Source organism: Citrobacter sp. CK198 (assembly GCF_030333295.1).
GTDB classification, from domain to species: Bacteria; Pseudomonadota; Gammaproteobacteria; order Enterobacterales; family Enterobacteriaceae; genus Citrobacter_B; species Citrobacter_B koseri.
The window spans coordinates 346,028-403,698 of the sequence record NZ_JAOWGE010000035.1; the positions used below are offsets into that span (position 1 = coordinate 346,028).

At 52.6% G+C, this 57,671-nt stretch carries 49 protein-coding genes and 1 tRNA gene (2 of these 50 running past the window's edge); 28 read left to right on the plus strand and 22 right to left on the minus strand.

Annotated elements, in window-relative coordinates; translation table 11 throughout:
• Nucleotides 1-1,421 carry the 3' portion of a MobH family relaxase gene (gene mobH, locus OGY62_RS19470; protein ID WP_286460436.1) on the plus strand. It extends 169 nt beyond the left edge of the window, so 1,421 of the gene's 1,590 nt are visible here — the last part of the coding sequence; the start codon falls outside the window, past its left edge; its stop codon occupies nt 1,419-1,421.
• 55 nt (nt 1,422-1,476) lie between these two features.
• Here the strand turns inward: mobH and OGY62_RS19475 are convergent, their stop codons facing one another.
• Complete coding sequence (locus OGY62_RS19475; protein WP_286460437.1) at nt 1,477-2,130, minus strand: HNH endonuclease; 654 nt, start codon at nt 2,128-2,130, stop codon at nt 1,477-1,479.
• A 111-nt stretch (nt 2,131-2,241) separates the two neighbouring features.
• Nucleotides 2,242-2,508, minus strand: coding sequence for a hypothetical protein (locus tag OGY62_RS19480; protein ID WP_047459329.1), 267 nt, complete (start codon nt 2,506-2,508; stop codon nt 2,242-2,244).
• Nucleotides 2,509-2,845: 337 nt separating this feature from the next.
• Between OGY62_RS19480 and fic the strand changes: the two genes are divergently transcribed.
• Nucleotides 2,846-3,922 carry a protein adenylyltransferase Fic gene (fic, locus tag OGY62_RS19485; protein ID WP_286460438.1) on the plus strand — a complete coding sequence of 359 codons (1,077 nt, stop codon included), beginning with the start codon at nt 2,846-2,848 and terminating at the stop codon, nt 3,920-3,922.
• Between the two features lie 329 nt (nt 3,923-4,251).
• Here the strand turns inward: fic and OGY62_RS19490 are convergent, their stop codons facing one another.
• The 5 genes from OGY62_RS19490 to OGY62_RS19510 all read right to left on the minus strand — a co-directional run bounded on the left by OGY62_RS19490 (nt 4,252) and on the right by OGY62_RS19510 (nt 10,026).
• A complete protein-coding gene (locus OGY62_RS19490) occupies nt 4,252-4,980 on the minus strand; it encodes a retron system putative HNH endonuclease (RefSeq protein WP_074163194.1) in 729 nt (242 codons plus the stop codon).
• Nucleotides 4,977-6,635 (minus strand): retron Ec78 anti-phage system effector ATPase PtuA, encoded by a 1,659-nt coding sequence (gene ptuA, locus OGY62_RS19495; RefSeq protein WP_286460439.1) that lies wholly within the window; start codon nt 6,633-6,635, stop codon nt 4,977-4,979. The genes OGY62_RS19490 and ptuA overlap by 4 nt, the downstream gene beginning before the upstream one ends.
• Nucleotides 6,632-7,549 carry a retron St85 family RNA-directed DNA polymerase gene (locus OGY62_RS19500; protein ID WP_074163196.1) on the minus strand — a complete coding sequence of 306 codons (918 nt, stop codon included), beginning with the start codon at nt 7,547-7,549 and terminating at the stop codon, nt 6,632-6,634. Before OGY62_RS19500 ends, ptuA begins: the two co-directional genes overlap by 4 nt.
• Before the next feature lie 573 nt (nt 7,550-8,122).
• The gene (locus OGY62_RS19505) at nt 8,123-9,721 is read right to left on the minus strand and encodes a tyrosine-type recombinase/integrase (protein WP_286460440.1); all 1,599 of its coding nucleotides are present in this window, start codon (nt 9,719-9,721) and stop codon (nt 8,123-8,125) included.
• A 220-nt stretch (nt 9,722-9,941) separates the two neighbouring features.
• Nucleotides 9,942-10,026: transfer RNA gene (locus tag OGY62_RS19510), tRNA-Leu, on the minus strand.
• 201 nt (nt 10,027-10,227) lie between these two features.
• On the opposite strand from OGY62_RS19510, the gene ahr reads away from it, so the two are divergent.
• Both ahr and OGY62_RS19520 read left to right on the plus strand, forming a co-directional pair.
• Complete coding sequence (gene ahr / locus OGY62_RS19515; RefSeq protein WP_047459336.1) at nt 10,228-11,247, plus strand: NADPH-dependent aldehyde reductase Ahr; 1,020 nt, start codon at nt 10,228-10,230, stop codon at nt 11,245-11,247.
• Between the two features lie 135 nt (nt 11,248-11,382).
• Nucleotides 11,383-12,885, plus strand: a complete 1,503-nt coding sequence (locus tag OGY62_RS19520; RefSeq protein ID WP_024130764.1) for a helicase HerA-like C-terminal domain-containing protein — start codon at nt 11,383-11,385, stop codon at nt 12,883-12,885.
• A gap of 78 nt (nt 12,886-12,963) precedes the next feature.
• Here the strand turns inward: OGY62_RS19520 and lptG are convergent, their stop codons facing one another.
• The 3 genes from lptG to ytgA form a co-directional block, all read right to left on the minus strand.
• On the minus strand, nt 12,964-14,046 hold the full coding sequence (gene lptG, locus OGY62_RS19525; protein ID WP_012134314.1) for an LPS export ABC transporter permease LptG: 1,083 nt from the start codon (nt 14,044-14,046) through the stop codon (nt 12,964-12,966).
• Complete coding sequence (gene lptF / locus OGY62_RS19530; protein WP_012134315.1) at nt 14,046-15,146, minus strand: LPS export ABC transporter permease LptF; 1,101 nt, start codon at nt 15,144-15,146, stop codon at nt 14,046-14,048. The genes lptG and lptF overlap by 1 nt, the downstream gene beginning before the upstream one ends.
• 62 nt (nt 15,147-15,208) lie before the next feature.
• Complete coding sequence (gene ytgA, locus OGY62_RS19535) at nt 15,209-15,259, minus strand: protein YtgA (protein WP_211180521.1); 51 nt, start codon at nt 15,257-15,259, stop codon at nt 15,209-15,211.
• A gap of 153 nt (nt 15,260-15,412) precedes the next feature.
• Between ytgA and pepA the strand changes: the two genes are divergently transcribed.
• The 4 genes from pepA to OGY62_RS19555 all read left to right on the plus strand — a co-directional run bounded on the left by pepA (nt 15,413) and on the right by OGY62_RS19555 (nt 21,053).
• Nucleotides 15,413-16,924 (plus strand): leucyl aminopeptidase, encoded by a 1,512-nt coding sequence (pepA, locus tag OGY62_RS19540; RefSeq protein ID WP_047459338.1) that lies wholly within the window; start codon nt 15,413-15,415, stop codon nt 16,922-16,924.
• Between the two features lie 128 nt (nt 16,925-17,052).
• Nucleotides 17,053-17,496, plus strand: coding sequence for a DNA polymerase III subunit chi (gene holC, locus OGY62_RS19545; RefSeq protein ID WP_012134319.1), 444 nt, complete (start codon nt 17,053-17,055; stop codon nt 17,494-17,496).
• Nucleotides 17,496-20,351, plus strand: a complete 2,856-nt coding sequence (locus OGY62_RS19550) for a valine--tRNA ligase (protein WP_286460441.1) — start codon at nt 17,496-17,498, stop codon at nt 20,349-20,351. The genes holC and OGY62_RS19550 overlap by 1 nt, the downstream gene beginning before the upstream one ends.
• Before the next feature lie 198 nt (nt 20,352-20,549).
• Nucleotides 20,550-21,053 carry a GNAT family N-acetyltransferase gene (locus tag OGY62_RS19555; protein ID WP_134769826.1) on the plus strand — a complete coding sequence of 168 codons (504 nt, stop codon included), beginning with the start codon at nt 20,550-20,552 and terminating at the stop codon, nt 21,051-21,053.
• 65 nt (nt 21,054-21,118) lie between these two features.
• On the opposite strand, the gene rraB is transcribed toward OGY62_RS19555, so the two are convergent.
• Entirely contained in the window at nt 21,119-21,544 is a 426-nt protein-coding gene (gene rraB / locus OGY62_RS19560; protein ID WP_047459344.1) for a ribonuclease E inhibitor RraB, read from the minus strand.
• Between the two features lie 164 nt (nt 21,545-21,708).
• On the opposite strand from rraB, the gene argF (OGY62_RS19565) reads away from it, so the two are divergent.
• Entirely contained in the window at nt 21,709-22,713 is a 1,005-nt protein-coding gene (gene argF / locus OGY62_RS19565; protein ID WP_012134329.1) for an ornithine carbamoyltransferase, read from the plus strand.
• Nucleotides 22,714-22,793: 80 nt separating this feature from the next.
• Here the strand turns inward: argF (OGY62_RS19565) and OGY62_RS19570 are convergent, their stop codons facing one another.
• On the minus strand, nt 22,794-23,246 hold the full coding sequence (locus tag OGY62_RS19570) for a YhcH/YjgK/YiaL family protein (protein ID WP_286460442.1): 453 nt from the start codon (nt 23,244-23,246) through the stop codon (nt 22,794-22,796).
• A 676-nt stretch (nt 23,247-23,922) separates the two neighbouring features.
• Between OGY62_RS19570 and arcA the strand changes: the two genes are divergently transcribed.
• The 5 genes from arcA to OGY62_RS19595 all read left to right on the plus strand — a co-directional run bounded on the left by arcA (nt 23,923) and on the right by OGY62_RS19595 (nt 29,380).
• A complete protein-coding gene (gene arcA, locus OGY62_RS19575) occupies nt 23,923-25,143 on the plus strand; it encodes an arginine deiminase (RefSeq protein WP_012134333.1) in 1,221 nt (406 codons plus the stop codon).
• A gap of 10 nt (nt 25,144-25,153) precedes the next feature.
• Nucleotides 25,154-26,086, plus strand: a complete 933-nt coding sequence (arcC, locus tag OGY62_RS19580) for a carbamate kinase (RefSeq protein ID WP_115609704.1) — start codon at nt 25,154-25,156, stop codon at nt 26,084-26,086.
• A 112-nt stretch (nt 26,087-26,198) separates the two neighbouring features.
• Nucleotides 26,199-27,203, plus strand: a complete 1,005-nt coding sequence (argF, locus tag OGY62_RS19585) for an ornithine carbamoyltransferase (RefSeq protein ID WP_012134335.1) — start codon at nt 26,199-26,201, stop codon at nt 27,201-27,203.
• Nucleotides 27,204-27,260: 57 nt separating this feature from the next.
• Nucleotides 27,261-28,664, plus strand: a complete 1,404-nt coding sequence (locus tag OGY62_RS19590; RefSeq protein WP_024130766.1) for a YfcC family protein — start codon at nt 27,261-27,263, stop codon at nt 28,662-28,664.
• Between the two features lie 227 nt (nt 28,665-28,891).
• Nucleotides 28,892-29,380, plus strand: a complete 489-nt coding sequence (locus tag OGY62_RS19595; protein ID WP_024130767.1) for an arginine repressor — start codon at nt 28,892-28,894, stop codon at nt 29,378-29,380.
• Here the strand turns inward: OGY62_RS19595 and OGY62_RS19600 are convergent.
• A complete protein-coding gene (locus OGY62_RS19600) occupies nt 29,371-29,490 on the minus strand; it encodes a hypothetical protein (protein ID WP_077956855.1) in 120 nt (39 codons plus the stop codon). The two genes, OGY62_RS19595 and OGY62_RS19600, sit on opposite strands and share 10 nt — an antisense overlap.
• Here OGY62_RS19600 and pyrL point away from each other — a divergent pair.
• The 4 genes from pyrL (at nt 29,470) to ridA (ending at nt 31,476) form a co-directional block, all read left to right on the plus strand.
• The gene (pyrL, locus tag OGY62_RS19605) at nt 29,470-29,604 is read left to right on the plus strand and encodes a pyr operon leader peptide (RefSeq protein ID WP_200031261.1); all 135 of its coding nucleotides are present in this window, start codon (nt 29,470-29,472) and stop codon (nt 29,602-29,604) included. The genes OGY62_RS19600 and pyrL overlap by 21 nt on opposite strands.
• Nucleotides 29,605-29,606: 2 nt before the next feature.
• A complete protein-coding gene (gene pyrB, locus OGY62_RS19610) occupies nt 29,607-30,542 on the plus strand; it encodes an aspartate carbamoyltransferase (RefSeq protein WP_012134340.1) in 936 nt (311 codons plus the stop codon).
• Between the two features lie 11 nt (nt 30,543-30,553).
• Nucleotides 30,554-31,015, plus strand: coding sequence for an aspartate carbamoyltransferase regulatory subunit (gene pyrI, locus OGY62_RS19615; RefSeq protein ID WP_012134341.1), 462 nt, complete (start codon nt 30,554-30,556; stop codon nt 31,013-31,015).
• A gap of 74 nt (nt 31,016-31,089) precedes the next feature.
• The gene (gene ridA, locus OGY62_RS19620; protein ID WP_012134342.1) at nt 31,090-31,476 is read left to right on the plus strand and encodes a 2-iminobutanoate/2-iminopropanoate deaminase; all 387 of its coding nucleotides are present in this window, start codon (nt 31,090-31,092) and stop codon (nt 31,474-31,476) included.
• Nucleotides 31,477-31,743: 267 nt separating this feature from the next.
• Here ridA and OGY62_RS19625 read toward each other — a convergent pair whose 3' ends face one another.
• From OGY62_RS19625 to mgtL, 4 genes are all read right to left on the minus strand, one after another.
• On the minus strand, nt 31,744-33,030 hold the full coding sequence (locus OGY62_RS19625) for a TRAP transporter large permease (protein ID WP_047459361.1): 1,287 nt from the start codon (nt 33,028-33,030) through the stop codon (nt 31,744-31,746).
• Nucleotides 33,031-33,060: 30 nt separating this feature from the next.
• Complete coding sequence (locus OGY62_RS19630) at nt 33,061-33,570, minus strand: TRAP transporter small permease (protein WP_012134344.1); 510 nt, start codon at nt 33,568-33,570, stop codon at nt 33,061-33,063.
• 473 nt (nt 33,571-34,043) lie between these two features.
• Entirely contained in the window at nt 34,044-36,752 is a 2,709-nt protein-coding gene (mgtA, locus tag OGY62_RS19635) for a magnesium-translocating P-type ATPase (protein ID WP_286460443.1), read from the minus strand.
• A gap of 143 nt (nt 36,753-36,895) precedes the next feature.
• The gene (gene mgtL / locus OGY62_RS23330; protein WP_071818874.1) at nt 36,896-37,204 is read right to left on the minus strand and encodes a mgtA regulatory leader peptide MgtL; all 309 of its coding nucleotides are present in this window, start codon (nt 37,202-37,204) and stop codon (nt 36,896-36,898) included.
• Between mgtL and treR the strand changes: the two genes are divergently transcribed.
• The 4 genes from treR (at nt 37,176) to OGY62_RS19655 (ending at nt 42,367) form a co-directional block, all read left to right on the plus strand.
• Nucleotides 37,176-38,123, plus strand: coding sequence for a trehalose operon repressor TreR (treR, locus tag OGY62_RS19640; RefSeq protein WP_012134348.1), 948 nt, complete (start codon nt 37,176-37,178; stop codon nt 38,121-38,123). The two genes, mgtL and treR, sit on opposite strands and share 29 nt — an antisense overlap.
• Nucleotides 38,124-38,299: 176 nt before the next feature.
• Nucleotides 38,300-39,718 (plus strand): PTS trehalose transporter subunit IIBC, encoded by a 1,419-nt coding sequence (treB, locus tag OGY62_RS19645; protein WP_024130770.1) that lies wholly within the window; start codon nt 38,300-38,302, stop codon nt 39,716-39,718.
• Between the two features lie 49 nt (nt 39,719-39,767).
• On the plus strand, nt 39,768-41,423 hold the full coding sequence (gene treC / locus OGY62_RS19650) for an alpha,alpha-phosphotrehalase (RefSeq protein ID WP_199976440.1): 1,656 nt from the start codon (nt 39,768-39,770) through the stop codon (nt 41,421-41,423).
• 197 nt (nt 41,424-41,620) lie between these two features.
• Complete coding sequence (locus tag OGY62_RS19655; protein WP_047459367.1) at nt 41,621-42,367, plus strand: oligogalacturonate-specific porin KdgM family protein; 747 nt, start codon at nt 41,621-41,623, stop codon at nt 42,365-42,367.
• A 4-nt stretch (nt 42,368-42,371) separates the two neighbouring features.
• On the opposite strand, the gene OGY62_RS19660 is transcribed toward OGY62_RS19655, so the two are convergent.
• The gene (locus OGY62_RS19660; protein WP_012134352.1) at nt 42,372-43,031 is read right to left on the minus strand and encodes a MurR/RpiR family transcriptional regulator; all 660 of its coding nucleotides are present in this window, start codon (nt 43,029-43,031) and stop codon (nt 42,372-42,374) included.
• A gap of 180 nt (nt 43,032-43,211) precedes the next feature.
• Here OGY62_RS19660 and OGY62_RS19665 point away from each other — a divergent pair, with 180 nt between their 5' ends.
• The 6 genes from OGY62_RS19665 (at nt 43,212) to nrdG (ending at nt 52,759) form a co-directional block, all read left to right on the plus strand.
• Nucleotides 43,212-44,609 (plus strand): PTS fructose transporter subunit IIC, encoded by a 1,398-nt coding sequence (locus OGY62_RS19665; protein ID WP_012134354.1) that lies wholly within the window; start codon nt 43,212-43,214, stop codon nt 44,607-44,609.
• A gap of 14 nt (nt 44,610-44,623) precedes the next feature.
• Nucleotides 44,624-47,242, plus strand: a complete 2,619-nt coding sequence (locus OGY62_RS19670) for a glycoside hydrolase family 38 N-terminal domain-containing protein (protein ID WP_286460444.1) — start codon at nt 44,624-44,626, stop codon at nt 47,240-47,242.
• A complete protein-coding gene (locus OGY62_RS19675; protein ID WP_286460445.1) occupies nt 47,239-48,948 on the plus strand; it encodes a sugar phosphorylase in 1,710 nt (569 codons plus the stop codon). Before OGY62_RS19670 ends, OGY62_RS19675 begins: the two co-directional genes overlap by 4 nt.
• Nucleotide 48,949: 1 nt before the next feature.
• Nucleotides 48,950-49,534 carry a fructose PTS transporter subunit IIA gene (locus tag OGY62_RS19680; protein ID WP_200097126.1) on the plus strand — a complete coding sequence of 195 codons (585 nt, stop codon included), beginning with the start codon at nt 48,950-48,952 and terminating at the stop codon, nt 49,532-49,534.
• A gap of 404 nt (nt 49,535-49,938) precedes the next feature.
• A complete protein-coding gene (gene nrdD / locus OGY62_RS19685) occupies nt 49,939-52,077 on the plus strand; it encodes an anaerobic ribonucleoside-triphosphate reductase (protein WP_047459384.1) in 2,139 nt (712 codons plus the stop codon).
• A 217-nt stretch (nt 52,078-52,294) separates the two neighbouring features.
• Complete coding sequence (nrdG, locus tag OGY62_RS19690; protein ID WP_071257371.1) at nt 52,295-52,759, plus strand: anaerobic ribonucleoside-triphosphate reductase-activating protein; 465 nt, start codon at nt 52,295-52,297, stop codon at nt 52,757-52,759.
• 97 nt (nt 52,760-52,856) lie between these two features.
• On the opposite strand, the gene OGY62_RS19695 is transcribed toward nrdG, so the two are convergent.
• The 4 genes in view from OGY62_RS19695 to OGY62_RS19710 are tightly spaced (at most 22 nt apart) and all read right to left on the minus strand, a layout consistent with a single transcriptional unit that may run on beyond the window.
• On the minus strand, nt 52,857-54,767 hold the full coding sequence (locus OGY62_RS19695; protein ID WP_058668474.1) for a BglG family transcription antiterminator: 1,911 nt from the start codon (nt 54,765-54,767) through the stop codon (nt 52,857-52,859).
• Between the two features lie 22 nt (nt 54,768-54,789).
• Nucleotides 54,790-55,530 (minus strand): 2-dehydro-3-deoxy-phosphogluconate aldolase, encoded by a 741-nt coding sequence (dagF, locus tag OGY62_RS19700; RefSeq protein ID WP_286460447.1) that lies wholly within the window; start codon nt 55,528-55,530, stop codon nt 54,790-54,792.
• On the minus strand, nt 55,527-56,645 hold the full coding sequence (locus OGY62_RS19705; RefSeq protein ID WP_286460448.1) for a DgaE family pyridoxal phosphate-dependent ammonia lyase: 1,119 nt from the start codon (nt 56,643-56,645) through the stop codon (nt 55,527-55,529). Before OGY62_RS19705 ends, dagF begins: the two co-directional genes overlap by 4 nt.
• Nucleotides 56,629-57,671: the 3' portion of an amidohydrolase/deacetylase family metallohydrolase gene (locus tag OGY62_RS19710; protein WP_112001304.1), read on the minus strand. It continues 91 nt past the right edge of the window; only the last 1,043 of its 1,134 coding nucleotides appear in the window; the start codon falls outside the window, past its right edge — the gene reads right to left on this strand; its stop codon occupies nt 56,629-56,631. Before OGY62_RS19710 ends, OGY62_RS19705 begins: the two co-directional genes overlap by 17 nt.

The window sequence follows — 57,671 nt, forward strand, 5'->3', positions numbered from 1 at the left end:
TTGATAGCTGGATCCTCACGGCGATTCATCGCTTCGCCGCGTTGGTACAACTGCTGCCCGCCTCACAAAGTCATCACCATTCCACTCCCGGCGGGTTGCTGGATCATTCGCTGGAAGTTGCCTGCAACGCCATCCGGCTGCGCCAAGGTTATCTGCTGCCACCGGAAGCGGGTGCAGAAGAACAGGCCCGGCAGGCCAGCGCATGGACGGTCACGGTGGTCTGCGCGGCATTACTGCACGATACGGGAAAAATCGCCGTGGATATGGAGATTCATCAACGTGATGGCACCCGCTGGCATCCGTGGCAGGGTAATCTGGCACAGCCTTATCGCTGGCAGTACCAGAGCCACGGTCGCGACTATCATCTGCATCCGGCGGCTAGCGCAATGCTGATTAATCAGTTGATACCCTCGCCATTACTGGACTGGCTGGCCGGATATCCCACGGTTTTTGCGTCCCTGATTTATCAGATCACCGGACACTACGAACGCGCTGGCGCGCTGGCGGAACTGGTACAGCAGGCCGATAAAGCCTCTGTCGCCCGATACCTCGGCGGCGATATCAAAACTGCGCTGGCACAAAAGCCCTCTTCCTTTCCCCAGCAGCTTCTTACAGCCTTACGGTCGCTGGTGCAGAACGATTATCGACTGAATAATCCCGAATGCGGATCCGATGGCTGGCTGACGGAGGATGCGCTGTGGCTTATCAGCAAAACCACCGCCGACCGGGTTCGCGCCTGGCTGCTCCAGCATGGCGTATCTAGCGTGCCGGAAAACAATAACCGCCTGTTTGACGAACTGCTGACGCATCAGCTTATTGTTGCCAATGAGGATAAAGCGATCTGGCGCTGCATTATTCGATCGGATAAGGGTTGGTCGCCCGTTGAACCGCTGACGCTGCTGCGCCTAACAACGTCTGCAATATGGGAGCCAGGCGAACAACGTCCCGCCTGTTTTGCCGGTAATGTGACGCCGGTAAGCGAAGCTGAACCCGTCCCTGAACTTAGCGCCCCCACTCAACCGCTGCCGGAAATAGCAGACGACCCGAGGCTTGGTGACAATAACAACTTCCTGCAGTGGCTGAAGAACCACACCAGCCCTTCAGGCACGGTGAATACCCGGAACGGCAAGATACATGTGGTGGAAAACCATCTTTTCTTGATTTCACCGGGGATCTTTAAGATATACGCATCAGAAACCACTGGAGACACCGGCGACGGCTGGAAGCTGGCACAGCGAATGTTTCAGGAGTCAGGGCTGGCCCTGCGCTGTAATGATGACAGTTTTATCTGGACCTGCGAGGTTCGCGCGCCACAAAAGAAAAGTAGTCAGTTGAAAGGGTTTCTGATGGAAGATCCGGGGCTGGTGTTTGGGGAGAAAGTGCCGGCGAATAATCCGTGGCTGAAGTTGCTGCGCGAATAGCAATTTATATCAAAATACTCTCTTCCACCGAGCTACAGCGAATGGGCTTTAATACCTAAAGAGCCGCATGATATTCAATAATTGATTTCAATTCTTCAGGCGAAAAAGGCGGATTACGCCGATGCAACATGGCGTGGCAATTAGGGCAGACGGGAATAAGATCTTTTTTGGGATCCAGAGAGTAATTATCTTTGATGTCTGATAGCGGAATCAGGTGGTGTATATGGATAAAACCTTTTGCTATCTCACCATACACCCTCATCATATCAATGCCGCATACTTTGCACAGGCAACCATGCCAGGCTAATGCGGCCTGCCGGGCCTTACGGTCGCGTTCATAGCGGTTAACCGTTACCTGCGTAGCGGCACCTTCAGTAAATACGCTCTGCGGTGGCAGTTCATCAGGAAAAATACTGATGGCAGGCTGCTCGTTACCCAAATTTTTCTCAACGATCTGAAACCCTTGATCGGTAAGCAACTTGACGCATTTCGACTTGATACCACCACTAAAATCTTCAGGGGAAAACTCAACGCCTGTCATATTTGAAGCAGCAATACCGACTATAGCTTTCGGTGGATAACTGCGCCCTTCAAAGACCACATCATACAGCCGGGACTCGCTGAACTGGTGGCGTACACCTTCATCATAGGCGCGCATAGCCGCAATAATGCATTCCCTGGTAAGCTGGTCTGGCAGTTTCTTCTTCATTTACAACTCATCATCCCTGAAACGACATATGCTAACTCTTTATTTTATAGCATATTAATTTATCCGGTGATAAACAGCACTCTTCAATTTCGCGTTACCGGGATACGGACATCAGTGCAGCGGCAGCGTAACGTAGCGGCAGAGAAACCGCGCTTCATGCTGATTGTCCAGCCGTACCTGAAAGATATCGTGTGTATCCTGCACGGATGCATCCTCACGCCATGCCAGCAGGCCCTGTTGGTTCATGCGGGTAATAATTTGATCGGGCGTTTCGCCCTGATTCAATGCTTCGACTACCTGTTGCAGGGGAAGCGGTAGCGTCTGAGCAGGCCACATCACTTCAACGCTTACGAGCTGGCGGTGTGTCCGGGATGACATCGGTAGTATCCTCCATGGCTAGAATTTCGCGGTTAATTAGCCATGAAATAGGGGCATTTTTTGCAGTTGCAAGGTTGCCGAGAGACCTCATTTAAAGGTTAATACATCTCAGGTAGTGAAGTCTCTTCCGAGACAAATCCAGATTGTCTGCGCCAAGCGTCTGAGGATATGTCGATAAAAAGCATTTTTTTAAACATATTGCCAAAACATGTTTATGCCATCGACACGTTGCGGCGATATGTCGATAAAACACGATTTTTTAAACATGATGCCGTGACATGCTTATAGCATCGACATATGATGTCTATATGTCGATGAAATCGGTCTTTATAAACATATGAGCTGGAATCCCGAAGCCCCTTACAACGATCTGCCAAAACTGTCGCCTGATCTGCAGCAGATAGAAACACGTAATGTACTAAAAGCGTGTATAAATGCGCGCGCGGCAATTGCAGAGCTGAAAACGGCGGGTGAGTTGATCCCCGATCAGGGATTGTTGATTAACATTCTCCCGATGCTGGAAGCGAAAGATTCCTCACGCATTGAGAACATCGTAACGACCAGCGATCAGCTCTTTCAGTATGCTGATCGTGCAGACGGAGCAGATCCAGCAACCAAAGAAGCATTGCGCTATCGTACGGCGCTTTATGATGGTTATACCCATCTTGAGACCTATCCACTTTGCACAAACACCGCAATCGCTATCTGCACCAAATTACGCGCAATTCAGACCGATATCAGGAAAACACCGGGCACAGTACTGCGCGATCAGAATAACAGCGTGGTATATACCCCCCCGGTGGGTGAAGATACCATCCGTAACTTATTGGCGAACTGGGAGCAGTTCATACATGGCGATGATGATTTAGACCCATTGGTGAAAATGGCTATTGCGCACTATCAGTTTGAGTGTATCCACCCTTTTCCGGATGGGAATGGGCGAACAGGCCGTATCCTGAATATTCTTTACCTGATTCAAAATGAATTGCTTTCACTGCCTATCCTGTACCTGTCACGCTTTATCCTGGAGAGACGTAGTGATTACTACACGCTATTGCGTAGGGTAACAGAGGAAGGAGACTGGGAATCGTGGATATTATTTATGCTGGAGGCCGTAGAAAACACGTCTCGATGGACGACTGATAAGATTGCGGTCGTTCGGGCATTGATGGCAGAAACGACCGAGTATGTACGTGAGAAGCTGCCAAAAATTTATACCTATGAACTCATCCAGGTGCTCTATGCACAACCGTATTGCCGGATCGATAACCTTGTTGAACGAGGTATCGCTAAACGCCAGACGGCATCAGCGTATCTCAAACAGTTAGTAGATATAGGCGTGCTGGAAGAAATGAGCGTTGGTCGTGAAAAGCTGTATATCAACACCAGGTTGGTACAGGAATTGAATCAATAATATGCTTTAACAAGTAAATATCTAATACGTTATAAAACTGTAAATATTATAAATCTATCGCAACTAACAACTTGATATTAGAAGAAAAATATTATATCGAAGCAAATCATTAAAAGTCAATCGATTACTTCTCCAATAAGACACTAATATAATTCCGATGCGATTACAAATCCTACATTCGCAATATCAAAAAATAACAATTGGGGGGCAAACTTCATATATTGTTTTTGCAGTTGATATTTTTTGCACAGATAAAATCTGAATTGATAAAGCAGGGGGAGCATATTACATCTCCCCTAGAGTAATAATAGTTTAAATAAAATCTGTTGTCATATATTATTACAAATGCCATCACCTATCTTACCAAATAATTGCCTTTGAGCGGTATAGAAAGGTCTGAGGGCATTGCCAACAGGAGATAATTCTAATTCTGCCATTTGTCTAATTACTTGAGGGTCACTCTCATCTATCAATTTAGATAATGCGGAAATCCAGACTTTTCGCCAATGAACCAATACCGGCGCATTTAGGTTCAGTAAATAAATAGTTAGCCTGGCTTTAGCTTTTTCTCTCTTATCATTTAGCGATTCTTTAGGAACAACTCTTCCTGATGCCTCATAGTGGAAATAATCTTGAGAATTAGCCATTAACGGAGAAATAAACGAAGTGTTACTATATCTACTTAGCTTAGCATGCCCACCAAATACATCTTTCCTGCTAAGTAAATGAAGGCTTGAACTAGAAATTGCGGAAACGATAAGATTACTGTGCTCAAATGTTTTATGAGGATTTAGAGATTTAGGTTCTATATGCTCCAAATGGTAACCATAATCGGTACTCACAACAATGCCTTCACTTCCCATAATGGGAAAGCGATTATTCAAGCAGATTTCACTATAGCAACACAAAAAAAACTGTTCATTTAAACAACGCTTTACTGTAGCATCTTTATATTTAAACCTACTCCAAGCTCTAGTAGCATCATCAGCTGTATTAGGTTTATTTTTATTTTTTTGAGACAAAAAATAATCAGCCCCACCTTTAATAATATGTCTCATTCTAATTTTTCCCTTCTGCGTTTTACTAATGATAAGCTAACTAGTTCTTCGTGGTTTTCACCAAGAACTTTTACTAATTTCTGATATAGTTCTGTTGCATCAGACGAACGAAAATCCCCTTGCTCGATAATTTTACGATACTTATCAAGCATTTTTTTCTCAGGGAAATCAGGAATTGGTTCAACATGCATTATTGTACTGAGGACCGTTGATGTAGAGCGAGCATAACTCTCAGCAATTGGAATTGCGACTATATCTTCACCATCTATGTTAACACTCAATTTTCTTATTTTTTGTTTACTTATAGTAGATAATACTTGTGGGCTATGTGTAGTAATAACAAATTGAATATTTGGGAATGTTGATGTCAAATTATTTATAATATTTTGCTGCCATTCTGGATGCAAGTGTAACTCTACTTCATCAATTAAAACAATACCTTGCCCATGTAAAGGATTATCCAAAACAGGATTCATAAAAATTAATCTTCTCGCAAGATCAGAAATTAATGATAAATAAACCAACTGACCTTTAGATGCCTGGAAAACATTAATATCTATACCATCATTTATTATTTTAACTTCTACTCTGCCTGAGGAACGGTCGACATAAATATCTGAGATACTTGGAACAGCATTTGTGATTGCATTCTTCACATGTTGTTTGATCTTATCTATATGCAAACTAGTTACATTTATGAGTAATTCTTTTTTAGATGATAATTTTTTTTTCCTCTTTTCTAGCTCATCTGCAAATAAACTTGACTGCTCGGCGATTAACTCAAAAGCATTAACCTCTGCCTCTAATAATTTTATTTCATTTATTATTAGGTTATTATTTTGAAGGTTGTCTATATATATAAACCATTTTAAGAATTCTTCAATATTTGAGGAACCATCTAATGCATTTTTTTCAATAGCATCAAATCTAGAGTTGGTAGAGGCAGAGTCTAATTTCTCTAATTCAAAACTCAAATTTGATTTTAACAAAGATCTTTCTACGGAATAAAAAGCACATAAAGGAATATTTATTTCTTTATTATAATACTTATTACTTCTATGATTGATAACTCTAAATAAGTTAGCTAGGCTACTGTAGCTATCGAGATTACTTGTTTTGGAATTTTCGATACCTTTTGCTGGCCGAGTTAGTGATCCACTATATTTTGTGTTTTTCCCAAGGCTAATTGACGTTATTACCTCAGCATTATCAGCGCAACCAACTTTAACATCTGTATTATCTAATGGACGTCCATTTCTTCCTTTAGCAATAATTCGCGCATTAATATATGAAAATGTTCTTGACAAGGCATCTAAAATTGTAGTTTTCCCAGCGCCATTATCACCAATAAGAACAGTGAAATCATCTTCGAATGATATATTTAATTCTTTGAATTTTCTGAAGTTTATTAGTTTTAGATTATCTATCTTTATTTTATTTTTTGGGGTTTCATTCTCTTCTGTTGACTGAAAATTCAATTCATTAAGGCAATGATTAAAATATTCATTTGCACTTTTCAAATCTAAATTTGTGCTTGTACTATCTTCATAGTACTCCATAAGCTCAAACATAGATGAAATATTATGCTTTCTTGCGTTGCGCAACAATGCTCTTGTTTTATTCTTTTGATTAGAATTATCATAATAGTCTTTCACTTATTCACCTCGATAATTTCATCTATTAGATTAGAAGAGTATTTTTTCCTCAATGAATTTAAAAAATCAGGTTCTATATGATTTGAAAAAGAGATCATACCCTTAAGATGATAAATAGCTTCAGTATCTAAAAGATTATATTTATACTGATTAATTAGGTGCTTAATGTATCTTTTCCTATATCTTCCGATCGAAAGTTTCTCATCGTTAGTAATTGTAATTCCAGTTACATGACGATTATGAGCTTTAGAAGAAAAAATAGTTTTCTGATGGTTTACCAAAATTTTCCCACTAAATTTTTCTTTTAATACTCTAGAAATGAACTCAGGAAGAGTTGGAAGTATATTTGGATCATTACATGAAAAAGTAAGATCATCAGCATAACGCGTATATATCACATTAATTTTTTCGCAATATTCACTGACCGCATTATCAAAAAAATACAAACAAAAATTAGAAATAGCTGGAGAACTTGGAGCTCCAACGCTTAACATTAACTTCCCACTGTTATCCCAAAACAATATATTTTCAACCAACCTATGTTCTAATGATTGAAGAGGCTCCCAATGTTGCCTCCAAATATCCCAAAATACATCTGGAGTTAAAGAATTAAAAAAATTAGCCAAATCCATTTTCAATAAATAAGCGCTTAATCTGTGTGATTCAGCATTATCTTTAATGCTAAACCCTTTTCTATAAGCCATTGAATTTGTATGAAATGGAAAATCTTTATATTTCAAGTAAGATCTTTGGAGTTCTTTTACAGCTTTTGTGGGTTGAGCTATTATCCGACGGCCATGCGTACGTTTAGGAATAGAATAAACTCGATATTTATATGGCGCATTAAGGATTAGTTTGAGAATATCTGACTCAGAGCATTTGAGCTGTTGTGCTAATACAGATACAATTTTCATTAACTCATCCCTTAAAAGCCTGCTACAACTGCGATTAACATAACAGTGTAGCAGGACTGGTTTGACTCTTTACTAAAGGGTGCGATGTGTTCGCATCCCAAACGAGCGAAACGAGTTTGGGATGCGAATACATCGCAAATTTAACTCGTTCAATAAGTTAGTGTCTGGCTAATCACCCGACAAGTTGTAACCCGTTTACGCTAAAGAGCGCTTTCGAGTATAAGCTAAGTTGCAGAGCAAAACAAACTTGCTTTCAACCAGTAGACCACTATGCTTCTGATTTTTCTACCAATAGCCTCTAACTACAATTGAGTTCTTTTGCTCAAAAATTACAACATCATTTAAAACAGTGACTGGCTTCCCTGCTGATAAAAGGCCCCATGTTAATAACTAGTTAATTTATATGCAACATCATGATTTTTCTAGCTCAATGACTAAAGTTTTTACTCTTAGTGGGCTATAAATTTAACTAACGAAAACACCAAGCTAGCTCCAACCTCTCATACGGGGTTGGGCACCAATTCACTAACTCCCTTTGCCCGCCCGATATAAACAGCCCAGCTCCGAGAATGACTAAATACCAGCATCCTCCGACTCCACCTCATCCTGCGCCGCCATCAGAACCAACTCTGACTTCGAAATCAGCAAATCTTTCGGCTTCCCACCTCTCAACCTGCGGTTTGCCGAACCAAACCAGATAGCCAGTCCCCACGGCGTTTTGCGTTCCTTGAACAGCGAGAATATCTTCCCGGCGGCTTTCCAACCTTTGGGGCCAGTATCAGGATCGGTAGAACGGAAACCCGCTTTTGCCGATAACTCAGACGCCGTCAGCCATTCCGAGTCAGCCAGTATTCTGGCTTTCAGCTCCTCTAGTTGCCGGTCATTGCGCTCCTGGAAGCTCATATGGTCGAGTGCGCCTCCCTGCGATTTTTTGAAGCCATACGGCACCACATGCCTGAAGCGGTTCGCATCCAGATAATCGGCCCACCACTGCATCATCTCCCGACGCTCTTCGAGATGCTGCGCCTTATGGATATACGCCGCCCGCACGCGCTTACGCTCCTGATGGCTCATCTGGCGCTCTACCGCGTCGCTTGACCACAGGCCCGACTCCACCAGCGCGCTACAGGCCATAGTGCGAAAACCGTGACCGCAGACATCTTTCTGGGTGTCGTAGCCCATCACACGCAGTGCTTTGTTAATGGTGTTTTCACTCATTGGCTTGCGGTAGTTATGATCGCCGGGGAACACCAGTTCAGTTCCCGGTCGGCAATGCTGCCGCACATCGTGCAGCAGTTCGATGGCCTGATGTGACAGAGGGACCAGGTGAGGAGAACGCATCTTCGCACCGCGCGCAGAGTACTTAACGCCGGGGATCGGTTCTCGCTCAGCGGGAATGGTCCACATGGCGTTATGCAGGTCTATTTCATCCCAGCGGGCGAAGCGCAGTTCGCTGGAGCGGATAAACAGCAACAGCGCCAGCTTTACCGCCAGTTGAGTCAGCTTACGTCCTTTGAAATCGTCGACTCTTTCCAGGAAATCAGGGATAAGATTCAAATCCAGCGCTGGATGGTGACGTACTTTGGGCGTGGAGACCGCGCCAGTTAAATCTGATGCAGGGTTATGATCGATAATGCCGTTCTGGACGGCGTAGCGCATCACGCAGGCGGTACGTTGCTGGAGACGAGAAGCGACATCCAGTTTGCCCGCTTTCTCCACCTCTTTGATCGGTACCAGCAGGTCTTTGACCTTCATTTTGGTAATGTCGCAGCTACCGTTCGTGGGAAAGACGTAAAGCTCAAAATAACGCAACACCCGCTTCTTATGTTCTGCCGACCAGTTCACGTTGCTGGAGACCCATTCGCGCGCCACGGACTCGAACGTATAAAGGGGCTCTCCACCCCGCTTTTCCTCTCTGCGTTTTTCCGCCGGATTAATGCCTTCTAAAATAAGCCTTCTTATATCCGCTTGCTTCTCTCTTGCCAGTGCGAGAGAAATAAGCGGATAAGGGCCTAATGCCATACGGTTCTCTTTGTTTCCAAAGCGAAATTTCAGATACCACAGCTTAGATCCGCTGGGGTTCACCTGAATGTAAAGACCGTGACAGTCAGAAAGCCTGTATGCCTTGCCAAGCGGCCTGGCATGCCGGATTGCGAGATCTGTAAGCGCCATTTGGGGGTCACTCCTCTATCGAACCGGGTTTGCCCCCTTTTTTGCCCCCAAATCGCCTGGATGTCAATGGATGAAAAACGACCAACACGGAAAGACCACAAAATAAATATGGTTATCAATCAAAAATAAATTATCTTTGAATTACAGACGGATATGGACGAGTTTGGACGTAAATGGACACAAAAAAAGCCACCCTTAGGTAGCTAATTATTGCATCACTTGGTGCCGAAGGCCGGACTCGAACCGGCACGTATTTCTACGGTTGATTTTGAATCAACTGCGTCTACCGATTTCGCCACTTCGGCACTGAAGAGGTATGCGGAAAACGTTGTGGATTATACCTGTCACACGCCACCATGCAAGCGGTAGCATATGCCCGGCTCGCTAAGTGTTGAAAAAATCAGCACAACCCCACGGCGGGCACCTCCTTAACCCCTCCTTCTGCGAAGCGACTCCGTTTCCCATGCTCTACACTTCCAGTTCAACACCACACTGAGGGAAACACGATGTCTATTATAAAAAGCTATGCCGCAAAAGAGGCGGGCAGCGAACTTGAACTCTATGAATATGATGCGGGTGAACTCAAGCCGGAAGATGTTGAGGTACAGGTAGATTACTGCGGTATCTGCCACTCCGATCTGTCGATGATCGACAACGAATGGGGCTTTTCTCAGTATCCGCTGGTTGCCGGGCATGAGGTAATTGGCCGCGTCGTGGCACTCGGCAGCGCCGCGCAGGATAAAGGTCTGAAGGTAGGTCAACGAGTTGGGATTGGCTGGACGGCGCGCAGCTGCGGGCACTGCGATGCCTGTATCAGTGGCAATCAGATTAACTGTCTGGAAGGATCGGTGCCAACCATCCTCAATCGCGGCGGCTTTGCCGAGAAGCTGCGAGCAGACTGGCAATGGGTGATCCCGCTTCCAGAAAGCATCGATATTGAATCCGCAGGCCCTCTGCTGTGCGGCGGCATCACCGTCTTCAAACCGCTGCTGATGCACCACGTTACCGCCACCAGTCGCGTTGGGGTGATCGGCATCGGCGGCCTCGGTCATATCGCCATTAAGCTGCTACACGCGATGGGCTGCGAGGTTACCGCGTTCAGCTCCAGTCCGGCCAAAGAACAGGAAGTGCTGGCGATGGGCGCCGATAAAGTGGTCAACAGCCGCGATCCAGAGGCGTTGGAAGCGCTGGCAGGTCAATTTGATCTCATCATCAACACCGTCAATGTCGATCTCGACTGGCAGCCTTACTTCGAAGCGCTGGCCTATGGCGGCAACTTCCACACCGTTGGCGCGGTGCTGAAGCCGCTACCGGTTCCGGCGTTTACCCTGATTGCAGGCGATCGCAGCATCTCCGGTTCGGCAACCGGTACGCCGTATGAACTGCGCAAGTTGATGAAATTTGCCGGGCGCAGCAAGGTCTCGCCGACGACTGAGCTGTTCCCGATGTCGCAAATCAACGAGGCCATCCAGCACGTTCGTGACGGTAAAGCTCGCTACCGTGTGGTACTGCAAGCCGACTTTTGATTGCCTTCACCGGGCGGCATTCGCTGCCCGGTTTTGTTCCCCCTTTTGGAATTCTTCTCGCAATCTCCGCAATTTAGCGGTGAAGAGTACGCCGCAGTTGCCTATACTCCAGGCAGGATAAATGGAGAAAATCTCATGAGTGCACCCCTGTTAATTGCCCGCACGCTGGAAAGCGAACTGTTCCTGTTGCCGGGCATGACCAACCGTCACGGGCTGATTACCGGCGCAACCGGAACCGGCAAAACGGTTACCCTGCAAAAACTGGCTGAGTCCCTATCAGACATCGGCGTTCCGGTATTTATGGCGGATGTGAAAGGTGACTTAACCGGCGTCGCGCAGGAAGGCGAACCTTCTGAAAAACTGCTCGCACGGCTGAAAAATATCGGCATCACCGACTGGCAACCGCACGCTAATCCGGTGGTGCTGTGGGATATTTTTGGCGAAAAAGGTCATCCACTACGGGCGACCGTCTCCGATCTTGGGCCGCTATTGCTGGCTCGCCTGCTGAACCTGAACGAGGTGCAGTCCGGCGTGCTGGATATTATCTTCCGCATCGCCGATGACCAGGGGCTGTTGCTGCTGGACTTTAAAGACCTGCGGGCGATCACGCAGTATATCGGTGATAATGCCAAATCCTTCCAGAACCAGTATGGCAATATCAGCAGCGCATCGGTCGGGGCGATCCAGCGCGGGCTGCTGTCGCTGGAACAGCAAGGCGCGGCGCACTTCTTCGGCGAACCGATGCTGGACATCAAAGACTGGATGCGTACCGATGCCAACGGCAAAGGTATTATCAACATCCTTAGCGCCGAAAAACTCTACCAGATGCCCAAACTGTATGCTGCCAGCCTGCTGTGGATGCTCTCCGAACTGTATGAGCAACTGCCGGAAGCGGGCGATCTGGAGAAACCGAAGCTGGTGTTCTTCTTCGACGAAGCTCACCTGCTGTTCAACGACGCTCCGCAGGTGCTGCTGGATAAAATCGAACAGGTCATTCGCCTGATCCGCTCCAAAGGCGTGGGCGTCTGGTTCGTCTCACAGAACCCTTCCGATATCCCGGACAACGTGCTCGGTCAGCTAGGCAACCGCGTACAGCACGCCCTGCGCGCCTTCACCCCCAAAGATCAGAAAGCGGTGAAAGCCGCCGCGCAAACCATGCGGGCGAATCCGGCGTTTGATACCGAGAAAGCGATTCAGGAACTGGGCACCGGCGAGGCGCTGATCTCCTTCCTGGATGCCAAAGGCAGCCCGTCAGTGGTTGAACGAGCGATGGTCATCGCACCGTGCTCACGCATGGGGCCGGTGACGGACGATGAGCGTAACGGGCTTATCAATCACTCCTCGCTGTACGGCAAATATGAAGACGAAGTCGATCGCGAATCGGCGTATGAAATGCTGCAAAAAGGCGTTCAGGCCACCACCGAGCAGCAAAACAATCCGCCAGCAAAAGGCAAAGAAGTCACCGTTGATGACGGAATTCTTGGCGGGCTGAAAGAGATATTGTTTGGCAGTACCGGGCCACGCGGCGGCAAACGGGATGGTGTGGTGCAGAGCGTCGCCAAAAGCGCAGCGCGTCAGGTAACGAACCAAATTATCCGGGGGATGTTAGGTAGCCTGATGGGCGGTAGAAAACGCTAGCAGAAGGAATCCTTGTTTGCTAAGCGCAGCGCCTGATGGCGCTGCGCCGTATCTGGCCAACAATGAGAGAGATCGATTTTACGACTTACGCATCATCAGCCAGAGGCTAATCAGGAAGAACGAGGCGCTTGGCAGCAGCGCGCCGATAATCGGCGGAATGCCATAAACCAGCGTCAGCGGGCCGAAAATCTGGTCCAGAACGTAGAAGACAAAACCAAAGCTGATCCCGGTCACCACACGCACGCCCATTGGCACGCTACGCAGCGGGCCAAAAATGAACGACAGCGCCATCAACATCATTACCGCCACGGAAAGCGGCTGGAAGATTTTACTCCACATATTGAGCTGATAACGTCCGGCGTCCTGGCCGCTCGACTTCAGATACTTCACATAGTTATGCAAACCGCTGATGGAGAGCGCATCCGGGTCCAGCGCCACCACGCCCAGTTTGTCCGGCGTGAGGTTGGTTTTCCAGGTGCCGCTCACGGTCTGCGAACCGGTGATCTGTTTCGGGTCTTTCAGGTCAGACTCGTCCACCTGCGACAGACGCCAGACCTTGTTGTCTGCGTCGAACTTCGCAGACGCGGCATAACGCACTGACTGTAAGCGACGCTGATCGTTAAAGGCGTAGATGCTAATGCCCGCCAGCTCTTCGTCGCCCTTCACCCGCTCGATATAGACGAAATTGTTGCCATCTTTCGCCCACAGGCCTTGCTGAGTAGAGAGCAACGAACCGCCGTACATTGCCTGCGCACGGTAGTTACGCGCCATCTGTTCGCCCTGCGGAGCAACCCATTCACCGATGGCCATTGTCAGCAGCACCAGTGGAATAGCGGTTTTCATCACCGACAGCGCCACCTGCATCCGGGTGAAACCCGAAGCCTGCATCACCACCAGTTCACTGCGCTGCGCCAGCATCCCCAGCCCCAGCAGCGCGCCAAGCAGCGCCGCCATCGGGAAGAAAATCTGCACATCTTTCGGCACGCTGAGCAGGGTATACATCCCCGCGCCCAGCGCATCGTAGCTCCCCTGCCCGGCTTTTTTGAGCTGGTCAACAAACTTGATGATACCGGAGAGCGACACCAGCATGAACAACGTCATCATGATGGTGGTGAAAATGGTTTTACCGATATAGCGGTCAAGTACACCAAACGGCTGCATTATACCGCTCCTTTACGCAGAAGACGGGCGCGCAGGCGGCGTACCGGCACCGTATCCCAAAGGTTCAGACCAACCGCCAACGCCAGATAGATCAGGTTGACCGCCCACATCCAGATAACCGGGTCCAGTTTGCCCTTACCGCCGTTCGATTTCAGGGAGGTTTGCAGGAGGAAGAACAGCAGATACAGCAGCATAGCCGGCAGCATCGACAGCACGCGCCCCTGTCGCGGGTTAACCACGCTCAGCGGTACAACCATCAGCGCCATCATAAATACGGTGAATACCAGCGTAATACGCCAGTGCAGTTCCGCACGGGCGCGATTGGTATCGGTCTGCCACAGCGTGCGCATATCCATCTGATCGGTATCGTTCGGGTCCAGCGCAACGGCCTGATGACCAATAATCGCCTGATAGTTCTGGAAATCGGTGATGCGGAAGTCACGCAACAGGGCAGTGCCTTCAAAGCGCGTCCCTTTGTTCAACGTCACAACCTGGGAGCCGTCGCGCAATTGCGTCAAATGTCCAGAATCGGCCACCACCACAGAAGGACGGGCGTTGCCTTTCGGGCGGATTTGCGCAAGGAACACATCTTTAAAATCGCTGCCGTCAACGCTTTCAATAAACAGCACGGCGCTGCCATTGGTCGCCTGCTGGAACTGCCCTTGCGCCAGCGCGGCCATGCCAGGATTGGCTTTTGCTTCCGCCAGTACCTCATCCTGGTGTCTGGATGACCAGGGCCCCGCCCACATGACGTTGACAGCGGCGACGACGCCGGTAAACAGCGCCAGCACCATCGCGGCTTTCACCAGCACAGCCCGGCTCAGACCACAGGCGTGCATGACCGTTATTTCACTTTCGGTATACAGTTTGCCCAGCGTCATCAACAGCCCGAGGAACAGGCTTAATGGCAGGATGAGCTGCGCCATTTCCGGCACGCCCAGCCCCAGTAGCGAGAGCACCAGATTTGCCGGAATGTCACCGTCAACCGCCGCCCCGAGGATCCTCACTAGCTTTTGACAAAAGAAGATCAAAAGCAGGATGAAAAGAATCGCCAGTTGGCTTTTGAGCGTCTCCCGCACCAGATATCTTATGATTATCACTTTAAATACGCCCGTAAAAACTCGTCTTTTGCAGGAATTTAGCTTGTTTCATGGCTTAAACGTCATTTATTCTCTTGAGTCGTCGAAATCGTCGCTAAAATTATTATACTCAGCGGATTCGCCACTCAGAACGCGTTCTGACGTGCCAATGCCGTAATAACGTTAAGATTAACACGAAGTCACCGCAACTGCGGACATGAGTTACGAAAGCTTGCAATTCTAACTGTAGCCGCCGCCGTTGTCTTTAAGATTCAGGAGCGTAGTGCATGGAGTTCAGTGTAAAAAGCGGTAGCCCGGAGAAACAGCGGAGTGCCTGCATCGTCGTGGGCGTCTTTGAACCACGCCGCCTTTCTCCGATTGCAGAACAGCTCGATAAAATCAGCGACGGGTACATCAGCGCCCTGCTGCGTCGTGGTGAACTGGAAGGAAAACCGGGGCAGACCCTGTTGCTGCACCATGTTCCTAACGTTCTTTCCGAGCGAATCCTCCTCATTGGTTGTGGTAAAGAGCGCGAGCTCGATGAGCGCCAGTACAAGCAGGTCATTCAGAAAACCATCAATACGCTGAATGACACCGGCTCAATGGAAGCGGTCTGCTTCCTGACCGAACTGCACGTCAAAGGCCGCAACAACTACTGGAAAGTACGTCAGGCTGTCGAAACGGCTAAAGAGACGCTGTACAGCTTTGATCAACTGAAGACCAACAAGAGCGAGCCGCGTCGCCCGCTGCGTAAAATGGTCTTCAACGTGCCGACCCGCCGTGAGCTAACCAGCGGCGAGCGTGCGATCCAACACGGTCTGGCGATTGCCGCCGGGATTAAAGCAGCGAAAGATCTCGGCAATATGCCGCCGAATATCTGTAATGCCGCCTACCTGGCCTCTCAGGCGCGCCAGTTGGCCGACAGCTACAGCAAGAACGTCATCACCCGCGTCATCGGCGAACAGCAGATGAAAGAGCTGGGTATGCACTCTTATCTGGCGGTCGGTCACGGTTCGCAGAACGAATCGCTGATGTCGGTTATCGAATACAAAGGCAACCCGTCCGAAGACGCGCGTCCGGTTGTGCTGGTCGGCAAAGGGCTGACCTTTGACTCCGGCGGCATCTCCATCAAGCCTGCCGAAGGCATGGACGAGATGAAGTACGATATGTGCGGCGCGGCGGCAGTGTACGGCGTGATGCGCATGGTCGCGGAACTTCAGTTGCCGATTAACGTCATCGGCGTGCTGGCAGGCTGCGAAAACATGCCTGGCGGGCGAGCGTATCGTCCGGGCGACGTGCTGACCACCATGTCCGGCCAGACGGTCGAAGTGCTGAACACCGATGCCGAAGGCCGCCTGGTACTGTGCGACGTGTTAACCTACGTTGAGCGTTTTGAGCCGGAAGCGGTGATTGACGTCGCGACCCTGACGGGCGCCTGCGTGATTGCGCTGGGCCATCACATCACTGGTCTGATGTCGAACCACAATCCGCTGGCGCATGAGCTGATTAGCGCGTCCGAACAGGCGGGCGACCGCGCATGGCGCTTGCCGTTGGGCGATGAGTTCCAGGAACAGCTGGAGTCTAACTTTGCGGATATGGCGAACATCGGCGGCCGTCCTGGCGGCGCAATCACCGCCGGTTGCTTCCTGTCGCGCTTTACCCGTAAGTACAACTGGGCGCACCTGGACATCGCTGGCACCGCATGGCGTTCCGGTAAAGCGAAAGGCGCAACCGGTCGTCCGGTGGCGTTGCTGTCGCAGTTCCTGCTCAATCGCGCGGGTTTTAACGGCGAAGAGTAAGTTTGCATGATTGCCGGATGGCGACGCATATGCGCCTTATCCGGCCTACATGGAGTATTTAACCGTAGGCCGGATAAGCGTAGCGCCATCCGGCTTCGCATTTAAATTCACCACAAGAAGCCCCATATATGAAGAATGCAACGTTCTATATTCTGGACAATGACACCACCATTGATGGCCTGAGCGCCGTTGAACAACTGGTGTGCGACATTGCCGCAGAACGTTGGCGCAGTGGTAAACGCGTGCTGATTGCCTGTGAAGACGAAAAACAGGCCATCCGTCTGGATGAAGCGCTGTGGGCAAGACCGCCGGAGAGTTTTGTCCCGCATAATCTGGCGGGAGAAGGTCCGCGCGGCGGCGCACCGGTGGAAATCGCCTGGCCGCAAAAACGCAACAGCAGCCCGCGTGATATTCTGATCAGCCTGCGTACTGGCTTTGCAGATTTTGCCACCGCTTTCACAGAAGTGATAGACTTTGTCCCTTACGAAGAAACTTTGAAACAACTGGCGCGCGAACGCTACAAAGCCTACCGCGTGGCTGGTTTTAACCTGAATACGGCAACCTGGAAATAATGGAAAAGACATATAACCCACAAGATATCGAACAGCCGCTTTACGAGCACTGGGAGCAGCAGGGCTACTTTAAGCCGAATGGCGATGAAAGCCAGGAAAGCTTCTGCATCATGATCCCGCCGCCAAACGTCACCGGCAGTTTGCATATGGGTCACGCCTTCCAGCAAACCATCATGGATACCCTGATCCGTTATCAGCGCATGCAGGGTAAAAACACCCTGTGGCAGGTCGGTACTGACCACGCCGGGATCGCTACCCAGATGGTGGTTGAGCGCAAGATTGCCGCAGAAGAGGGTAAAACCCGCCACGACTATGGCCGCGATGCCTTCATCGACAAAATCTGGCAGTGGAAAGCGGAATCCGGCGGCACCATTACCCGTCAGATGCGCCGTCTGGGCAACTCCGTGGACTGGGAGCGCGAACGCTTCACCATGGACGAAGGTCTTTCCAATGCCGTGAAAGAAGTGTTTGTCCGCCTGTACAAAGAAGATCTGATTTACCGTGGCAAGCGCCTGGTCAACTGGGACCCGAAACTGCGCACCGCTATCTCTGACCTGGAAGTGGAAAACCGCGAGTCCAAAGGCTCTATGTGGCACATCCGCTATCCGCTGGCTGACGGTGCGAAAACCGCAGACGGTAAAGATTACCTGGTGGTCGCCACCACCCGCCCGGAAACCCTGCTGGGCGATACCGGCGTAGCCGTCAACCCGGAAGATCCGCGTTATAAAGATCTGATTGGCAAATTCGTGGTGCTGCCGCTGGTGAACCGTCGTATTCCGATCGTGAGCGACGAGCATGCCGACATGGAAAAAGGCACCGGCTGCGTGAAGATCACCCCGGCGCACGACTTTAACGACTATGAAGTGGGCCGTCGTCATCAGCTTCCGATGATCAATATTCTGACCTTTGACGGCGATATCCGTGAAAGTGCGGAAGTGTATGACACCAAAGGCGAAGAGTCCGACGTTTACTCCAACGAAATCCCGGCTGAGTTCCAGAAGCTGGAACGTTTTGCCGCGCGTAAAGCGGTGGTTGCCGCTATCGATGCCCTCGGCCTGCTGGAAGAGATTAAACCGCACGACCTGACCGTTCCTTACGGCGACCGTGGCGGCGTGGTTATCGAACCAATGCTGACCGACCAGTGGTACGTCCGTGCCGACGTGCTGGCAAAACCGGCGGTGGAAGCGGTAGAGAACGGCGATATCCAGTTCGTGCCAAAACAGTACGAAAACATGTACTTCTCCTGGATGCGTGACATTCAGGACTGGTGTATCTCCCGTCAGCTGTGGTGGGGTCACCGCATCCCGGCATGGTACGACGACGCGGGCAACGTCTACGTTGGCCGTAGCGAAGACGAAGTGCGTCAGGAAAACAACCTGAGCGCCGACGTTGCGCTGCGTCAGGACGACGACGTACTGGACACCTGGTTCTCCTCCGCGCTATGGACCTTCTCTACTCTCGGCTGGCCGGAAAACACCGACGCGCTGCGTCAGTTCCACCCGACCAGCGTGATGGTCTCCGGTTTCGACATCATCTTCTTCTGGATTGCCCGCATGATCATGATGACCATGCACTTCATCAAAGATGAAAACGGCAAGCCGCAGGTACCGTTCAAGACCGTCTACATGACCGGTCTGATTCGCGATGACGAAGGCCAGAAGATGTCCAAATCCAAGGGTAACGTTATCGACCCGCTGGATATGGTTGACGGCATTTCCCTTCCGGAGCTGCTGGAAAAACGTACCGGCAACATGATGCAGCCGCAGCTGGCTGAGAAGATCGCCAAACGTACCGAAAAACAATTCCCGGACGGCATTGAGCCGCACGGTACTGACGCCCTGCGTTTCACCCTGGCGGCGCTGGCCTCTACCGGCCGCGACATCAACTGGGATATGAAGCGTCTGGAAGGCTACCGTAACTTCTGTAACAAGCTGTGGAACGCCAGCCGCTTTGTGCTGATGAATACCGAAGATCAGGATTGCGGCTTCAACGGCGGCGAGATGACCCTGTCGCTGGCAGACCGCTGGATCCTGGCGGAGTTCAACCAGACCATCAAAGCGTACCGCGAAGCGCTGGACAGCTTCCGCTTCGATATCGCAGCGGGCATTCTGTACGAGTTTACCTGGAACCAGTTCTGCGACTGGTATCTGGAGCTGACCAAGCCGGTCATGAACGGCGGCTCTGAAGCAGAACTGCGCGGCACCCGCAACACGCTGGTCACCGTGCTGGAAGGTCTGCTGCGCCTGGCGCATCCGATCATCCCGTTTATCACCGAGACCATCTGGCAGCGTGTGAAAGTGATTTCCGGCATTACCGCCGACACCATCATGCTGCAACCGTTCCCGCAGTACGATGCCTCCCAGGTGGATGAAGCCGCGCTGGCCGATACAGAATGGCTGAAGCAGGCGATCGTTGCCGTACGTAACATCCGTGCGGAAATGAACATCGCGCCGGGCAAACCGCTGGAACTGCTGCTGCGTGGTTGCAGCGAAGAGGCGATTCGCCGCGTGAACGACAACCGCAGCTTCCTGCTGAACCTGGCGCGTCTGGAAAGCATCACCGTGCTGCCAGCCGATGACAAAGGTCCGGTTTCCGTGACGAAGATTATCGATGGCGCCGAGCTGCTGATCCCGATGGCGGGGCTGATTGACAAAGAAGCCGAGCTGGCGCGTCTGGCGAAAGAAGTGGCGAAGGTCGAAGCTGAAATTGGCCGCATTGAAGGTAAGCTGGCGAACGAAGGTTTTGTCGCCCGCGCACCGGAAGCGGTGATCGCCAAAGAGCGTGAGAAGCTGGAAAACTACGCGGAAGCGAAAGCGAAGTTGATTGAACAGCAGGCAGTTATCGCCGCGCTGTAAAGATCGTGCCTGACTGTTTGCCGGATGGCGCTACGCTTATCCGGCCTACAGGCATCTTCAGCGCATCCGGCACCACGGACGATAAAAGCCTCTGACGCACTCGCTAAGAGGCTTTTTATTGAATTATCCTCGCTTGCACTCCCCCTCCCCGCAGTGTTATTAACTGCATATGTTCCACGTTTCTGTCATGAGTTCGCTATGAGTGTCATTACCTCTGTCCCGGCAACGTTGCGTCGTCTTACCGCTGACGATAACGCCGCCATCGCCCGCGTCATCCGCCAGGTTTCCGCTGAATACGGCCTGACCGCTGATAAAGGCTATACGGTTGCCGATCCTAATCTGGATGAATTGTTCCAGGTTTACAGTCAGCCAGGCGCGGCCTATTGGGTCGTCGAGCAGAGCGGTCAGGTGGTGGGCGGCGGCGGCGTGGCGCCGTTAGGCTGTAGCGAACCGGATATCTGCGAACTGCAAAAAATGTACTTTTTGCCGACGGTGCGCGGCCAGGGGCTGGCGAAGAAACTGGCGCTGATGGCGCTGGAGCACGCGCGTGAGCAGGGGTTTAAACGCTGCTACCTGGAAACCACCGCATCCTTACGCGAAGCGATTGGCCTGTATGAACATCTGGGATTTGAGCATATCAGCGAACCGCTGGGCTGCACCGGGCATGTTGACTGCGAAGTCCGCATGCTGAAAACGCTGTAAGTCACCCACTGGCCGGATAAGGCGACGCCATATCCGGCAATTTATGCAAACATTCTGCTTCTGAGTTAGTGGCGTACGCCGTCATCGTCTTCGTCGACGTAATCTTCATCGTCGCCGTCTTCACCCTCTTCGCCGTTCGGATCTTCGAAGTACGTACCCCAGCCGTCATATTCCACGTCAAATTTCTCAGCCAGGTTCATCAGTTGTTCAACCTGAGCATCAATCAGATCGGCATTCAGCGCACATTCGCTGAGGATATCGCAGCAAATCACCGTATCGCCTTCTTCCACTTCCAGCTCTTCCGGCTCGGTCACTTCATAACCGAGTTTGAACGCTTCTACGGCTGCTTTTTCCAGCGTTTCGAAGTCGTCAGCGGAAAAGTGATGCTCGATAGTGTACAGCGCATCTGGATCGCTGCCATCTTCAAGTAATTCTTCAATAATCAGCCGCGTCTCTTCACGCTGCTCTTCCAGTAGTTCCGGGTTTGCCATGGCTCGTTCCTCATAAATGTCCTGCCGATACTCTTATTGTCACACACCGCTGTCATTGCCTCCACCTTTCCAGGAAAGATTTGTTAAATGGGGTTGCAAATGCATAATCATCCATATAAATTGAATTTTAATTCAACAAATGGCCTTTGCCATGTGAGGGAACCATGTCTACGTTTTATCAGAAACATTTTTTGAAATTACTCGATTTCACCTCCGCTGAACTCACCGCTCTGCTGCAACTCGCCGCCAAACTGAAAGCCGACAAGAAAAACGGCGTAGAAGTCGCCAGACTGACCGGCAAAAACATCGCGCTCATCTTCGAAAAAGACTCGACCCGCACCCGATGCTCTTTCGAAGTTGCCGCATACGATCAAGGCGCTCGCGTAACGTACCTTGGGCCAAGCGGCAGCCAGATTGGGCATAAAGAGTCAATTAAAGACACCGCCCGCGTGCTGGGACGCATGTATGACGGTATTCAGTACCGCGGCCACGGCCAGGAAGTGGTCGAAACGCTGGCGGAATATGCAGGCGTTCCCGTGTGGAACGGGTTGACCAACGAGTTTCACCCCACGCAGCTGCTGGCGGATTTGCTGACCATGCAGGAACATCTGCCGGGCAAAGCCTTCAATGAGATGACGCTGGTTTACGCTGGCGATGCGCGTAACAACATGGGAAATTCCATGCTGGAAGCCGCCGCGCTGACAGGGCTGGATTTACGTCTGGTGGCTCCGCAGGCCTGCTGGCCGGAAGCAAGCCTGGTCGCAGAGTGCAAAGCGCTGGCGCAAAAGAACGGCGGCGATATTACGCTGACTGAAGATATCGCAGCGGGCGTGAAAGGCGCGGACTTTATCTATACCGACGTATGGGTGTCGATGGGTGAAGCAAAAGAGAAATGGGCGGAGCGTATCGCACTGCTGCGTCAGTATCAGGTAAACAGCGCAATGATGGCGCAGACCGGTAATCCTCAGGTGAAGTTTCTGCACTGCCTGCCCGCATTCCACGATGATCAGACCACGCTTGGCAAGAAAATGGCCGAAGAGTTCGGTTTGCACGGCGGGATGGAAGTGACCGATGCGGTGTTTGAATCTCCGGCCAGCATCGTGTTTGACCAGGCGGAAAACCGGATGCACACCATCAAAGCGGTGATGGTGGCAACGCTGGCGAAATAACGATTACGTCTTATCCGGCCTACAGATCGCGCTCCCGTAGGCCGGGTAAGACGTTTTGCGTCGCCACCCGGCAATACAACTTACTCGACCAGCAGCTTAACGACCGCTTTGCGTGCCTGAGCTGGCGCCCCTACGGCGCACAGCGGCTTATGGACTTCCCCCGGGTAAAAGACCACGAAATCGCCTTCATTAAGGATCACCGTTTTCTCCTCTGCCCCTTCAGGCAAAAACGCGATGTCTTTATCCGCCAGCCAGTCAGTTTCCGGCGCGCCCGCGGGCTGGGTGCTGAAGGTCATTCCTTCCTGCCCCTTTAATACGATCTGAATATCGAGATAGCGCGCGTGATACTCCGCACGACGCTTTTCAAACGGCTCGGTCATGTCTTCCGAAACCAGATAAAACAGGCGATTGCCGTCGATATCATGCTTGCCCTTTGCCGTTTCATCCGTCACATGCGCTTTAATATGTTCAATGGCCTGACGCAGCGCGTCCGGCAGCCAGGGTTGCAGATTGTGGATATTGCCAACGATCATCACAGACTCCTTAAATAAAACAACGTTTCATTTTTATGGTTATACGAAAAAAACCGCTGCCATACCACTTCTATTTCACGATGTTTTGCGTCAGCGCATGTTTATCGCTGAAGATGTTGTCCGACTGTTAATCGTCATCGAAGATTATGCATATCATTTGCATAACTTTCCCCCTCCACTTTACGGTAAAAATCGTAATATTCTGTTATAAAAGGGTTTATCAGAAAAACACCTTGTTGATCACACTTCCTTTTCCCTGCATAACCTGCATTTATCACCATAGTTATTTTATGATTTACGTTAAGGTAAAAATAATAAAATAACCCTCCCGCATACCTATGCACAGACAAAAATAAAACATCATAAAATCAACAAGATAGAATTAAATAATAAATTTAGATCATCTACAAATAATTAACAAAAAAGAATAACAAGACATTTTATTGCGTAGTAATTCAGTTATTACTCTCTTTATTTTTCAATTTCTCTGACCTTGCTCATATATTAAATAAGAAAAATTAAATATCCCTTCCGATGTGAAACACATCACATTATCAGACCGAATTAGAATCAATGATGATTTCCGAAAATTAGCTGAACAGTAATGACTGCAAACAATTTAATTATTTGCAGCCACCACTTCTTTATTCCTGAAAATTGAGTAAAAGGTATCGTGATGGAAAAACATTATGTCGGTTCTGAAATCGGTCAATTACGTAGTGTGATGTTGCACCGCCCTAATCTCAGTCTGAAAAGACTGACGCCGTCAAATTGCCAGGAGCTGCTTTTTGATGACGTTCTGTCGGTGGAACGCGCAGGCGAAGAGCACGATATTTTCGCTAATACGTTACGCCAACAAGGCATAGAGGTGTTGCTGCTAACCGACCTGCTGACGCAAACACTGGATGTTATCGAAGCCAAAACCTGGCTGCTGGAAACACAAATCTCCGACTATCGCCTGGGCCCGACTTTCGCGGCGGATATTCGCGCCTGGCTGGCGGATATGCCGCATCGGGAATTAGCGCGCCATTTAAGCGGTGGGCTGACATATGGCGAAATCCCCGCCTCGATTAAAAATATGGTGGTTGATACACACGATATTAATGACTTTATTATGAAGCCATTACCCAATCACTTATTTACCCGCGATACCTCATGCTGGATATATAACGGCGTGTCGATCAACCCAATGGCAAAAACAGCGCGCCAGCGTGAGACCAATAATCTGCGGGCAATTTATCGCTGGCATCCACAATTTGCAGATGGCGAATTTATTAAATATTTCGGCGACGAAAACATTAATTACGACCATGCCACGTTAGAAGGCGGAGACGTGCTGGTTATTGGTCGCGGCGCCGTACTGATTGGCATGTCTGAACGCACCACCCCGCAGGGGATCGAGTTCCTCGCCCAGTCGCTGTTTAAACATCGCCAGGCCGAGCGCGTCATCGCCGTTGAGTTGCCAAAACACCGTTCCTGCATGCACCTCGATACCGTCATGACCCATATCGACATCGACACTTTCTCCGTCTACCCGGAAGTGGTTCGCCCGGACGTCCAGTGCTGGACCTTAACACCGGACGGGCGCGGCGGGCTGAAGCGTACCCAGGAAAGCACGCTGGTACACGCCATCGAAAAAGCCCTCGGCATTGATCAGGTGCGTTTGATCACCACTGGCGGCGATGCCTTCGAAGCCGAACGTGAGCAGTGGAATGACGCCAATAACGTTCTCACCCTACGCCCCGGTGTGGTGGTCGGCTACGAGCGCAACATCTGGACCAACGAAAAATACGACAAAGCGGGCATCACCGTTCTGCCCATTCCTGGCGATGAACTGGGACGCGGACGCGGCGGCGCGCGCTGCATGAGCTGCCCGCTGGAACGCGACGGCATTTAAGGAAGCGATTATGGACAACAAACCCACTCTGGTTGTCGCACTGGGCGGCAATGCGCTGCTCAAACGCGGCGAACCGCTGGAAGCGGATATCCAGCGCAAAAACATCGATCTGGCGGCAAAAACCATCGCCCAACTGACGCAACAGTGGCGCGTGGTGCTGGTACACGGCAACGGCCCGCAGGTTGGCCTGCTGGCGTTGCAGAACAGCGCCTATGACCGCGTCACCCCCTACCCGCTCGATATTCTGGGCGCGGAAAGCCAGGGGATGATCGGCTACATGCTGCAACAGTCGCTGAAAAACCAGCTTCCGCAGCGTGAAATCAGCGTCCTGCTCACTCAGGTGGAGGTGGACGCCGACGATCCGGCATTCCGCAACCCAACCAAATATATCGGCCCGGTTTATGACGGCGACCAGGCCAACGCGCTACAGGCGGAAAAAGGCTGGATTTTCAAAGCCGACGGAAAAGCGTTTCGCCGCGTAGTGCCTTCGCCACAGCCCAAACGCATCGTTGAGAGCGACGCGATCCGCGCCCTGATCGCCCGCGACCATCTCGTGATCTGCAACGGCGGCGGCGGCGTGCCGGTAGTGGAAAAAGCCGATGGTTTTCATGGCATTGAAGCGGTGATCGACAAAGACCTCTCTGCCGCTCTGCTCGCCAGTCAAATCCACGCAGACGCGCTGCTGATCCTGACCGATGCCGACGCGGTGTACCTCGACTGGGGCAAGCCAACCCAACGCCCGCTGGCTCAGGTAACGCCGGAACTGCTCAGCGAAATGCAGTTCGATGCCGGTTCGATGGGGCCGAAAGTCACCGCCTGCGCCGGGTTTGTCAGCCACTGCCAGGGGATTGCCGGCATCGGTTCACTGGCCGACGGCCCGGCCATTCTCAGCGGTGACAAAGGCACCCTGATTCGACCCGAAACCGTCGATTACGACGCATAAGTCAATTTCTGCCGGATGGCGGCGGCGCCTTATCCAGCCTACAGCACGCGCATAACCGTAGGCCTGACAAGCGCAGCGCCATCAGGTAATTCATTTTAACAAGGACACTGTAATGGCTACTTCACTGAAAAATCGCAACTTTCTTAAACTGCTCGACTTCACTCCGACGGAGATCCAGTACCTGATCGATCTGGCCATCGAGCTGAAAGCGGCAAAAAAAGCCGGACGCGAGAAGCAAACGCTGGTCGGTAAAAACATCGCGCTAATTTTCGAAAAAACCTCTACCCGCACCCGCTGCGCGTTTGAGGTCGGCGCATTCGATCAGGGCGCACAGGTGACCTATCTCGGGCCAAGCGGCTCGCAGATTGGGCATAAAGAATCCATGAAAGATACCGCCCGCGTGCTGGGCCGGATGTATGACGGCATTGAGTATCGCGGTTTTGGTCAGCAGATCGTTGAAGAACTGGGGCAGTACGCGGGCGTACCGGTGTGGAACGGCCTGACCGATGAATTTCACCCTACGCAGATCCTCGCCGACCTGATGACCATGCTGGAACATGCGCCGGGCAAAACGCTGCCTGAACTCAGCTTCGCTTACCTCGGCGACGCCCGCAATAACATGGGCAATTCGCTGATGGTCGGCGCGGCAAAAATGGGGATGGACATCCGCCTGGTCGCGCCGAAATCCTTCTGGCCGGACGACGCACTGGTGGCGCAGTGCCGCGACATCGCCAGCGTCACCGGCGCGCGCATTACGCTAACCGAGGACGTGGAGGAAGGCGTTTATGACGTAGATTTCCTCTATACCGATGTCTGGGTGTCGATGGGCGAACCAAAAGAGGCGTGGGCGGAGCGCGTCAGCCTGATGAAGCCCTACCAGATCAACCAGCAGGTCATCAACGCCACCGGCAACCCCAACGTGAAGTTTATGCACTGCCTGCCCGCCTTCCACAACGAGCACACCAAAGTGGGCCGCGAAATCGAGGCCGCCTATGGCCTGAAAGGACTGGAGGTGACGGAAGAGGTGTTCGAGTCAGCCCACTCCATCGTGTTTGACGAAGCGGAAAACCGTATGCACACCATTAAAGCGGTCATGGTGGCGACGCTCGGCGACTAACCCCTCCGGGCATGTGCCGCCTGACGACACATGCCCGTGTTATCTGGAGAGAACACCATGGGCAAATTTAAATTTCCCAGCGCGTATACCATCCTGTTTATTCTTATCGCACTGGTCGCTGTGATGACCTGGATTGTCCCGGCGGGCAAATACCAGATGGCGATGAACCCCACGTTGGGTAAAGAGGTTCCGGTCGCGGGCACCTATGCTCCTGCCGAGTCGCATCCGCAAGGGATTACCGCCGTACTGTTGGCCCCCATTGACGGCCTCTACAACCACGAAACCTATACCGCAGGCGCAATCGATGTGGCGCTGTTTGTACTAATCATCGGCGGCTTTCTCGGCGTGGTGAACAAAACCGGTGCAATCGATGCGGGTATTGAACGCGTCACGGTACGGCTCAACGGCAAAGAGGAGTGGATGATCCCCATACTGATGGGACTCTTTGCCGCAGGCGGGACGATTTACGGGATGGCGGAAGAGTCACTCCCCTTCTACACGCTGCTGGTTCCGGTGATGATGGCCGCTCGATTCGATCCGCTGGTCGCGGCCGCCACCGTGCTGCTCGGCGCAGGTATTGGCACACTCGGTTCGACCATCAACCCTTTTGCCACGGTGATTGCCGCCAACGCTGCCGGAATCCCGTTCACTCAGGGTATGCTGTTACGCATCATTCTGCTGGTCGTTGGCTATGTTATTTGCGTGGTCTGGGTGATGCGCTATGCCCGCAAAGTGCGCAGCAACCCGGAGTTATCTATCGTGGCGGATAAGATGGAGGAGAACCGCGCTCACTTTCTTGGCAACCGTTCCAGCACGCTGCTGGAGTTCACCGCAACCCGTAAATGGATCTTGCTGATTTTCGCCGCCGCCTTTGCCGTGATGATTTACGGCGTCGCGGTTCTCGGCTGGTGGATGGCGGAAATTTCCGGCGTTTTCCTGGCGTCCGCGATTATCGTCGGCGTTATCGCCCGGATGAGCGAAGAGGCGTTCACCAGTACGTTTATCGACGGCGCGCGGGATCTGCTTGGCGTAGCGCTGATTATCGGTATTGCACGCGGCATTGTGGTGGTGATGGATAATGGCATGATTACGCATACCATTTTGCACAGCGCGGAAAATCTGGTATCTGGCTTGTCCACCACCATTTTTATCAATGTCACTTACTGGCTGGAAGTATTGCTCTCATTCCTGGTGCCCTCTTCCTCTGGTCTGGCGGTGTTGACCATGCCGATCATGGCGCCGTTAGCGGACTTCGCCCATGTGCAACGGGATCTGGTGGTGACGGCGTATCAATCGGCGTCCGGGATTGTGAACCTGATTACGCCGACGTCGGCGGTCGTAATGGGAGGTCTGGCGATTGCGCGCGTGCCGTATGTGCGGTATCTGAAGTGGGTCGCGCCGCTGCTGCTGATCCTGACGCTACTGAATATGGCTGTTTTGAGCGTTGGCGCAATGCTGTAACTCCCGCCGGATGGCGCTTCGCTTATCCGGCCTACAGGTTGCGCATTTTGTAGGCCGGATAAGGCGCTTTAGCGCCGCCATCCGGCAAACGAACGCAGCCAATACGCTTTCTTTTTTGACTGGCTTCTCACTTTCCTGCAAAACCGACCGGTTGATTCGTTATCAATGTGACAAACAGGATGAATTTCGCTAGTCCATTGATATCAATGACAAAGCAAGGTGCATATATGAAGGAATACAATGATTGCTCCGCCAAAGAACAGCAGCAACTGGCGGTATGTCAGCGCCTGATTACAGAAAAAAGTTACTTATCCCAGGAGGAAATACGTCGCGATCTGCAAAACCACGGCTTCGAAGGCATCAGCCAGTCGACCGTTTCACGTCTGTTGAAACTGCTCGGCGTCATAAAAATAAGAAATACAAAGGGACAAAAAATTTATTCCGTAAATCCGCAATTGCGCCCCGCTCCTGACGCTGCGCGATCGATATCCGAGATGGTGGTCAGCGTGGAACACAATAGCGAATTTATCCTTATCCACACGGTGGCCGGTTATGGCCGCGCCGTTGCCAGAATCCTGGATTATCACGCCCTGCCGGAAATTTTAGGAGTGATCGCGGGCAGCAGTATCGTCTGGGTCGCGCCACGGGTCGTACAGCGCACCGGGCTTGTTCACAAGCAAATTAATTATTTATTAAAAATGAATTCTTATTCATGAGAACCGTTTGCGATGAATAAAATGTGCATTAATCGCTTGATCCCATAACATAGCTGAGTATAATCGCGGACAATTTGCCGGGAGGAAGTATGGTTCAGTGTGTACGACATTCTGTCTTACCGCGTCTGAAAACAGACGCTGGACTGCCGTTTTTCTTCCCGTTGCTCACCTATTCCAAGCCCCTCATTGAGGGGCTTTTTTTTTGCCCAGGCGTCAGGAGATAAACATGGCTAACCCGCTATACCAAAAACACATCATTTCCATAAACGACCTCAGCCGCGATGACCTCAATCTGGTCCTGGCGACGGCGGCGAAATTAAAAGCCAATCCACAGCCGGAGCTGCTGAAGCATAAAGTGATCGCCAGCTGCTTCTTCGAGGCATCCACACGCACCCGCCTGTCGTTTGAAACCTCGATGCACCGCCTCGGCGCCAGCGTGGTGGGCTTCTCCGACAGCGCTAACACGTCGCTGGGCAAAAAAGGCGAGACGCTGGCGGATACCATCTCCGTTATCAGCACTTATGTGGACGCGATTGTGATGCGTCACCCACAGGAAGGCGCAGCGCGTCTGGCGACCGAGTTCTCCGGCAACGTGCCGGTACTGAACGCCGGCGACGGCGCAAACCAGCATCCGACCCAGACGCTGCTGGATCTGTTTACCATTCAGGAGACCCAGGGCCGCCTGGACAATCTGAATATCGCTATGGTCGGCGACCTGAAATATGGCCGAACCGTACACTCACTGACGCAGGCGCTGGCGAAGTTTGACGGCAACCGCTTCTACTTTATCGCGCCGGACGCGCTGGCGATGCCGCAATACATTCTGGATATGCTGGATGAGAAAGGCATTGCCTGGAGTCTGCACAGCGCCATCGAAGAGGTGATGGCGGAAGTGGATATTCTGTATATGACCCGCGTGCAGAAAGAGCGTCTGGACCCGTCCGAATACGCCAACGTCAAAGCGCAGTTTGTCCTGCGCGCCAGCGACCTGAACGGCGCGCGTGAAAACATGAAGGTTCTGCATCCGCTGCCGCGTATTGATGAGATCACCACCGACGTAGATAAAACGCCGCACGCCTGGTACTTCCAGCAGGCAGGAAACGGTATTTTCGCTCGCCAGGCGTTACTGGCACTGGTTCTGAATAGCGATCTGGCACTGTAAGGGGAAAAGAGATGACACACGACAATAAACTACAGGTTGAAGCGATCAAACGTGGCACCGTAATCGACCACATTCCCGCGCAGGTTGGCTTTAAGTTACTGACGCTGTTCAAACTGACCGAGACCGATCAGCGCATCACCATCGGCCTTAACCTGCCGTCCGGCGAGATGGGGCGTAAAGACCTGATTAAAATCGAGAACACTTTCCTGACCGAAGAACAGGTTAACCAGCTCTCCCTGTACGCGCCGCAGGCAACGGTAAACCGCATCGACAACTATGATGTGGTGGGCAAATCGCGCCCGAGCCTGCCGGATCGCATCGACAACGTGCTGGTCTGCCCGAACAGCAACTGCATCAGTCATGCTGAGCCGGTTTCATCCAGTTTTGCAGTGAAAAAACGCACAGATGACATTGCGCTCAAATGTAAATACTGCGAAAAAGAGTTTTCGCATTATGTGGTGCTGGCCAACTAATTGAGGTTGGTAATGGGTATCCGGCTCCCTATAATGACCTGTACCTAATTTACCGCTGTAATTCAGGAGAAATCATGAGCAAAACTATCGCGACGGAAAATGCACCCGCAGCTATCGGCCCATACGTTCAGGGCGTTGACCTGGGCAGCATGATCATCACTTCCGGTCAGATCCCGGTTGATCCAAAAACCGGCAGCGTACCGGATGACGTGTCCGCTCAGGCGCGCCAGTCGCTGGAAAACGTAAAAGCTATCGTCGAAGCCGCAGGCCTGAAAGTGGGCGACATCGTGAAAACAACCGTGTTCGTTAAAGACCTGAACGACTTCGCGACCGTGAATGCGACCTATGAAGCGTTCTTCACCGAGCATAATGCGACCTTCCCGGCACGTTCATGCGTTGAAGTTGCGCGTCTGCCGAAAGACGTAAAAATCGAGATCGAAGCGATCGCTGTTCGCCGCTAAGTCTCCTTAAAAATATGTCTGCGCCGGATGGCGGCTCCGCCTTATCCGGCCTACGGCAGTGCCGTTTGTAGGCCCGGTAAGCGCCAGCGCCACCGGGCATTGCGCCGGATGGCGGCTCCGCCTTATCCGGCCTACGGGAAGTGCCGTTTGTAGGCCCGGTAAGCGCCAGCGCCACCGGGTATTGCGCCGGATGGCGGCTTCGCCTTATCCGGCCTACGGAAAGTGCCGTTTGTAGGCCCGGTAAGCGCCAGCGCCACCGGGCATTTATCACATCACCCCAAACAGTTTCGGCAGGAACAGCGAGATCGCCGGAATATAGGTCACTAACATCAACACCAGGAAGAGTACCGCGTAGAACGGCAGCATCGCCTTCACCACCTGCTCTATTTTCTGCTTACTCACCGCACTGGCAACAAACAGCACCGATCCCACCGGCGGCGTAATCAGGCCGATCCCAAGATTCACCAGCATGATCATGCCGAAATGCACCGGATCAATACCCAATGCCGTAGTGACCGGCAGCAGAACAGGCGTCAGGATCAGGATCAGCGGCGCCATGTCCATCAGTGTCCCGATCAGCAGCAGCATAATGTTAATGCACATCAGGATGACGTATTTGTTATCTGAAATACTGGTGAACGCCTCGGTAATGCGCATCGGCAACTGCATGTAGGTCATGATGGCGCCAAATGCGGCGGCGAACCCGATCAGGATCATCACAATGGTGACCGTTTTTACCGTGCGGTACATCAGCTTCGGCAGTTCAGACCATTTGTAGTCGCGGTAGATAAACATAGTGACGAAGAAGGCCCACAGACAGGCGATCGCCGCCGATTCCGTCGCGGTGAAGATGCCAGAGAGGATCCCGCCCATGATGATGACAACCGTCATCAGCCCCCACAGCGTATCGACAAAAATCTTCAACGCCTGGCGAAACGGCACCCGCTCGCCTTTCGGATAACCGCGCTTATGGGCAAAACCGACGCACATCACCATCAGGGTAAAACTTAACAGCAGCCCCGGCAGAATGCCGGCGATAAACAGCGCGGCAATCGACACCGTACCGCCCGTCGCCAGCGAATAAATCACCGAGTTGTGGCTGGGCGGCGTCAGGATCGCCTGTACGGAGCCGCTAGCGGTGACCGCCGCCGCGAAGTCACGCGGATAGCCTTTTTTATCCATCTCCGGGATCATCACCGAGCCGATAGACGCCGTATCCGCGACGGACGAGCCGGAAATCGCGCCAAAAAAGGTAGACGCCACAATGTTCACCAGCGACAGCCCGCCGCGTATAAAGCCGACAAAGATGTAGGCGAAGTTCACCAGGCGACGCGCAATACCGCCCTCCGCCATAATCGCCCCCGCCAGAATAAAAAATGGGATCGCCAGCAGCGAAAATTTGTTCACGCCGCTGGTGAGCTGGATCATGACCGCTTCCAGGGGAATGTCGATATACCAGGCGCCAATGATCGCGCTAATGCCCACCGCGTATGCTACCGGCACCCCAATCGCCAGCATAATGCCGAGCGTAAAGACGAGAATAAATGCATCCATCTGCTTTCCTTTATGAAATGGGGTCGCGCATTAATGGGTTGAGCCCAGCATGACGACAGGACGTTGATACTGCGAACCACGGAAAATTTTCTCGATAATGAAAAGCAGCGTGATGGCAGAGCCGACAGGCAACGGCAGGTAGTTCTCACCCGCTGATAACAGAGGAAATTCTGCCACCGGCTGTTCCCACAGGTCATAGCACAGCAGGGAGCCGTACCAGAGGATAAACAGGCTGACGGCCATCAGCATCAGATCCGCCACGATGAAACAGATTCGCTGCGCGCCCTCGCTCAGGCGGTCGGTCACCATGCTGACAGCGATATGGGAACCCGCGCGATAGCTCACCGCTGCGCCAACAAAGGTGAATGTCACCATGCAAAGAATGGCGACCGGTTCCGGCCATGACAGCGCGCTGTTCATCACATAGCGCGCAAATATCCCGACGGGAATAACGGCCACCATAATCAACAGCGCCAATCCGGCAACCCACATTGAGATTCGGTAAAACAAATCCATTACCGACGAATAAAATTCACCCATGGTCGTCCCCTTGAATTAATCTTTAGGTTCAGGCGGATAAAGTCCTTACCCCGCCAGAGGTATTACTTCATATCCTGAATCCGTTTAATCAAATCCTGGCGATCTTTATAGGGTTCGCTGGCAGTTTAAAAAATGCCATGAATAGCGCTAACTGACAGGATAAAAGAGTGCCGGGCTTAACTTACAGTTATATATGACCTTTTACAGCGTAGCCTGCGCAGGCCAACGCATGTAAGAAAGTATTACGATAATTATGTTCATAAAATATGACTGAATGGAAATATTTTTAGCACGCTGTTTCATTTTTGCAATGAAGGTCTTTTTCCTGATAAAAAGATGTCTGAAAGAGGAGTAAAATTGTGATCCGTCACACTCTTTAGTATTTCAAAAAAAATAAAACAGGAACTTTCGTGAGGATATATTTACGGAGTACAGAAAAGCGTAATGGCTGCCGCAGCAGCCATTATTCTGGATTATTGCCAGCCGTAACGACGGCTATAAAAACCTTTCACTAATTGTGTCAATGTCATATAACCCGCGAGAATAGCGATCAGCCACGGGAAGTAGCTCAGCGGCAGCGCCTGTAATTGCAGATAGCCCGCCAACGGCGAGAACGGCAGCGCGATACCCACCACCATCACCACCAGCGTCATCAGCATCAGCGGCCATGCGGCGCGGCTCTGAATAAACGGTACGCGGCGCGTGCGAATCATATGCACAATCAATGTTTGCGATAACAGCCCGACGACAAACCAACCCGACTGGAACAGGGTTTGCGCTTCCGGCACATTCGCGTGGAATACCCACCACATCAGGCAGAAGGTCAGGATGTCGAAAATCGAACTGATTGGCCCGAAGAAGATCATAAAACGCCCCAGATCGGCGGGATTCCAGCGTTGTGGCTTCTGGATCTGCTCGTCATCCACGTTATCAAACGGGATCGCCACCTGGGATACATCGTACAGCAGGTTCTGAATCAGTAAGTGCAGCGGCAGCATTGGCAGGAAGGGCAAGAATGCGCTCGCCACCAGCACGCTAAAGACGTTACCAAAGTTAGAACTCGCAGTCATTTTGATGTATTTCAGCATGTTGGAGAACGTGCGACGCCCTTCGATAACGCCCTCTTCCAGCACCATCAGGCTCTTTTCCAACAGGATAATATCCGCAGCTTCGCGGGCAATATCCACGGCGCCATCAACGGAAATGCCGATATCCGCCGCACGCAATGCCGGAGCATCATTGATGCCATCGCCCATAAAGCCAACCACATGCCCTTCGCGTTTCAGCAGCGTGACGATGCGCTCTTTGTGCATCGGCGTCAGGCGGGCAAACAGCGTGGTGCGCGCGGCAAGTTCCGCCAGTTCATCATCGCTCAGCCCTTCGATATCACTGCCAGTCACCACATCACCCGCATCAAGCCCGACTTCATGGCATACTTTCGCCGCCACCAGTTCGCTGTCGCCAGTGAGGATCTTCACGGTGATGCCGCTCTCTTTCAGCGCCTTCAGCGCCGGAGCGGTCGTCTCTTTCGGCGGATCGAGAAACGCAATGTAGCCTTCGAGGATCAGGTCAGACTCATCAATGCGTTGATAATCCCCTTCCCGCGCAGGCAGATACTTCGTGGCAACAGCCACCACGCGCAGCCCCTGGCGGTTCAGCGTATCCGTTACGCGCTTCACCCGGCGCAGCATGTTGTCATCCATCGGCACAATATCGCCATTGTGGCGCACCTGGGTGCAGACGCTGAGGATCTCCTGCAACGCGCCTTTGCACACCAGTTGATGCACATCGGCTTCTTCCGCCACCACTACGGACATCCGGCGACGCTCAAAATCAAACGGGATCTCATCAATTTTCTGCCAGCGCCCGGAGAGCTGACGCGCAGACTCTTCATCCACGCCTTCCAGCACTGCGGTATCCAGCAGATTTTTCAACCCGGTCTGGTAGTGGCTGTTCAGCCAGGCGGAATGCAGCACGCGTTCGCTGGGCTTGCCGGAGACATCCGTATGGTTCTCCAGCACAATTTTATCCTGAGTCAGCGTGCCGGTTTTGTCGGTGCAGAGAATATCCATCGCGCCGAAGTTCTGAATGGCGTCCAGGTGCTTAACAATGACTTTTTGCTTCGACAGTTTCACCGCCCCGCGCGCCAGCGTGGAGGTGACAATCATCGGCAGCATTTCCGGCGTCAGCCCTACCGCGACCGAGAGCGCAAACAGCGCCGCTTCCCACCAGTCGCCTTTGGTATAGCCGTTAATGATCAACACGATAGGCGCCATGACCAGCATAAAGCGGATCAACAGCATACTGACGCGGCTGATGCCTTTCTGAAACGCGTTTTGCTCGCTTTCCTGCTCGCTCACGCGGCCCGCCAGTTGACCAAACCAGGTCTCGCCGCCCGTTGCAATGACAATCGCCTGCGCCGTTCCGCTCACCACGTTAGTGCCCATAAAGCACAGCGTGTCGCATTCCAGCGGATTGCTTTGCTTAGGGGCGCGGGTCGTCGCCACTTTTTCTACCGGCAGAGATTCGCCCGTGAGCGAAGCCTGCGCGACAAACAGATCGCGCGCCTGAATAACGCGTAAATCCGCCGGGATCATATCGCCCGCCGCCAGCTTGATAATATCGCCCGGCACCAGTTGGTCGATGGGCAGCTCAACCCAGCTGTTCTCGCCTTTCTCATTGATAACGCGCAGCACCGTAGCGGTATTGCTGACCATCGCCTTCAACGCATCTGCCGCTTTGGTCGAACGCGCTTCCTGCACAAAATTCAGCAGCGTCGAAATCCCGACCATCAGCGCAATAACGCCTGCGGCAAACAGATCTTCCGTGGCATAGGAGATGACGCCGAGAATAGTCAGCAAAATATTGAAAGGGTTGCGATAGCAGACCCACAGGTGTCTCCACCACGGAGTCGGCTTCTGTGTGGGCAGCTGATTTTCACCGTATTTCTCGCGCGCATCCTCCACTTCTGCGACATTCAGCCCCTCAGGATGCGCATCGAATGCGCGCCAGAGCGCCGCCTCTTCCATCACCGCCATTTTCAGGCAGCGATCGCTCAATGACGGGGGAATCGGAGTATTCGCAACGCTCTGCGCACTGGGCAAGGGGTCGCGATGCACCAGACGATGAGGTAAATGACGGTTAAGGCGGGCAAACAGCTCGCGGGTGATATTTTTCAGCATAAGCAGTCCCTCCGCGCCGAAAAAGTGGCGCAGAAACATCTCTCAGGCGCGGCAAAACCTTACCTGACGATAATTTAAAGCGATAACAGGGACGTCGGGAACGTCACTGCCTTACGTATCCGGTAAGACAGTGAAAAACAGGCTTACCGGAAAGGGCTATTTCTCCATCGCGGGAGAGGGGTGGGTTCGGGATCCATGCAGCCTCCGGTAAGTGAATGATTGGCGCCGCGCATTATACGCAGAAAACCATAAGGTTTGTGGCAATTATGGCGGTATGATACCGCCGTGTAATTAAACCAAACGTATACACAAAAACATTTAGCTTGAAGGATGAAGCGTATAAACCAGACTTTACCCATTGCCCCTGGCTTGAGTAAAGTTACTCTTTTTGACACAACTTGATGCGCACCACGGGAAAACAGGATGCAGAATCGGCTGACCATTAAAGACATTGCCCGCTTAAGCGGCGTAGGGAAATCCACCGTTTCCCGCGTGCTCAACAACGAAAGCGGGGTAAGTGAACGGACTCGTGAACGTGTGGAAGCCGTAATGAATCAACATGGTTTTTCCCCTTCCCGTTCCGCACGCGCCATGCGCGGGCAAAGTGATAAAGTGGTCGCCATTATTGTTACCCGTCTGGATTCCCTGTCAGAAAACCTCGCCGTCCAGACCATGCTGCCCGCATTTTACGAGCAGGGTTACGATCCCATCATGATGGAGAGTCAGTTCTCGCCAGAACTGGTAGAAGAACACCTGGGGATGCTCAGACGGCGTAATATTGACGGCGTGGTGCTGTTCGGTTTTACCGGTATTTGCGAGGAGATGCTTGCGCCCTGGCAGGCCTCGCTGGTGCTGCTGGCAAGGGACGCCAGCGGTTTTGCGTCGGTGTGCTATGACGACGAAGGCGCTATCCATACCTTAATGCAGCGTCTGTATGACCAGGGACATCGGGCGATCAGCTTTCTCGGCGTGCCTCACAGCGACGTCACGACCGGTAAGCGCCGTCACGAAGCCTATCTGAGTTTCTGCAAAAAAAATAAACTGCACCCTGTCGCCGCTCTGCCTGGCCTGGCGATGAAACAAGGCTATGAGCACGCTGCGGATGTCATTACACCAGACACCAGCGCGCTGGTCTGCGCGACCGATACGCTGGCGCTGGGCGCCAGTAAATATTTGCAGGAACAGCGTATCGATTCTCTGCAACTGGCGAGCGTCGGGAACACGCCGCTGATGAAATTTCTCCACCCGGAGATTATCACGGTTGATCCCGGTTACGCTGAAGCCGGGAAACAAGCGGCCTTACAGCTGATCGAGCAAATCAACGGCCGCAGCGATCCCCGCCAGATCGTCATTCCGTCTACCCTCTCCTGATTCTTTTCTGAACGGTAATTTGTGATCTTCGCTGCGTTTCGGGAACGTTCCCATTTTTTAATATTCACCGAAGATATACTCTTGCGCCAACAACGTAAGAGCTGCCGGATGGCGACGCTAAAGCGTCTTATCATCCGGCTTACAGGGACACATTTCATCTGCCACGGGGCTTTATGATGAGCAAAGTAAAACAAGCTGATATAGACCAGCTGATTGAACTGGTCGGCGGGCGAGACAATATCGCCACGGTGAGCCACTGCATTACTCGCCTGCGCTTTGTGCTGAACCAGCCAGCAAATGCCAGACCGAAAGAAATTGAACAATTACCGATGGTTAAAGGCTGCTTCACCAACGCCGGGCAGTTCCAGGTGGTGATTGGCACTGACGTTGGCGACTACTACAACGCGCTGCTGGCAACCACCGGTCAGGCGCACGCCGACAAAGAGCAGGCTAAAAAAGCCGCGCGGCAGAATATGAAATGGCACGAGCAGTTGATCTCCCACTTCGCTGAGATCTTCTTCCCGCTGCTGCCTGCGCTGATCAGCGGCGGTCTGATCTTAGGTTTTCGCAACGTGATCGGCGATCTGCCGATGAGCAACGGTCAGACGCTGGCGCAGATGCATCCCGCGCTGAAAACGATCTACGACTTCCTGTGGCTGATCGGTGAAGCGATCTTCTTCTACCTGCCGGTCGGGATCTGCTGGTCTGCGGTGAAGAAAATGGGCGGCACGCCGATCCTCGGTATCGTACTCGGCGTAACGCTGGTGTCGCCGCAGTTGATGAACGCCTATCTGCTGGGCCAGCAGGCTCCTGAAGTGTGGGACTTCGGCATGTTCAGCATTGCGAAAGTCGGCTATCAGGCGCAGGTCATCCCGGCATTGCTGGCGGGTCTGGCGCTCGGCTTTATTGAAACGCGCATGAAGCGTATCGTGCCGGATTACCTCTATCTGGTGGTGGTGCCGGTATGCTCGTTGATCCTCGCGGTCTTTCTCGCACACGCCTTTATCGGCCCGTTTGGTCGCATGATTGGCGATGGCGTGGCCTTTGCGGTGCGCCATCTGATGACCGGGAGTTTCGCCCCTGTCGGCGCGGCGCTGTTCGGCTTCCTGTACGCCCCGTTGGTCATTACCGGCGTACATCAGACTACGCTGGCTATCGATATGCAGATGATTCAGAGCATGGGCGGTACGCCGGTATGGCCGTTGATTGCGCTGTCGAATATCGCCCAGGCTTCCGCTGTGGTGGGTATTATTATCTCCAGCCGTAAGCACAACGAACGCGAAATTTCCGTTCCGGCCGCCATCTCCGCCTACCTCGGCGTGACCGAACCGGCGATGTACGGCATCAACCTGAAATACCGCTTCCCGATGCTGTGCGCCATGATCGGCTCTGGCCTCGCCGGGTTGTTATGCGGCCTGAACGGCGTTATGGCGAACGGGATCGGCGTCGGTGGCTTGCCGGGCATCCTTTCCATCCAGCCGAGCTACTGGCAGGTGTTTAGCATGGCGATGGCGATCGCGGTCGTCATCCCAATCGTGCTGACTTCCGTTATCTATCAGCGTAAGTACCGTCAGGGCACGTTGCAGATTGTCTGATTCTTCTTCGGGGCGCAGTTGCGCCCCATCGCATATGTAGGTTACAAGCATGAATACCCTTCCCCACTGGTGGCAAAACGGCGTTATTTACCAGATCTATCCCAAAAGTTTTCAGGACACGACCGGCAGCGGAACCGGCGATTTACGCGGCGTTACGCAGCGTCTTGATTACCTGCAAAAACTGGGGGTGGATGCTATCTGGCTGACGCCATTCTATGTTTCACCGCAGATTGATAACGGCTACGACGTCGCGAACTACACCGCCATCGACCCGGCCTACGGCACGCTGGATGATTTTGACGAACTGGCAGCGCAGGCCAAAGCGCGCGGCATCCGCATTATTCTGGATATGGTGTTTAACCACACCTCCACGCAGCATGCCTGGTTCCATAACGCGCTGAATAAAGAGAGTCCGCACCGGGAGTTTTATATCTGGCGCGACGGTACGCCGGATGTGCCGCCCAATAACTGGCGCTCCAAATTTGGCGGCAGCGCCTGGCGCTGGCATGCCCAGAGCGAACAGTATTACCTGCACCTTTTCGCCCCGGAGCAGGCCGACCTGAACTGGGAAAATCCGGCGGTGCGCGCTGAGCTGAAAAAAGTGTGTGAATTCTGGGCCGATCGCGGCGTGGACGGGCTGCGCCTGGATGTCGTGAACCTCATCTCCAAGGATCAGCGTTTCCCGAACGATCTGGACGGCGATGGTCGCCGCTTTTACACCGACGGGCCGCGCGCGCATGAGTTCTTGCACGAGATGAACCGTGACGTTTTTACTCCGCGTAACCTGATGACGGTGGGCGAAATGTCATCCACCACTCTGGAAAACTGTCAGCGGTATGCCGCTCTCGATGGCAGCGAGCTGTCGATGACCTTTAACTTCCATCATCTGAAAGTCGATTATCCCGGCGGCGAGAAATGGACGCTGGCAAAGCCGGATTACGTGGCGCTAAAAGCACTGTTTCGCCACTGGCAGCAGGGGATGCATAACGTTGCCTGGAATGCCCTGTTCTGGTGTAACCACGATCAGCCGCGTATCGTGTCGCGCTTTGGCGACGAAGGCGAACTGCGGGTTCCGGCGGCGAAGATGCTGGCGATGGTGCTGCACGGTATGCAGGGTACGCCCTATATCTACCAGGGCGAAGAAATTGGCATGACAAACCCGCATTTCTCCCACATCACCGATTACCGTGACGTGGAAAGCCACAACATGTTTGCCTGGCTGCGCGCCCAGGGCCGGGAAGCCAATGATTTACTGGCTATTCTTGCCAGCAAATCCCGCGATAACAGCCGCACGCCTATGCAGTGGGATAGCAGCGCGAATGCAGGGTTTACGCAAGGCGAGCCGTGGATCAACCTCTGCGATAACTATGCGGACATCAACGTGGCGGCGGCGCTAAATGATGAAGACTCGGTGTTCTACACCTATCAAAGACTGATTGCCTTGCGCAAAACAGAGCCGGTCTTAACCTGGGGGAATTATCAGGATCTGCTGCCAGACAGCCCGCATGTATGGTGCTATCGCCGCGAATGGCAGGGGCAGCGGTTACTGGTGGTCGCCAACCTGAGCAACGCCTGTCAGGCCTGGTTGCCAGAGCATCACGAAGGAAACTGGCAGGCGCTGATGCACAACTACGACGAGGTTGCCACCCGCCCTGCCGCCATGACGTTACGCCCGTTTGAGGCCGTCTGGTGGTTGCAAAAGTAATCACAACGGGATACGGACAGACCTGTCTGTATCCCGGATTATTCAGCCCACAGATATTTTCTCCGTCTTTCTGACAACGTAAAAAAATGCCGCGTATAGTGATACTTAGAATGTACCATCATAAAATTTACACGCGCTAAAGAATAAAACAAAAATAGACCTGCCACTGACACTTATCATATAACCGGCAGGATATCATGAATAAACCTCTTATTAAGTTAAGTTTACTTTCAGCTTTACTCATTAGCAGCCAGGGATGGTGCGGTAATACCTCTGTTGATTTGCGTTTTGGTCATAATACCAATTCAGAAGCTAATGATTCCAGAATTAAAGTCATGCACCAGGCCGACAATGGTTTTTATTTCTCCGTTGAAGCTGCACAAAACCATAACGATACGTTTTTTGGCGATACCGATCGCTACAGTTCCGATGATAAAGGCGTGACCGAAGCGGCCCAGGAAATAGAAACTCGCTGGCGCTTTGATTTAGGTGACGGTTACTCGGTCGCACCGGGGATGGTCACCGTATTTACGTCCAGTAATACCCATTATCGCCCTTTTATTCAGGGCTGGAAATCCTTCGATAATGGCCTTAACCTTTCTGCCCGTTATCGTTACAACACGGTGAACGATGCGCACAGCGACAGAGAGTTAGACGGCAGCGGTTATACACGTCGTGAATCTCATCAGTTCGATATATGGTTTGCCTACAATATTGGTAACTTTGGCATGTCTTATAACCCCCGTTTCCGCTATCAGGATGGCGTCGATCAGGGGACGGGCGACGATACTTACTGGGAACATACCCTCGCATTCAACTACAAACTGGACGATGGCTGGACGCCGTACGTCGAGCTGGTCTCTCTTGATAAAACCTATATCAATGACGACGGTCATCATGAAAATGATTACGCCGTACGTCTTGGTATCGTAAAACAGCTTTAACGCGCTATGCCGCATCGTATTGCAGCAGATAACATCCGATGCGGTCTACTACCGTCAGCAGTTCCAGCTGGCCTTCTCGTTGATATAACGAGATTGCGTCAATATCAATATCCAGAGGCCAGCATAATGTTGAAATCGTCGCTAACGTGGATTCTCGTTTTGTAATCGCAATGATTTTTAATCCCTTACGTAACGCGTTTCGCGCCATTTCGACTAACGACGCCGTTTCACCCGATTTGCTGATCAACACCAGCGTACCTTTAGAGACACGCGTCAGCTGATGAACATCATTGAGAATGAGGTGCGGCAAGCTCGCCAGCGACAAAAAACGCGACAAATAATTCAGGCTGGTCAATGACGCGCCGCGCGCATATAAGAAGATATGGCTGGAATTAACCAGTATGTTGCACAGTTGTGTAATGGTCTCTTCTTTTTCATCACCAACAACATATCTTACGGGTTCGGCTATTAACCTGTCGCGAGAAAACTGATACCGTAGCTCGGTATAGCTCCGGTATCCCATTTTTTTACACACCCGATTAACGGATGTTGTAGTGGTGAATGTTTCGCTCGCAATCACCTTAGCTGAAATACCCGATATTTCATGAGCATGACACTGAATATACTCAAATATTAATCTTTCACTACCCTGAAAGGAATTCATAAAACCCACCCTTAACCTACGAATATAATATATTCTATCAATATCGTATTTATAACACTGGAATGCGAATCACACTCTATTCAACAGGTATGGCGATACGCAATTAGTACCATCAAACCTTTTATTGCCTTTTTTATTTCTCTTTATAATTTCTGCAATTCTATTGTTAGGGGTTTTACAATGACAAGGCAAAAAGTCGTCGCGATAACGGCATGCCCGACCGGCATCGCTCATACCTTTATGGCTGCCAACAAAATTGCAGCGTGGGGAGAAGAAAATAACGTCATCGTCAAAGTGGAAACACAAGGAAGCGATGGCGTCAAAAACAAGCTTTCCCGGCAAGATATTGCCAGCGCAGATGCCGTCATTCTGGCAATCGATGTTCCCATCCAGGACGCTGAACGATTCGATAACGTTCCTCATCTCAAAATACGCACTCAGGAACTGATCAAAAATACCGATCGTTACCTGCGTCAGGCGCTGGCGATGGATAAAACCGTAACGGCAGCGTGTGAAGAACAGGAAGAAGCTCGCTCCGCCTGGCAGACCTTCATCGGCCATATTATGGCGGCGATCAGCTATATGCTCCCGGTCGTCGTCCTCGGCGGATTACTGATGGCGGTCGCCAAAATAACCGGGCAGTTTATTCCAATTGCCGGTACGCCGTTCGAGGTGCTGGATAAACTGGGCTTTATGGTGATCAAGTTCATGTACCCGGTTTTTGCCATGTACCTCGCGTTCTCTATTGCCGGTAAACCTGCGCTGATCCCCGGACTTATCGGCGGCATTATGTCCGACGAGGTCTATAAACGCTTTTTTGATCTCGACGGTTTTATGCCCTCAGGCTTCTTCGGCGCCATCGCCATCGGCTTTTTTGTCGGTCATCTGGTGCAGTGGCTCAACAATACCATTAACGTTCGCGCCCAGCTTACCACCATTAAAACGATGCTTATCGTGCCGCTGTGTACCGGCATTACGCTCGTCATCGTTATGCAGTACCTGATCAACCCCTTCTTTGGCGCAATCAACCAGGCGATGGTCGAGTTTTTCACCTCCGCTGGCGACACCGGGCGCGGTTTTTACGCCATGATGATCGCCGCAGGGACGGCCTTCGACCTCGGCGGCCCCATCAATAAAGCCGCTGGTTCGGTGGCGCTGGGGCTCAACGGCGTCAGCGAAACCTTCGATTTAACCGCCAGAGAGCTGGCGATCGTCATTCCATCTATCGGCGTCGGCCTGGCGGCGTTGCTGAATAACCGTTTTGGCCTGCCCAACGTGTTTAGCAGCGAAGAAAAAACCGTCGGCGGTACGTCTTTACTGCTGGGATTCATTGGTATTTCAGAAGGCGCCATTCCTTTCATCCTGAAAAATCCACGCCTGATTCCGGTCTTTATGGTCGGCGCGATGTCCGGCGCGCTTATTGCTATCGCACTCGGCGTGAAGCAATCGCTGCCGTTGCCTGCCATCTGGGGATGGCCGCTGGCGACAAATGTCACAGGGTATCTGATCAGCGTGTTTGCCGGTTCTCTTGTATGCGCGCTGGGCGTGCTCTTCGCCAGCCCTAAGATCGCCAAATAATTCAGGAAGTAGAAATGAGCAACATTCACGTCATCGCCCATACGCACTGGGATCAGGAATGGTATTTCACCTTGCAGGATAGCAATATTCTCGCGTCCTGGAATTTTGCGGATGTGATCCGAACCCTGGAACAGAACCCTGCGTATACCTGTTACCACTTCGACGGCCAAACCGCTGTCGTGGAAGATTTCCTGGCCGTCAATCCTCAATACTGCGAACGGCTGAAACAGCTGGTCGCCGACAGACGGCTTTTTATCGGCCCGTGGTACACCCAGACGGATACGTATAATGTTCATGGCGAATCCATCATTCGCAACCTGAAATACGGGATACTTTCCGCGCGTAAACTGGGCCATGCCATGATGGTCGGCTATTTACCCGATACGTTCGGCCACAACAGCCAGCTCCCGACTCTGCTTCGCGGGTGTAACCTTGATAACATCGTTTTCTGGCGGGGCATCAACCATGATACGCAGGTTGAAAAGAGTCAGTTCATCTGGCAAGCGCCATCCGGCGCGCAGGTTATCGCTTGCGCCATGCCCTTCGGCTATGGCGCGGCAAAAAATATTCGTGCAGACGACGCGCATCTGCACGACAAAATATTCCCAATCGTTAACCACATCCGCCAACGCTCCGGCCTGAACGATCTGCTCCTGCCCTGCGGCGGCGACCAGGTCAATATTGATCCCCATCTGCCGGAGATACTGCGTATCGCCAGCGCATGTTCCCCTGAGGGAGATCGTTTTCAGATCTCCTCTCTGGAAGCGTACATTGACCGCCTTCGACAACAGGCATCAGGATATGATCGCTGGCAAGGGGAATTAAAATCTCCCCGCTATACCCGCATTCATAAAACAATCGGTTCAGTACGTTACGACATCAAAAAGAAGAATTATGATGTTGAACAGTTCCTGTTAGGCAAGCTCGAACCCACCATTGCGCTGGCGCGTTATCAGGGCATTGAGGTCAACGTGCAATGGGTTGATCAGATATGGAAAAACCTTCTGCGTAATCATGCGCATGACTCCATCGGCGGGTGTAACAGCGATGCCACCAATCGCGACATTCTCCATCGCCTTGAGCAAACGGAACAGCTTAGCCATAGTCTGTGGAATCTGGTCGTAAAAGAACTGGCGACCGCCAGTTGTGAAGAGGGCGATCTTTTCGTCATCAACCCCAGCGCCACCGCCTGGTCGGGCATTATCAAAGCCACATTATATAGCCGCACGGCCGGTATTGAACTCAGCCATCATGCGCGTCCTCTTCCGTTCAGCGTTCTCGAACGCACGCAGGTCTCCGGCGGGCGCACGGTTCAGGTTACTGTGCAGGGCGAAAAAGAGGTCGAACTTCCGCCTTATTACCGCTGGCAGGTCGCTATTGACGCGCCAGCGTTACCGCCGCTGGGCTATACCCACATTCAGGTGCAGGAATCGTCACGCACCGCGCCTGCAATGCGCAACTGCGCTGAAAGCGCCATTGAAAACAACGATTACCGGCTGGCGCTGCATGCCGGTTCGCTGTCGCTTCATGATAAGCGCAACGGCCGGGTAATATCCGACCTGCTGGCCTTTGAAGACTGTGCGGATGCGGGCGATAGCTATGACTTTTCGCCGCTGGAGGGCGATGTTCCGCAGCGCTGCCACACATTTACGCTTATTGACTGCGAGAAAGGCCCGCACATTGAACGGATGACGCTAAGCGCCACGCTGATGCTGCCCCCTTCGCTGACGGCGCGAGAGGCGCAGGATGTTCAGCCCTACCCTGTACGCCTTGTCTGCGAGCTTCGCCAGCATGACGCTCAGCTTTTTATCGACGTTTCGCTGGAAAACACCGTCTGCGATCACCGCCTGCGCTTACTCATCAACAGCGACATTCGCACCACGGAATCCATCGCCTCTCAACCCTTTGCCGTCATCCGGCGTCCTGTTGCCGATGCGCCAGCCGACTGGCGTCAGCACTATCGGGAAAAGCCGATCGATATTGAAACCAGCGAGGGCATTATCGCCATCGAGGAAAACAACCGCTCGCTCATCATCAATAGCCTGGGCATGAAAGAGTTTCAGATATGCCAGAACGGGACGGCGCAGATAGCGTTGACGTTGTTTAAATCAACGGGAGTCCTGGGACGTGACGATCTTGACTGGCGACCCGGACGCGCTTCCGGCATTAATAATACCGTCGTCAACACGCCCGACGCGCAGCTGCTTAAACCGCTGCATTTCAGCCTGACGTTAGCGCTTGCCGATCGGGCCGACCCTATGACGTTAAGGCATCTTGAAACCCGCGTGACGCGCCAGCCATTCACCTGGCAAAATCAGACGTTGAACACGCTGGACAACCGCCTGGAGCGTTTTACGCTCAATTTTGTTTCGCGCTCGCTGCCGGAAACATTCAGCCTGCTGACGCTTCCCGAACCGCTGATGCTTTCCGCAATACCCCATGCCCATACGGTAGACGGAACAATCATTCGCATTTTCAATGCCGGAGAGCACCCGGTGCCGCTCCCGCCTTCGCTAAGAAATATTCCGCAGATCAATTATCTGGAAGAACCTGTCGCTGATTGCGCCACCATTTTGCCTTGCAGTACGTGTGATTTTCTTTTTACTCATCAGGAGCGTAACGAAAAAGTATGAGCCAGAACGCCCATCATACCTTCATCAAAAATACGTTAGCTCAGCTTTATCCCCGTGCGGATCGGTACGCGCTGGCGGCGAAAATCGAGCAACTCTGCCAACGCTGGAAGCTACGGGAGCAAACCGCCGCGCCTTTGGATCAGAGCCGGGTGTGGATGATTGCTTATGGCGACAGTATCCATAGCGGGGACACAAACGCTCTTGCCTGCCTGCATCAGTTTTCGACACGCTGGCTTAAAGGCGTCATCAGCGACATTCATCTGCTGCCCATGTTCCCGTGGACATCTGATGATGGCTTCAGCGTTAAAGATTATCGCCACATTGCGCCAGAGTTAGGCCAGTGGTCAGACATTGCAGCGCTGGCAGGCGATTTTAATCTGATGTTTGATTTCGTGATTAACCATATCTCTCAGCAAAGCCGCTGGTTCCAGGGCTATTTACACGGCGAACCGCGTTATCAGCACTACTTTATTAGCGCCGACCCTGACGATGACTACCATCTTGTCACGCGTCCACGCGCCCTTCCCCTGCTTACGCCATTCAAGCGCAAAACGGGGGAAACCGTACATATCTGGACGACATTCAGCGCCGATCAGATCGATCTGAATTTCCGTGAACCTGACGTGTTACTGGAAAGTATCGACATCCTGCTGGAATACGCAGCGCGCGGCGCACGCGCAATCAGACTCGATGCGATCGGTTTTTTGTGGAAAGAGCGAAACAGCACCTGTATTCACCTGCCGCAGACGCATCTGATCGTTAAACTCTGGCGCGCCATTCTGGATACTACCTGGCCTGACTGCCTGTTGATTACGGAAACCAACGTCCCACATCAGGAAAATATCAGCTACTTCGGCAACGGCGATGAAGCTCACATGGTGTATCAGTTCCCCTTGCCGCCGCTGACGCTCCATGCCTTTTTACGCGGTAACGCACGCTGGTTACGCCAGTGGGCGCAACGTCTGGAACAGGATGCGTTTCCCGACAAGACGACCTTTTTTAATTTCCTCGCCAGCCACGACGGCATCGGGCTGCGTCCCGTGGAAAATCTCCTTTGCGCAGAAGAGCGGCAGTTTCTGATAAGCGAGGTAGAACGCAAGCAGGGGCGTATTTCATGGAAAACCAACCCTGACGGCAGCCAGTCGCCGTATGAACTTAACATCAACTTTCTGAGCGCATTGAGCGAGCCAGGGGAAAGTCCCGACGACCAGCTCGCCAGATTCACCGCCGCGCACGCCATCCTCTTTATGCTGCGGGGCGTGCCTGCGATCTATTATCACAGCCTCTTCGGCAGTGAAAATGACAACGCCGGGCTGCTCGAATCGGGCATAAATCGCCGCATTAACCGGGAAAAACTGGACGCTGCCACGCTCCATGAGCAGTTGCTCTCGCCGGAAACGAGACAATCCCGAATCTACGCGTCTCTGGCAAAGTTAGCGCATATACGTCAGCAGCATTCCGCATTTTCTCCGTTCGCCTCGCAGCACGTTCCTGAATTGCCTGACGCGCTCTTTGGCGTCGTTCGCCAGCATCCTACAGAAGGCGAAACGCTGTACTGCGTCGTGAACGTCACAGGAATATCACAATCACTTTCACTGCCTGTCACAGGAACAGATCTGCTGACGGGCGCAGCATTCAACGGCGCTTGCGAGCTTTCCGGCTGGCAAACGGTATGGATTCTCGCTGATACGCAACCGGAGGCATAACATGGAGTTGTCCGCGCTTACGCATTCTGAACTGATTTTTATCGATCCGCCGCACCGCACTCCTGAAGCGGTGATCGGGGAGATGTCCGCCGCCCTGTTCAGGCAGGGCCTGATCAACGACAAGGCGATGTTTATTGATAGCGTCCTGCGCCGTGAAAGCGAAGGGCCCACGGCGTTGGGAGAGTCGCTGGCTGTCCCACATGGGAAATGCGGCTCGGTTGTCCAGGCCGCATTTAGCGTCGCCCTGTTTCGCCAGCCCGTCATGTGGCCGGGTCTTGAGGGGGACGAGGAGGTTCAGTTGGTATTTCTGCTGGCGATTCCCCCAGAAGAAGCAGGCAGTACGCATATGCAATTATTAACCCGACTAACCTCGTCTCTGGTGGACGATAAAGTGCGTGAATCACTCATCAACGCTTCCTCTGCCGAAGAGGTTCTTGCGCTGCTCTCGCCAGATGTGCCTTCGGTTTCGCCAGAACCCACTATTGCGGTAAAAAACACCCGGCTTGTCCCCCTGGTTTTGGGGATCGTCGCTGTTGCTGCATTTATCAATGCGGGTATTCACTGGATGAACGCAACAGCGCAATAACCCCTCCTGCGTCAAACCGGTTGTTTCTTTTCGCGCCGGTTTGACGAACGCCTGGCTTAACGCCCGAATTTTGTTGAATTTTTACGCAATTTTTAAGTCCAAAAATTTACATTAAGCGCAAGCGCCCGCCATTCGTACTCTTAAATTTTTACTTTGTTCTGAATCAATAAAATCGTAAACATCTTTGATGCAAATCACTACATATAGAACTTAAAATGAAACCCGACCCAATATGTTGTATTAATCGACTACAATTGCTACAAACACAACACGACGCCATAACGGTGATGTTGTGGATAACGTGGGTCGGGATTGCGGGAAGTCGTTGGATAGAGAGATGAATAAACCCACGCAGACTTCCTCAGCCTCTGTGGATAACCTGTTCTTATAAATATGGAGTGATCATGACACCGCATGTGATGAAACGAGATGGCTGTAAAGTGCCGTTTAAATCAGAGCGCATCAAGGAAGCCATTCTGCGTGCAGCTAAAGCAGCGGGAGTCGATGACGCAGATTACTGCGCCACCGTCGCAGAAGTCGTTAGTAACCAGATGAATGAGCGCAGCCAGGTTGATATCAACGAGATCCAGACAGCCGTTGAGAACCAGCTGATGTCCGGGCCGTACAAACAACTCGCTCGCGCTTACATTGAATACCGCCATGACCGTGATATTCAACGTGAAAAACGTGGCCGTCTGAACCAGGAAATTCGTGGTCTGGTTGAGCAAACCAACTCCGCGCTGCTGAACGAAAACGCCAACAAAGACAGTAAAGTGATCCCGACCCAGCGCGATCTGCTGGCCGGTATCGTGGCGAAACACTACGCCCGTCAGCATCTGCTGCCGCGTGATGTGGTGCAGGCGCACGAGCGCGGCGACATTCACTATCACGATCTCGACTATTCTCCGTTCTTCCCGATGTTCAACTGTATGCTGATCGATCTGAAAGGCATGCTGACGCAGGGCTTTAAGATGGGGAATGCGGAAATCGAGCCGCCGAAATCCATCTCCACCGCCACGGCCGTAACCGCGCAAATCATCGCACAGGTCGCCAGCCATATTTATGGCGGCACCACCATCAACCGTATTGATGAAGTGCTGGCGCCGTTTGTTACCGCCAGCTTCAATAAACACCGTAAGACCGCCGAAGAGTGGCAGATCCCGGACGCTGACGGCTACGCGCACGCCCGTACCGAGAAAGAGTGCTACGACGCTTTCCAGTCTCTGGAATACGAAGTGAACACGCTGCACACCGCCAACGGACAGACGCCGTTCGTCACCTTTGGTTTTGGCCTCGGCACCAGCTGGGAATCGCGCCTGATTCAGCAATCCATCCTGCGTAACCGTATCGCAGGTCTGGGTAAGAACCGTAAAACCGCCGTGTTCCCGAAACTGGTGTTTGCGATTCGCGACGGTCTGAACCACAAGTTTGGCGATCCGAACTACGACATCAAACAGCTGGCGCTGGAGTGCGCAAGCAAACGCATGTATCCAGACATCCTGAACTACGATCAGGTGGTGAAAGTGACCGGTTCGTTCAAAACGCCTATGGGCTGTCGCAGCTTCCTCGGCGTCTGGGAAAATGAGAACGGCGAACAGGTTCACGATGGCCGCAACAACCTGGGCGTCATCAGCCTCAACCTGCCGCGTATCGCGCTGGAAGCCGGTGGCAATGAAGCAACGTTCTGGAAGCTACTGGACGATCGCCTGGTGCTGGCGCGTAAAGCGCTGATGACCCGTATCGCCCGTCTGGAAGGCGTGAAAGCCCGCGTTGCGCCAATCCTTTATATGGAAGGCGCCTGTGGTGTCCGCCTGAAAGCTGACGATGACGTTTCCGAGATTTTTAAAAACGGCCGCGCGTCAATTTCGCTGGGCTATATCGGTATTCACGAAACCATCAACGCGCTGTTTGGCGACAAACATCTGTACGACAGCGAAGCGCTGCGCGCCAAAGGTATCGCCATTGTCGAGCGCCTGCGTCAGGCAGTGGATCAGTGGAAAGACGAAACCGGCTATGGCTTCAGCCTGTACAGCACGCCGAGCGAGAACCTGTGCGACCGTTTCTGCCGTCTGGATACCGCTGAGTTTGGCGTCGTGCCGGGCGTGACCGATAAAGGCTACTACACCAACAGCTTCCACCTCGACGTGGAGAAGAAGGTGAACCCGTACGATAAAATCGATTTCGAAGCGCCGTATCCGCCGCTGGCGAGCGGTGGCTTCATTTGCTACGGCGAATACCCGAACATTCAGCACAACCTGAAAGCGCTGGAAGACGTCTGGGATTACAGCTATCAGCATGTGCCGTATTACGGAACCAACACGCCAATCGATGAGTGTTACGAGTGCGGCTTTACCGGCGAGTTCGAGTGCACCAGCAAAGGGTTTACCTGCCCGAAATGCGGTAACCACGATGCCGCGCGTGTTTCAGTCACCCGCCGCGTATGCGGTTATTTAGGCAGCCCGGATGCGCGTCCGTTTAACGCCGGTAAGCAGGAAGAAGTGAAGCGCCGCGTTAAGCATTTAGGCAATGGGCAGATCGGTTAATCCTCCGTTTGCAATACGTAAATGCCGGATGGCGGTGTAAACACCTTATCCGGCCTACAACCGCTGGCTATAGTTCCAATTTCATGAGTTTCCTCTAAGCAGTTGGTGTTGTAGCAAGGCGGCAAACGAACGAATCCCAGGGAGCTTACATAAGTAAGTGACCTGGGTAAGTGAGAGCGGCCAACGCCGCTACAGCGCCAAATGCAACGAGGAAACAATGAACTTTCACCAGTACTACCCCGTCGACATCGTCAACGGCCCCGGCACGCGCTGTACTCTGTTTGTTTCCGGGTGCGTGCATGAATGCCCCGGGTGTTACAACAAAAGCACCTGGCGGCTCAATTCGGGTAAACCGTTTACGAAAGAGATGGAAGACCAGATCATTAACGATCTGAACGACGCGCGGATTAAACGCCAGGGGATCTCACTGTCTGGCGGCGATCCGCTGCATCCCCAAAACGTACCGGACATTCTGAAACTGGTGCAACGCATTCGCGAAGAGTGCCCCGGCAAAGACATCTGGGTATGGACGGGTTATAAGCTGGATGAGCTCAACGCCGCGCAAATGCAGGTTGTGGATCTGATTAACGTGCTGGTCGACGGTAAATTCGTACAGGATCTTAAAGACCCGATGCTGATCTGGCGCGGCAGCAGTAACCAGGTCGTCCATCATTTACGTTGAGCGCACTCTTTAACGCCGTTTCTCTGCTTCAGGATAAACAAATGTAATGCGTTATAGCATTACATTTGCATTAACATTCATTTCTGGAAAACGCCTCTCAAAAACGGCTCACGCACTCCATCGCTACCGCTTTGAACTCGGCAAAATTCTGGCTGGCGCAGAGTCGCGTCATGGCGCGCTCACGCAGGAAAGTGACAAAAATATCGTAGATCGCCATTGCTTCTTCGTACTCGCTTTTACTGATGGCGAGTAAAAAGATGACGTGCGCCGTCTCATCTCCCCAGACGATGCCCTGCGGCGCGAGCACGGTATAGACCACCGTTTTCTTCGCCAGCAATCCCAGGGCGTGCGGCAGGGCGATGCTGTCGCCTAACATCGTGCTGACAATGGCCTCACGCTCAACCACCGAGTCGAGAAACTCCGCATCCACAAACCCCTCGCTTTGCAGCTGATCGCACAATGTCTTAAACAGCGTCTGCTGATCCATTGCACCGTCAATAATGCGAAAGTGGGCGGCGTCGAAGTATTTGTTCAGCATCCACGGGCGGGTTCTGTCCACCAGCACCAGCTTGCCGATCTGCTCCAGCTGGTAGTCGGTAGGGAATGGCGCAATCATGACCACCGGCTTATCTTTTTCGCTGACGCGCGCGGTAGAGATGACAAAATCTTCGGCAATGCTGTCCCGCTGCTCATAGTCACGCAGAGTCAGGGTTCTCACGATCTCAATCTGCGGATATTTCCGCGCCAGCACCGCTTCGATCATGCGTACCATCGCATTTCCCGCGTCACATACCAGCAGGATTTTAGGCTGCCGTTGGTAACCGATGTTGTAACTACGCTCCAGCCCAACGCCGATATGCAATACCAGAAAACCAATCTCGTTTTCGCTGATGGTATATGGCGTGTATTTTCCCCAACCCGACACGGCCGCCAGCGTCATATCCCACGCCATAGGGTAGTGCTGCTTAATGTTTTCCAGTAGCGGATTGGGGATCATTATCTGATAGCGCACCCGCGTGATCATCGTTTTGATGTGGGTGAGCAGGTCGGCATGTAACTGTTTGTCATTCAACAGGTTATAGTTGTACTGCGTGTTGATAAAACGGAGGATATAGTTAACCAGCGCTTCATCGTCATCGGCATTGATGGCGCTGGGAGCAATCTCCTGCACCTGCCGTGCGGCAATGTGTACCTTCAGCCAGTTCTCTTCAGACGCCGACAGCGGTTTATCCGCCAGGTGTTGCAGCACCGCCGCAATATCCCGCGCCGCGAAGCAGACGTTGTCCTCCACCTCTTCCGTGGTAAATTCCGACAGCGGATACCCTTCGCTGATGCGCCGTACCGCGACGGCGCAATACAGGCGTAAAAACAGCTCGCCTTCATCTGTCAAACGAATACGAAAACGGGTAAATATTTCCTGCAAAATCGGCTGCAATTGTTCCGGTACGCCCGCGTTAAGCGCTTCTTCCACAATCAACGGGTTCGCCGGGTCCTGCTGCGCCAGCGTCCACAGAAGATCGGTCAGACACGCGCGGATCGCCATTTCGCTGCCGAACAATTTCATGCCGTGGCGCGGGCGGGTTTCCAGCGTCAGATGATAGCGGCGCAGCCACTCGCGAACTTCCGCCATATCGTTTTGCAGCGTCGCGCGGCTGACGAACCACTCATCCGCCAGATCTTCCAGTTTGAGCGAGAAAGCGGACGTCAGGAAACGAACCACCAGATAGTGCACCCGTTCCTGGCTGGTTCGCGGGATGCGCAGCGTACTCGGCTGCTGCTCCCGCAGGGTTTGATAGCGGGTCGGATCGTCAATTCGGAGCTGATAACCGTTGCCCCGGCTCAGAACAAACTGCGCGCCATACTGCGTCAGCAACGCATTCAACGCAGTAATGTCCGCCCGCACGGTGCGCGTGGAAACCGACAACCGCTGCGCCAGCTCATCCTGCGGCAGCGTCTCGTTTTGCAACATATCAAACAGCTGTGCCAAACGTTGGTTGGGGAATCGCACGTCACTTACCTCACTCTTGCTATTAACCTACGCACGTCCGGGTAATGGCCAACAGCTGGCGCACATCGTCTGGACGGGTGTTGCCACTCACCTTATCAATAATCGAACTATAAATGTGAGGAATGATTTTGCTGACGCCAGCATCAAGCGCAATCTGCAAAATCTCACCAAAGTTTTCCAGATCGATACCGCCAGTCGGCTCCAGCCAGAAGTCGTGACGGGCGCAGGCTTCCGCTACCGCTTTGTACTCATCACGGCATTTCAGGCCGCCCATCGGGAAGTATTTAATCGAGCTGCCGCCCATGTCTTTCAGCAGGGCAATCGCCGTCTCCACGGGAACAATGCCGTCCGGCGTTTTGCTGCTCAGCGGGCCGGTAGAAATTTTCACCCTGCCCGGCGTCCCCGTCGGGGAGACCAGACCGTTAACGACCGTTTCACCCTGCCCCAACAGCGCGCGGCTGGTCGCCACGCCGGTAAAGACCTGATTAACGTGCTGCGGCTGCACCTGACGAGAGATGTCGCTCACCATCGCCGACTGATTCGGATCGCCAGCCCCCAGGCCAACAGAGAGGGCATTGTCGATAAGCGCCGCGTATTCGCGCATATCCGCCACCGCGCTGTCGACATCCGGGTAATTTTTGGAGAGCACGCCGACCAGCACATGGCCTTCCGCCGCCGCATAAATCTCACGGGCGTTCTCTTTGGAACCCGCCAGAACGTTCAGACAAACGCGGTCACGGTAAAAGTTAGGGGTCAGTTTCATGCTTTTTTCTCCTGATTAATCACGTCGCGAATACGGCGTGCCACAATCTCCAGTTGCGCCTGATTTACGCTGCGGACATCCGCCTCAATAATGCCTTCGTTAGCTTTGTAGCCACGGAAATAGATGGCGTACTCACCCTGTTTGAGGGCTTCCACCAGATCGCCGGTGGCAATGCCGGTCACGGCCTCATCGAATTTAATTTCCGTTCGCGCGATATCGCGTCCAGCGCTGTCCCACACCACGCGGGCGCTCACGCCATTAATCGCATTCAGCGCATCAATAAACGGCGTCATTTTTTCGACCATCTCCGCGCCGCTCTCTTTCTGCGCGTTCAGGTAGAGTTCGATGGCGCAGGTCAGCCCGAGGATGCCCTCTTTGCCGACTTTCATGGCGCGGCCAATGCCCGCCGTCTGGCGTTTCACCCACTCGACGTACTGAGTTTTACCGATCACCAGACCGCTGGTCGGCCCTTCAATCGCTTTCGCGCCGCTGTAGATCACCAGATCCGCGCCGACGCGGTAGTAACACTGCAAATCCTCTTCTGCCGCCGCATCCACAATCAACGGTAAATTGTGCGTGCGCGCGACTACCGCCGCCTGCTCTACGCTGAGCATGCTTTTCTGCACGCAGTGGTGAGATTTGATATAGAGGATCGCCGCCGTGCGCGGAGTGATCGCCGCCGCAAGCTGCGCTGCGGAACATTCGTTGGCATAACCGGCTTCGACCAACTTACCGCCGCCCAGCGCCACCATCGTGCCAACCGGCGCGCCAAAGTTAACGTTGTGCCCTTTCGGCAATACAATTTCGTTATTCTCGATCGGAGTAACATGCAGGTTTTCCAGCAGCCAGTCGCTGTCCTGAACCAGTACCGCCGCTACCGACTGGGCAATTCCCGCCGAGGCGCAGGAGACGACCGTCGCCCCTTCCACATCCAGCAGTTTTGCAATGTACTCCCCGGTTTTATTGACCAGATCTTTCATCTCAAAGTACTGGTTCATGCCATCCATTGCCGCCTGCACTACTTCCGGGCGCGGGGTGGAAACACCGAGCGCGGTCATGCGCCCTGATGTATTAATCACTTGTTTCAGATTGTATTTTTCATAAATCGAAGTCACGTTCAGCACTCCCTTGTTCGGTTACATAGCCCTTACCCGCACGGATGGCGGCAAGCGGCACCAGCAATTTTTCAGCCTGTAAGCTGTCGTTTTCAGCGTCCACCAGCACGGTTGGCTGGCGCCTGAGCGTAAAGAGGGTCAAGTCGGCGTCCAGACCTGGCTCAAGGCGGCCTTTGCTTTTCAGGTTCAGGCCATCAGCGGCATTTGCCGTCACACAGTCGATCACCTGCGGCAGCGTCATGCCGATAGCGAGGAATTTCGACATCACGTTGGCAAGCGAATAAACCGGGCCATTGATGCGGTTACGACAGTAGATATCCGAGCTGATGGTGTGCGGCAAAATGCCTAAGCTAATCGCGCGCTGCGCGACCGCAAAGCTCAGGCTGGCAGTGCCGTGACCAACGTCCAGGCGCACGCCGCGCTGTAGCGCCCGGGTGATTGACGCGCGCAGCTCACCGTCCGGCGTCAGAATGCGATTAGGTTTGCCATTATAGCAATGAGTGATGATATCACCCGCCGTCAGACGCTCAGCGATCTCATCCAGATCCGGCGGATTGTTGCCGATGTGTACCATCAACGGCAGATCGCCGTTCTCTTTCTGCATCGCTTTGGCGCATTCCAGCGGCGTAATGCCGTTTTCACCCACCACGCTGCTGCTCATTCGCGCCTTCAGGCCCACAATGAAATTCGGATGGCGTTTCACCGCCTGTTTCACGGCGTCCGCATCGACATTGGCCATATTCGCCAGTTCGTTTTGTGCGATCAGCCCTACGCGGGAGATATTCAGCAACGCATAAACTTCAGTGGCCGCTTCACGGGTCAGCGTGTAGAAATCATCAATGTCGTCTGCGCCGGTACTGCCCGCATCAACAACGGTGGTGACGCCTGTCGCAATACCGACGCTGTCCGGCTCATCGTGATAAATCGGGGATTTCGGATAGCAGTGGACGTGGGAATCAATCCACCCTGCGCTAACGTAATACTCGCCGCGCAGATCGACGGTTTTCGCCGCCGGTTGCTGGATAT

What these genes read in the sequence shown, in the direction of transcription:
- OGY62_RS19475 (WP_286460437.1), bottom strand. Translation starts at nt 2,130, where the DNA reads ATGAAGAAGAAACTGCCAGACCAGCTTACCAGGGAATGCATTATTGCG.
- OGY62_RS19480 (WP_047459329.1), bottom strand. Translation starts at nt 2,508, where the DNA reads ATGTCATCCCGGACACACCGCCAGCTCGTAAGCGTTGAAGTGATGTGG.
- fic (WP_286460438.1), top strand. Translation starts at nt 2,846, where the DNA reads ATGAGCTGGAATCCCGAAGCCCCTTACAACGATCTGCCAAAACTGTCG.
- OGY62_RS19490 (WP_074163194.1), bottom strand. Translation starts at nt 4,980, where the DNA reads ATGAGACATATTATTAAAGGTGGGGCTGATTATTTTTTGTCTCAAAAA.
- OGY62_RS19500 (WP_074163196.1), bottom strand. Translation starts at nt 7,549, where the DNA reads ATGAAAATTGTATCTGTATTAGCACAACAGCTCAAATGCTCTGAGTCA.
- OGY62_RS19505 (WP_286460440.1), bottom strand. Translation starts at nt 9,721, where the DNA reads ATGGCGCTTACAGATCTCGCAATCCGGCATGCCAGGCCGCTTGGCAAG.
- ahr (WP_047459336.1), top strand. Translation starts at nt 10,228, where the DNA reads ATGTCTATTATAAAAAGCTATGCCGCAAAAGAGGCGGGCAGCGAACTT.
- OGY62_RS19520 (WP_024130764.1), top strand. Translation starts at nt 11,383, where the DNA reads ATGAGTGCACCCCTGTTAATTGCCCGCACGCTGGAAAGCGAACTGTTC.
- lptG (WP_012134314.1), bottom strand. Translation starts at nt 14,046, where the DNA reads ATGCAGCCGTTTGGTGTACTTGACCGCTATATCGGTAAAACCATTTTC.
- pepA (WP_047459338.1), top strand. Translation starts at nt 15,413, where the DNA reads ATGGAGTTCAGTGTAAAAAGCGGTAGCCCGGAGAAACAGCGGAGTGCC.
- holC (WP_012134319.1), top strand. Translation starts at nt 17,053, where the DNA reads ATGAAGAATGCAACGTTCTATATTCTGGACAATGACACCACCATTGAT.
- OGY62_RS19550 (WP_286460441.1), top strand. Translation starts at nt 17,496, where the DNA reads ATGGAAAAGACATATAACCCACAAGATATCGAACAGCCGCTTTACGAG.
- OGY62_RS19555 (WP_134769826.1), top strand. Translation starts at nt 20,550, where the DNA reads ATGAGTGTCATTACCTCTGTCCCGGCAACGTTGCGTCGTCTTACCGCT.
- rraB (WP_047459344.1), bottom strand. Translation starts at nt 21,544, where the DNA reads ATGGCAAACCCGGAACTACTGGAAGAGCAGCGTGAAGAGACGCGGCTG.
- argF (WP_012134329.1), top strand. Translation starts at nt 21,709, where the DNA reads ATGTCTACGTTTTATCAGAAACATTTTTTGAAATTACTCGATTTCACC.
- OGY62_RS19570 (WP_286460442.1), bottom strand. Translation starts at nt 23,246, where the DNA reads ATGATCGTTGGCAATATCCACAATCTGCAACCCTGGCTGCCGGACGCG.
- arcA (WP_012134333.1), top strand. Translation starts at nt 23,923, where the DNA reads ATGGAAAAACATTATGTCGGTTCTGAAATCGGTCAATTACGTAGTGTG.
- arcC (WP_115609704.1), top strand. Translation starts at nt 25,154, where the DNA reads ATGGACAACAAACCCACTCTGGTTGTCGCACTGGGCGGCAATGCGCTG.
- argF (WP_012134335.1), top strand. Translation starts at nt 26,199, where the DNA reads ATGGCTACTTCACTGAAAAATCGCAACTTTCTTAAACTGCTCGACTTC.
- OGY62_RS19590 (WP_024130766.1), top strand. Translation starts at nt 27,261, where the DNA reads ATGGGCAAATTTAAATTTCCCAGCGCGTATACCATCCTGTTTATTCTT.
- OGY62_RS19595 (WP_024130767.1), top strand. Translation starts at nt 28,892, where the DNA reads ATGAAGGAATACAATGATTGCTCCGCCAAAGAACAGCAGCAACTGGCG.
- pyrL (WP_200031261.1), top strand. Translation starts at nt 29,470, where the DNA reads ATGGTTCAGTGTGTACGACATTCTGTCTTACCGCGTCTGAAAACAGAC.
- OGY62_RS19600 (WP_077956855.1), bottom strand. Translation starts at nt 29,490, where the DNA reads ATGTCGTACACACTGAACCATACTTCCTCCCGGCAAATTGTCCGCGAT.
- pyrB (WP_012134340.1), top strand. Translation starts at nt 29,607, where the DNA reads ATGGCTAACCCGCTATACCAAAAACACATCATTTCCATAAACGACCTC.
- pyrI (WP_012134341.1), top strand. Translation starts at nt 30,554, where the DNA reads ATGACACACGACAATAAACTACAGGTTGAAGCGATCAAACGTGGCACC.
- ridA (WP_012134342.1), top strand. Translation starts at nt 31,090, where the DNA reads ATGAGCAAAACTATCGCGACGGAAAATGCACCCGCAGCTATCGGCCCA.
- OGY62_RS19625 (WP_047459361.1), bottom strand. Translation starts at nt 33,030, where the DNA reads ATGGATGCATTTATTCTCGTCTTTACGCTCGGCATTATGCTGGCGATT.
- OGY62_RS19630 (WP_012134344.1), bottom strand. Translation starts at nt 33,570, where the DNA reads ATGGGTGAATTTTATTCGTCGGTAATGGATTTGTTTTACCGAATCTCA.
- mgtA (WP_286460443.1), bottom strand. Translation starts at nt 36,752, where the DNA reads ATGCTGAAAAATATCACCCGCGAGCTGTTTGCCCGCCTTAACCGTCAT.
- treR (WP_012134348.1), top strand. Translation starts at nt 37,176, where the DNA reads ATGCAGAATCGGCTGACCATTAAAGACATTGCCCGCTTAAGCGGCGTA.
- mgtL (WP_071818874.1), bottom strand. Translation starts at nt 37,204, where the DNA reads ATGTCTTTAATGGTCAGCCGATTCTGCATCCTGTTTTCCCGTGGTGCG.
- treB (WP_024130770.1), top strand. Translation starts at nt 38,300, where the DNA reads ATGAGCAAAGTAAAACAAGCTGATATAGACCAGCTGATTGAACTGGTC.
- treC (WP_199976440.1), top strand. Translation starts at nt 39,768, where the DNA reads ATGAATACCCTTCCCCACTGGTGGCAAAACGGCGTTATTTACCAGATC.
- OGY62_RS19655 (WP_047459367.1), top strand. Translation starts at nt 41,621, where the DNA reads ATGAATAAACCTCTTATTAAGTTAAGTTTACTTTCAGCTTTACTCATT.
- OGY62_RS19660 (WP_012134352.1), bottom strand. Translation starts at nt 43,031, where the DNA reads ATGAATTCCTTTCAGGGTAGTGAAAGATTAATATTTGAGTATATTCAG.
- OGY62_RS19665 (WP_012134354.1), top strand. Translation starts at nt 43,212, where the DNA reads ATGACAAGGCAAAAAGTCGTCGCGATAACGGCATGCCCGACCGGCATC.
- OGY62_RS19670 (WP_286460444.1), top strand. Translation starts at nt 44,624, where the DNA reads ATGAGCAACATTCACGTCATCGCCCATACGCACTGGGATCAGGAATGG.
- OGY62_RS19675 (WP_286460445.1), top strand. Translation starts at nt 47,239, where the DNA reads ATGAGCCAGAACGCCCATCATACCTTCATCAAAAATACGTTAGCTCAG.
- OGY62_RS19680 (WP_200097126.1), top strand. Translation starts at nt 48,950, where the DNA reads ATGGAGTTGTCCGCGCTTACGCATTCTGAACTGATTTTTATCGATCCG.
- nrdD (WP_047459384.1), top strand. Translation starts at nt 49,939, where the DNA reads ATGACACCGCATGTGATGAAACGAGATGGCTGTAAAGTGCCGTTTAAA.
- nrdG (WP_071257371.1), top strand. Translation starts at nt 52,295, where the DNA reads ATGAACTTTCACCAGTACTACCCCGTCGACATCGTCAACGGCCCCGGC.
- dagF (WP_286460447.1), bottom strand. Translation starts at nt 55,530, where the DNA reads ATGAAACTGACCCCTAACTTTTACCGTGACCGCGTTTGTCTGAACGTT.